Here is a 57,671-nt window from a genome sequence, read left to right as displayed (position 1 = left end):
GTTTGTCACCGGCAGTCTCGCTAGAGTGCCCAACTTAATGATGGCAACTAACAATAGGGGTTGCGCTCGTTGCGGGACTTAACCCAACATCTCACGACACGAGCTGACGACAACCATGCACCACCTGTCACTTTGTCCCCGAAGGGAAAGCTCTATCTCTAGAGTGGTCAAAGGATGTCAAGACCTGGTAAGGTTCTTCGCGTTGCTTCGAATTAAACCACATGCTCCACCGCTTGTGCGGGCCCCCGTCAATTCCTTTGAGTTTCAACCTTGCGGTCGTACTCCCCAGGCGGAGTGCTTAATGCGTTAACTGCAGCACTGAAGGGCGGAAACCCTCCAACACTTAGCACTCATCGTTTACGGCGTGGACTACCAGGGTATCTAATCCTGTTTGCTCCCCACGCTTTCGAGCCTCAGCGTCAGTTACAGACCAGAGAGTCGCCTTCGCCACTGGTGTTCCTCCATATATCTACGCATTTCACCGCTACACATGGAATTCCACTCTCCTCTTCTGCACTCAAGTTCCCCAGTTTCCAATGACCCTCCCCGGTTGAGCCGGGGGCTTTCACATCAGACTTAAAGAACCGCCTGCGCTCGCTTTACGCCCAATAAATCCGGACAACGCTTGCCACCTACGTATTACCGCGGCTGCTGGCACGTAGTTAGCCGTGGCTTTCTGGTTAGATACCGTCAAGGCGGGAACAGTTACTCTCCCACTTGTTCTTCTCTAACAACAGAGTTTTACGATCCGAAAACCTTCTTCACTCACGCGGCGTTGCTCGGTCAGACTTTCGTCCATTGCCGAAGATTCCCTACTGCTGCCTCCCGTAGGAGTCTGGGCCGTGTCTCAGTCCCAGTGTGGCCGATCACCCTCTCAGGTCGGCTATGCATCACGGTCTTGGTGAGCCATTACCTCACCAACTAACTAATGCAGCGCGGGTCCATCCTTCAGTGACACCGTAAAGCGTCTTTCATAGTTTCACCATGCGGTGAAACCAATTATGCGGTATTAGCATCTGTTTCCAAATGTTATCCCCCGCTGAAGGGCAGGTTACCCACGTGTTACTCACCCGTCCGCCACTCTTCTCATATGAACTGGTGCAAGCACCGGTTCGGAGAAGCGTTCGACTTGCATGTATTAGGCACGCCGCCAGCGTTCGTCCTGAGCCAGGATCAAACTCTCAATAAAAGTTTTGATTGTTTCTTACGAAACAGCTCATTTGTTGTTTGCTAGCGAATGTTACTTCACTTACGTTTTTATAAAAAACGTTAAAATTTAGTTTGTCGTCTCAACTAATGAGAACAACATCCTACACGTTTGGTTCGTCTTACTTTGTTCAGTTTTCAAAGGTCTATTCTGTCGTTCAGGCTGTGCCTTAGCGACTTAATCATAATAACAAGATTAGTTGACTCTGTCAACAAAATATTTATAAAAAATTTTATTTTATTTTTCTATCTACCTTTATATGAACTTTCTATATGAAACAGACTTGAAAACAAGCTTTTTACGCATTATAAAATATAAAAAGCAACCAAAAAATGGTTGCTTTTTATTTATCTCATTGTAGGGAATAATAAAACATCGCGAATTGATTGAGAATTTGTTAACAACATCACTAGGCGATCGATTCCGATACCCAAACCACCCGTTGGTGGCATACCATATTCTAGCGCTTCGATAAAGTCGTTATCAACCCCATGGGCTTCATCATTACCAAGATCTTTTTCACGAGCCTGGGCTTCAAAGCGTTCTCTTTGATCAATCGGGTCGTTCAACTCAGTGAAGGCATTACCATATTCTTTACCTACGATAAACACTTCAAAACGGTCAGTGAAACGTCCATCTTCAGGATTCTTCTTAGATAATGGAGAAACTGATGTTGGATGTCCATAAATAAATGTCGGTTGAACTAACGTATCTTCAACAAACTCTTCAAAGAACTCATTTACAACATGACCAAAATCCATATGTTTTTCAACATGTACGTTATGCTCTTTTGCAATTGAACGAGCTTCTTCATCTGTCATTTCTTGCCAGAAATCAACACCTGTTTTCTCTTTTATTGCATCAACCATATGAATTCGTGCCCACTTACCACCTAAATCGATAGTTTGTTCACCGTATTCGACAGTTAGGCTATTATTCACTTTTTCAGCAACATGTTGAATGATCCCTTCCGTCAGGTCCATGATATCTCTGTAATCGGCATACGCAGTATAAACTTCCATCATTGTAAATTCAGGATTATGCGTTGTATCAATTCCTTCGTTACGGAATACACGGCCAATTTCATATACTTTTTCCATTCCACCAACGATTAATCGTTTCAAATGTAATTCTAAGGCAATACGTAAGTACAATTCCATATCCAAAGCATTATGATGAGTGATGAACGGACGAGCTGCAGCTCCACCAGCCATATTATGTAATGTTGGTGTCTCAACTTCTAAATAACCGTTATCATTTAAATAGTTGCGCATCTCTTTGATAATTTGACTACGCTTAACAAATGTATCAAAACTTTCACGATTACTAATCAAATCTAAATAACGCTGACGGTAACGTTGTTCAACATTCTGCAAGCCATGATATTTATCAGGTAACGGACGTAAAGCTTTCGTCAAGAAAGTTAAGCTTGTTGGTTTAATTGTCAACTCACCCATATCTGTTTTCATAATTGTCCCAGTCACGCCGATAAAGTCACCTAAATCCGCTTGTTTGAATAATTCGTACTCTTCTTCTCCAACTGCATCTTTACGTACATAAACTTGAATTTGTCCTTCGCGATCTTGCAAATGAGCAAATCCAACTTTACCTTTACCACGTTTAGTCATCATACGACCCGCTACCGTCGCAGTTAATTCTTTTTCTGCCAGTTCTTCTTTTGATAACTCGCCATACGCCTCAACTAATTCTTTCGAATTATGAGTTCTTTCAAATCGTTGGCCAAACGGGTCCAAACCTTCAGCTTGCATCGCTGCCATTTTTTCACGTCTAACAATCAATTGGTCATTCATTTCTTGTTGCGCATTTACTTCCTCAGTCACTTGGTTTTCCTCCATCCATTAATACATCTTCTTCTGTCTATAATGCCATAACAAAAGCGAAAAAGGCAAGGAGAAAATGCCCTCACCCGCTTATCCGCTATCTATGAATGGACTTCGTTTCAATCATATCGACAAAACCATCTAATATCTCAATCATTTCAGCTTGTGTCGTCGCTAAGTTAACCGCTACTTTCGTTTTAGCTGCACGAGGAATTCCTTTCAAATAATATGCCGCATGTTGTCTAAATTCACGCGCCGCAATCATTTCGCCTTTCAGATCCACTAAACGTTGCAAGTGGATTTTAGCTGTGGCTATTTTTTCCCTTGGTGTTGGTTCAGGCAATAATTCTCCCGTTTCAAGATAGTGTTTTGTTTGATAAATCATCCACGGATTTCCCAAAGCCGCACGCCCAATCATCACACCATCAACGCCTACTTCGTCTAACATACGTTTAGCATCTTGCGGAGTACGTACATCACCGTTACCCATAAACGGAATCGTCAATTGCTCTTGAACATCGCGAAGAATATCCCAATTAGCTTTTCCTTCATACATTTGAACACGAGTCCGACCGTGCATAGCTAATGCAGCTGCCCCGGCTTTTTCTGCTGCCAACGCATTCTGAATAGCGAACAAATGGTCATCATCCCATCCCGTTCTCATTTTTACCGTTACAGGAACATCTACAGCAGATGATACAGCTTCTACCATTTCGTAAACTTTGTCAGGGTCAAGCAACCACTTTGCTCCAGCTTCTGCTTTGATCACTTTGTTAACTGGGCACCCCATATTAATATCAATAATAGCTGCATCTGTATTCTCTTCAACAAACTTAGCAGCTTCTACTAATGTATCTTTCCCGCCACCCATAATTTGAACGCTCAACGGGTATTCATTATCTTCGATATGAAGCATTTCCAAAGTTTTTTTATTACGAAACTGAATCCCTTTATCACTGATCATTTCACAGACAACTAACCCCGCACCAAACTCTTTAACAGTCACACGAAAAGCAGCATTACTAATACCCGCCATCGGTGCAACCACCACTGGATTAGGAATCTCTATATCTCCAATTTTCCACATAAAAATGTTTCCCCTTTTATTTAGTAGTCATTTCATTTATTAAATCGTTTAATTCCACTTCTGTAAACTGATATTTATTATTACAGAAATGACACACAGCTTCCGCCCCATGGTCCTCTCCAGCCATCTCTCTTAACTCAGATTCACCTAAAGAAATCAAAGCAGCCGAAAACTTCTCTTTCGAGCAATCACATTTGAATTGTACTGGCATTTTATCAAGAATTTTAACGTTTTCTTCACCTAACAAACGATTCAAAATCATTTCTGGCGATTCACCTTCCTCGATCAAACGAGATACAAACGGGATTTCTTTGATTCTTTCTTCTATAGTAGAAATCGTTTCTTCAGTCGCACCCGGCATCACTTGTATCATAAATCCACCTGCTGCTTTAACAGAATCGTCCGTATCAACTAAAACACTTAGACCAACAGCCGACGGAACTTGTTCTGAATTAGCTAAATAATAGGTGAAATCTTCACCTAATTCTCCCGAAACAAGTGGCACTTGTCCGGAAAATGCTTCTTTCAAACCCAAATCTTTCGTAACGCTCAGACTCCCAGTTGTACCGACAGCCCCTCGAACATCTATCTTACCTACAGCATTTAGAGGAATGGCAACTTGAGGATTTTGCATATACCCCTTAACATCTCCACGACCGTTAGCTCCTACAATAATTTGACCAGCAGGGCCATCTCCTTGAATACGAACTGTAATTGTATCCTCGCCTTTATTCATCGCGCCTAACATTATCGAACCCACCATAGTACGCCCTAAAGCCGCTGTTGCCGTGTTCCACGAATCATGTCTTTTTTGTGCTTCTCCAACTGCTTTTGTTGCATTAACCGCAAACGCTCTAATTTGACCATCAAAACAGATGGCTTTAAGCAAATGATCTTCCATTATAACTGTCACCTTACTTCATTATATTTTTAAAATAAAAGTGGGTTGCAATTGCAACCCACTTCCCCTACACGAAACAGATTAATCTTCTGTTGATGTTTGTTCTACATTTTTTGTATCATCTGAAACAATTCCTTCATTACGTTTAGGAACTTCAGAAACCTCAGTTGCTTCAGCATCTTTTTCTTCTAACGATTTTTTAGATTCTTCAAAAGATTTTGCTTCTTCATCTTTCGCTTCATTTTCGATGACATCAGCAGGCATTTCACCTGTTTCAAATAACGATTTGATACTACGCGCATCTAACGTTTCAAACTCAAGTAATTTTTCTGCAATTAATTTGTGGGTATCTTTGTGTTCTTCAATAATTTCACGAGCCTTCTCATGGGCTTCACTTAAAATTGCACGAACTTCTTGATCGATTTCATAAGCAACTTGATCAGAGAACGCTTTTGATTGACCATAATCACGGCCGACAAACACTTGGTGATTCCCTTCGTATTGAACTGGTCCTAATTTTTCACTCATCCCATATTCAGTAACCATACTACGAGCTAAACCAGTTGCTTGTTCGAAGTCATTGCTAGCTCCAGTTGTTTGTACGCCAAAAGTAATTTCTTCAGCTGTACGTCCACCTAACAAACCAACAATGCGTTCAAACATTTCATTACGAGTAATCAAGAATTGATCCTCTTTAGGAAGAGCAATCATGTAACCACCCGCTCGACCACGGGGAACAATCGTTACTTTATGAACTGTATTAGCATCATCAAGAACTAATCCACAAATCGTGTGACCCGCTTCATGGTAAGCTACCAATTCACGTTGGCGTTGGCTAATAACTCGATCTTTCTTAGCCGGACCAGCAATAACACGGTCTTGTGCTTCATCGATATCTGAAGCATCGATTACTTTTTTATTACGACGAGCCGCTACTAAAGCTGCTTCATTTAAAACATTTTCTAAATCAGCACCCGCAAAACCTGGTGTTTGTTGTGCAACAACTTTTAAATCAACCTCAGGATCAAACGGTTTATTTTTAGCGTGTACTTTCAAAATAGCTTCCCGACCTTTAACATCCGGACGACCAACTAAAATCTGACGGTCAAAACGACCTGGACGAAGTAACGCAGGGTCCAATACATCAGAACGGTTAGTGGCAGCGATAACGATCACACCTTCATTACCACCGAAACCATCCATTTCAACTAATAGTTGGTTTAAAGTTTGTTCACGTTCATCATGTCCGCCACCCATTCCGGCACCACGTTGACGACCAACAGCATCAATTTCATCAATGAAAATGATTGATGGCGCTGTTTTCTTAGCATTTTCAAACAAGTCACGAACACGGCTCGCACCAACACCGACAAACATTTCGACGAAATCAGAACCTGAAATCGAGTAGAACGGAACACCCGCTTCACCCGCAACTGCTTTAGCTAATAACGTTTTACCTGTTCCGGGAGGGCCCTCAAGTAGCACACCCGCTGGAATTCGTGCGCCCAACGCTGCAAATCGACGAGGATCTTTTAAGAACTCAACTACTTCAACTAATTCTTGTTTCTCTTCTTCTGCACCTGCAACATCAGAGAAGCGAACTTTTGAAGCACTCTTATCTGCTTCTTTAGCTTTAGACTTACCGAAGTTCATCACTCCGCGTCCGCCACCACCTTGTTGACCTTGACTCATCATCATGAATAAGAAGAAGCCCATTAAAATGATAGGTAAGAACGAAAGTAACGCCCCTAACCACATCCCATTGCTTGATTCTTCTTTAATATGCACTTTTGTTTTTGAACTTTCTGCATTTTTAGTAATCTCAGCTAAAGTTGCGTCGTTCGGCAAAACAAGCGTTGTAAATCGATCGTTCGGCATTGCTGTGGAACCGAAGATAGCCAGTCCTTTATCCTCGACTTTTTGCTTATCGAAGAATGTACCCGAAATACGATAGGCACCACTAACCGGCTCAATCGTTAACTCTTTAATCTTTTCTCCCTTTAACTCTTCAGAAAACTTAGAGTAATTGATTTCTGACCCTGGGTTTTTGTTGTCACCAAAAACAAAAAACACAACCATCGCCATTGCTAGAACAAGCAAGAAATAATACATTGGATTTTTGTTTTTGTTTGTCTTCATTTTATTCATAAATGCCTCCCTTAAAAGTTGTTACTTCTCAGAACTAAACCTAACTACGTTTAGTTATTTTCATAAATTTCTGGTTTTAATACTCCTACAAAAGGAAGGTTACGATATTGCTCTTGATAATCCAAACCATACCCAACAATAAATTCATTCGGAACCAAATAACCGAAATAATCCGGTTCAATATCAACGACACGCCCCTCTGGTTTGTCGAATAACGTCACAAGTTTAACAGACTTAGCTTGACGATATTTAAATAAATCAACTAAATACTTCAATGTGCGACCACTATCAATGATATCTTCAACGATTAAAATATCACGTCCAGCCACATTCGTATCTAAATCTTTGACAATCTTAACTTCACCTGATGAAACCATTGCATTTCCATAGCTAGAAACATCCATAAAGTCCATTTCTAAACGAACATCTACTTCTTTAACTAAATCAGCCATAAAAGGAACTGCACCTTTTAAAATCCCGATAACAAGAGGTTCTTTTCCTGCGAAATCAGCTGTAATTTTTTTACCTAATTTTTTTGTCACTTCTGCAATTTCTTCTTGAGAATAAAAAACGCGTTCGATATCTTTTTCTAGCATAATGCTCCCCTTCCGACTGTTGCTTATTCTTCTGAGAAATAAGTCAACCTGTAATGTATTTTATCAGTTTCTGAGCCAATACTCAAATAACTTTCCTCGCCTAAAAAAAGACTTAATATTTCTTTCTTATTATCTATCAAAACTAGAAAATCAGAGCGTCTTTCTCGGGGTATTTTCTTATCTATTAGTATCCGACTCACTTTTTTACGTTGACCTTCTTGATTGAATACTATTCGATCGCCATGCTGCCAATTTCTGACAACCAACGGAAACTGTTCCTTTTTCAACTCCAATTCAAATTCGTGATCCCCTTTTGCACAAGCCTCGCTATCTGCAATGCTTGAAATTATTAATTTACCATTCGGAAGACCAATGCTTTCAACCTTCGAAGTTATCAACACATTAACCGGGGGCATGTCAGATGCTTTCACTTTAGTTAAACTGGCAATCCCATAACTCTTAATAAATTGCCAATCATTTTCTAAGTCGACCCTTCCGTTAGGTCGGTGGCTGGCTAACATTTTTTCGATAGCTTCTACTTGCCTATCAGTAACCCGACTTCCTGATTCAATCAGCGCATCTTGAAAAAGAGACTCTAACACAAAATGCCTCTCTGATTCTGCTAGAGTTAAAAAACTTACCAAATCGATTTCCCATCCCATTTCTTTTTCTGAAATAACCTTTTCTGAAATAACCTCTATATGCTTATCAATAATATCCGCAGCGAATGTTACTTCTTTAGAGAACTTCGCCATTTGATTTAAAAACCTAGGGTTCTCGTCCAAAAAAGACGGAACAATTTTATGCCGCATACGATTTCTTTTATATCGGGTATCTGTATTGGTCGTATCCTCAAAGTATTTTAGATGATTGGCTTCAGCGTAAATGTATAACTGATTTTTAGTAAAATCCAACATAGGTCTAACAACCAACATACCATCCAGTTCATTTCGACCTTTAATACCGACTAAGTTTTTAAACCGACTGCCGGAAGTCAGCTTCATTAATATTGTTTCCGCCAAATCATTTTTATGATGCCCTGTCACCAAAACAGGACTAGGGTAGCTATCATAAACTTTTTTAAAAAAGTCATATCGAACTTTTCTGGCTTGAGATTCTATATTTTTCTTCGGTTTGGGACCAACCCAGACGTCTGAAACAAACTCCAACCCCTTATTTTCGCAGTAATTTTTCAACCACTTTTCTTCTTCATCAGATTCAGGTCTCAACTTATGATTAAAATGTGCCACGACAACTTTTTTATTTGTTTGGTCAGCGTACTCTCGAGATAAATCCAACAAAACTATTGAATCTACTCCACCAGACACAGCAACTATTATTGTTTCAACAGGTTGAACTACCAACATCGCACAACGTTTATTGAATTCAGCATTCACTCGATTTCCTCCTCGCTAACTTTTATTTTATAAAACAAAAAAGGATAAGTTTCCTTACCCTTCCAAGACTTTTTTAATTGCGTCTGCCTCCGCGGCCTCCGCGTTTACCTTCGGTATTACGTTTTAAAGATGTCAAACGATCGTCACTATCTTTCAAGAACGATGACATCAATGAATCAAAATCATTTTTCTTTGGCGCCGCAGGTGTGACTGGTTTTTTAAATTCTTTACGTTGCGGACGAACAAATTCTTTTTTAGGTGCTCGCTCAGGAACTTCTTCGCCAGAGGCTCTGCGAATTGATAAGCCAATTTTGCCGTCAGTCCCCACTGACATAACTTTCACATCAACTGTTTCCCCAACTTTTAAAACCTCGTTAATGTCCTTAATATAATTATTTGACACTTCACTAATATGGACTAAACCTGTTTTCCCTTCGCCCAAATCAATAAATGCTCCGAAATTTGTAATCCCTGAAATTTTACCGCTAATTTTCGCCCCTACTTCAACTGACATAAAAAAGTTGTTCCTCCTTATTTTTTATACTTCTAACTTCCACCCACCTGATTATTCACCATCAGTGTTTGACTCAGTTTTGGTATCTTCTTTTTCTGTTTCTTCACTTGTTTCTTTTTTATCTTTTTTACTTTTAGCATCGTCAACGGCGCCTGACCCTGATTGAGGAAGACTGTATACCAACTCGCCATCTTTTGTATAGAAAAACTTTTGTCTTGCAACTTTTTGTAAGTAGTCTTCATCTTTCAGCAAGTCCACACTATAGCGCAATGATTTTTCGTTTTTTTCCAGCTCTTCTTTTTCACGAAGGGCCGCAACTTTTTCTTTTTCAAGCTGACCAATATGGCGATAACCACTAATCAAGTTAAACCCGCTTAAAACAAAGAAAATCGTGGCAATTGTGAAAATAACCGTTAAACGACGACGTTTAAAAATTATTTGCTTTTTTTCTCGATTATACTGCTGCAACTGTTCTTTGGTGTATTCATTTCCAATAGTAGAAACGTTTACTAACGTTGGTTCAGCTTTCTTATTAGTTTTCACTTCTTCCATATCAAAAACTCCGTTCGATGGATTGTATATCATAAGATATTATAGCAAGACCCCGTTGCCTTGTCTAATTTAATTTCTCGACTTCGACATCTCTTGTTTCACTAATAATTTCATACATTTTATAAGCATCATCTTTTTTTGTAGAATCCATTAACTCTCGGACTTTGACTTCAAGCGTTTTATTACCAAATAAAATTTTTATCGTGTCACCTTTTTTTAATGATGTTGACGACTTAGCAATTTGACCATTCACTTGAATACGTCCTTTATCTGTGACTTCTTTCGCTATAGTTCGGCGTTTGATAATACGAGAAACTTTCAAAAATTTGTCTAATCTCATTTATTCCACCTCTTCATCTTTTAGTTGTTTAACAGCTTTGTATTTTTCATCTCTTAAAGCCATTACTACCTTCGTCACTTCTAACAACCATCCTGCTTCACTTAATTTGTTTGGAATCGTTAGGATTAATACCATCTGCTTATCATCCGGACGAATATCCGCTTGAAGTTTTGTTGCAGATAAGGCCTTAAACAATTGTTCGACAGCATATAACTTGCTACCTTTTTGACTCAACAAAATAGAAAGCTTGTCGTCATTTCTGACAATTTTTTCAACCAAGGCATAATCTCCTGCCATTTTTAATAAACCAACAGATAGTAAATAGCCTACTTCATCAGGATAATCTCCAAAACGATCAAACAGATCATCTTCCAGTTCATCAAACATCTCTTGTGATTCCAGTTGACGAATACGCTTATATATTTCAATCTTTTGTCGCTCATCTTCTATGTAATCAGAAGGAATATATGCGTCGATACCAACATCGATTTCCATTGATGTTTTGCTTTCAGGAAGATTTTTTCCTTGTTTACGGGCAACCGCTTCACTAAGCATTTGTGTATACATATCAAATCCAACAGAATCAATAAACCCGTGTTGTTGCGCACCTAACAAATTCCCCGCTCCGCGTATAGATAAATCTCGCATAGCTATTTTAAAACCTGCCCCAAGCTCTGTGAAGTCACGAATAGCTTGCAACCTCTTTTCGCTTACTTCATTCAAGACCTTATCAGGTTCATACATAAAGTACGCAAAAGCTACGCGATTACTTCGGCCAACACGACCACGTAATTGATACAACTGGGACAGCCCCATGCGATCTGCATTTTCTACAAATAATGTGTTGACATTAGGAATGTCTACTCCTGTTTCAATAATAGTAGTTGTGACTAACACATCATATTCATGTTGGATAAATGCTAGTAATGTTGATTCCAATTCCAATTCAGACATTTGCCCATGAGCAAAACCGATGCGGGCATCAGGGATTAATTGTTGAAGTTCCATAACTTTCTTATCAATAGTGTCTACACGATTATGTAAGTAAAACACTTGACCACCACGGCTCAATTCACGCTCCACCGCATCTTTAATTGCCCCTTGATTCCGTTCCATTACATAAGTTTGAACAGGATAACGGTTAGCCGGAGGTGTTTCGATAACTGATAAATCCCGAACACCTAACATTGACATATGTAAGGTTCTGGGAATTGGGGTTGCAGTCAGAGTAAGTACATCCACTTGTGATTTTAATTGTTTCAAGCGCTCTTTATGCTTGACACCGAATCGTTGCTCTTCATCAACAATCAGTAGTCCCAAATCTGCAAACTTAATATCATTCGATAGCACTCGATGTGTTCCCACAACGATATCAAGTTGCCCTTTCTCTAACTCCCTAATTGTTTCTTCTTGTTGTTTCTTCGTTCTAAATCGACTTAACAAACCTACAGATATTGGAAAGTCCGTAAATCGATCTAGCATCGTCTCGTAATGCTGTTGCGCCAATATTGTGGTGGGAACTAAAATGGCCACTTGCTTACCATCTTGAATTGCTTTAAAAGCTGCACGCAATGCTACTTCGGTTTTGCCAAAACCAACATCCCCCACTAACAAGCGATCCATCGGTTTAACCGACTCCATATCTTTTTTAATTTCGGAAATGCTTCTTAATTGATCTTCCGTTTCTGGATAAGGGAATGCATCTTCAAACTCTTTTTGATAACTATCATCCGGAGAAAATGAAAAGCCTCTTTCAGCTTCTCGTTCAGAGTATAACTTAATCAGATCATCGGCAATATCTTCAATCTTAGCAGAAACTTTATTGCGAGTTTTGGACCAATCTGACCCGCCGAGCTTGTTTATTTTAGGTTCTTTAGATTCTGAAGCTACATATTTTTGAATCAAATCTAACTGCGTGACTGGAATAAATAATTTATCGTTCTTTTGATAAAGAATCGTCATGTAATCTTGGTGGACACCATCCATCTGCAAAGTTTCCATTCCGATATACTGGCCGATACCATGGTTCACATGAACAACATAATCCCCCGGTTTAAGTTCGTTATAACTTTTTAACCTTTCAGCATTAGATACATTTTGTCGTCTCGGGCGCTTTTTAGATTTTGTCTTCTGAAGTAATTCACGTTCAGTGATAATTGCTAATTGACTATCTGGCAACTCAAACCCTGTTTCCAGCTGACCAACAATAAGTTGAACTTCACCTTTTAACAAGTTATCTGAAGTCGTAATAACCACTTGTTGATTATAATCGATTAGTAATTCCTGCATCTTTTTTAATTTTTCTTCATCCGGCAAGACCATTAAAACAGTGGTATTTTTTTTCTTCCATCTATCCAATTCAATTTTCAACAAATCAATCTGACCAAAAAATTGTTGCATGCTCCGGTAATGGAATGGAATTATTTTTTGAAATTTGAGATTCCCCATCCCTTTTTGAAATAACGTGAAGTATGTTTTATTCCCGGGGAAATCCTTCAATAAACCAACAACATCTTTACCATATATCTGGTTTGGCATAATCGTCCCTGATTCTAACTTACTCGTAATCCAATTTGCTTCGTCTTCTAATAGCGTCTTCTCACTTTCTAAAATACGAGGATAATCATCCACACATAAAAAATCAGCTGACGTAACATAATCCGATAAGGTTGTTTCTTCTTGATAATAATGTCCTAAGTGATGTAAATCATCCGAATGCGGCAGACCTTTATCCCATGTTTCTATCACATCAACAAAATAAGATTGCATACGGTTTTTAGCCTCTTCGTCCGACAACTCATTCAAAGACTCATCCATTGCACTTTCCAATCGCTCGGACGCCAAACGCAACTCTGATTCATCTGAAAATAAATCAGTCGCTGGCGGAATTGTTATTTGAGACACTTTTTCTAAAGAACGCTGATTTTCTGGATTAAAAAAACGAATCGATTCAATCTCATCACCAAATAAATCAATACGAACTGGATATTCTTCTGTCAATGGATAGACATCTAAAATACTACCTCTGACACTGAACTCACCTGGGCTAGCAACTAGCCCCTCACGCCTATACCCCATTAGCACTAATTGTTTTTGGAAATTTTCCAAATCCAACTCTTCATCTAATACTAGCAATCTCTCATATCGTTTCCACGTGTCCACCTTTGGTAAAAACTTCCTGAATCCAGCGACCGGAACTACTACCAGTCCTGATTTACCGTTCGCTAAAAAAGACAAAGCGGCAATCCGCTCTGCCATTGTTTCTGGTGATCCGTAAGACATTTCAATTGCCGTCACTTCATCAACAGGAAATATATGCACTTCTGAATTTGGTAACAGCCCACAGAATTCATCATAGGCATTCCTAGCATGATAAATATTCGGCGTTAAAACAATTGTCCTATGGCCAATTGTTTCTAATAAACTAGACATTACCAACGCTTTGGCTGAGGAGGACAACCCCGTTATTAGTTGCTGCTTCTCTTCTGATAAATCACTCTGCCAATCGACAACTTCAGGTAATTGACCTACTATATCATTGATATTCATGATTACTCCATTCTCCACTCACTAATTAACTTATTTACTATTAAATTTATTCATTGTACTAACGAAATCATCATTGCTAATCCAATCCGCCACTGCATCTGCCGAATTTTTCACTGCTAATAGCATTTCCTCGTGAGTTTCCTTTGGAAATGTTCCTAAAACATGTGAAACAACCTCTTTTCCCGGTTGCGGACGATCGATGCCTATTTTAATTCGATTGAAGTCTTGCGTACCTATGTGTCGGATTAAACTTTTAATCCCGTTGTGACCACCTGCACTCCCTTTTTGACGAAGTCTAATCTTACCTGTTGGTAAATCTAAATCATCATAGATAACTAAAATATCTTCTTCTGTCAAATTATAATAATCCAACAACGGGCGAATGGCACGGCCAGATTCATTCATGAATGTCTGGGGTTTAACTAACAAGACTTTCTCACCTGAAAAATTAAATTCAGCAATTTCTGATTCAAACTTACTTTTGTTAAAGTTAATTCCGTTTTGATTAGCAACCTCATCTAAAGTAATAAAACCTATATTATGCTTTGTATCTTTATATTTACTACCTGGATTCCCTAAACCAACAATAATCTTCATAATATGCCTCGCTTTATTTTAATCCTACAATTTTTTTGATTTTCACGTCAAAATAGCCGAGTCTCTTTGCAGGCACTCAGTTCTTCATAAGTATAGCATAATTTTTCTCAAAAGACTTTTACATAGTATTTTTGTTCCGGGTATTTGATTGCTCATTAAACCACACTTGTAAATGATATTTTACTAATATTCAAAACAAAAAAGCTTCCTTATAAAAAACTTTATGTTACAATTAGATTACAATTTATATTTATAGAGAGGTCTTTTTTATGAAACTAAAAAAATGGGTATTCTTACTCTTCACAATACTACTTTTAATCATTGCTGGGTTATATACGAAACAGGCCCATTTTTATGGTACGCACTTTTATCCTAAAACGGTAATAAACGATGTGCCAATCGGAAATATGACGTTACCTGAAGCTACTAAACGATTAGACGAAACTCATGCCGATGATATTTTTTCTATCAATAACGGGGAAGAAACTTGGCAAGAAATCAATAGCCGCCAACTTGGTCTTGAACACGATATTAAACCTAGTTTAGAAAAAAAACTTAACAAACAAAAAAAATTCTTATGGCTTATCCAACGCTTTTTCAAAACAGATGTCGAAATAACTGACTTTAATTTAGATGAAGAAAAATTTAACCGAACAACAGATGGCTTGAAAGAAGCACTTGCCGTTTTAAACCAAGATCAAACAGCTCCTCAAGATGCTACTATTATTGAAAAAGATGGTAAGTTAATCATCCAACCTGAAGTGATTGGTGAAACATATGATCTTGAAAAAGTTGTTGCTGAAATAAAAACAGCTTTATCTAGCAATAAAACATCTATCAACATTGAAAAAATGTTAGTTCAACCAAAAATAAAATCAGATGACAGCTCCTTAAAAAAAGCACTTGAAGAAGGTGAAAAATTAACTAAGGAACCTGTTGTATACCAAATTAATGGAAAAGATATCGAAATTCCCAAGGCAACAATCGTGAGTTGGATTTCCTTCAATAATGAAGAAGAAAAAGTTACTTTAGACTATGAAAAAGTTTATGGCTACGTTCAAGAATTAGGTGCTCAATACGATACCAGCGTTAATCCAACCACTTTTAAAAGCACTAAACGTGGTGAAGTAAGTGTGCCTGCCGGCAGTCTAAGCTGGACTATTCAAACTGATGCTGAAACCAATGCATTGATTGAGGATATTTTAAAAGGAAAAGGTGTTAAGCGTTCGCCTATTGTTAACGGAAGCGCCTCAGCTAGTTCTTCCTTAGTTGGACAAACCTACGTGGAAGTAGACTTGCAAAATCAACATATGTATTTCTATAAAGACGGTGAATTATTCTTAGATACGGCAGTTATTACAGGGAAGCCAACAACTAAGACTCCCCCTGGAGTTAACTACTTATGGAAAAAAGAACGCGATTCTGTTCTTAAAGGAACAAACGATGACGGTTCAAAATATGCCGAACCCGTATCTTACTGGATGCCTATTGATTGGACTGGCGTGGGTCTTCATGACTCGCCATGGCAACCCGCTGATGCATACGGTGGAAACAGTTGGGAATCGATTGGCTCTCACGGATGTGTGAACACACCACCTGCTGTTGCAGAAAAATTGTATAATAATATTGAAGTCGGTACTCCTGTTATTGTCTTCTAAAAAAACACTACCCAAATGGGGAGTGTTTTTATTTTTCTATTAATTTATTTTGCTGTTCTTTAGAGTGATTCATAATTGTAGAGAAAATTTCTTCATATAACTTTTTCAAATCAGCATCATCTGTATAACTTTTTACTTTAGTCAAAAGATTTTCCTCACGTGACGAATCTAAAACGGGAATCCCATTTTCTTTTTTTATAATCGCAACTTCTTTGACAACTTGTAAGCGATCTTCAATTAAACTGACAATTTGCTTATCAATTTTATCAATTTTATCGCGTTGGTTTTTTAGCATTATTTTTCATCCTCCATTCGTTCATCTCTTCAAAAAAACTCTCAGCTTTTCCGATAACCATCTCATGAGGGACATCAATCATAATTGATCGATCATTAATAACTATTACATCAGAAAGTTCATTTTTAAAATTGAGTAACTGACAAAATGGAAACACTTTAAATGACGTACCCACAATTAAAATTAAATCTGCTTGATTTATCAACTCTTTTGACCGATTAACCACCAAATCGTCAAGTCCTTCTTCATACAATACAATATCCGGACGAATAATCCCTCCACAATTTGGATGGTAAGCCGACACAAGGTAATCACAACTATCAATAAATCGCCGACACTTAGTACAGTAACACCTATATAAACTTCCATGAAATTCAACGACTTCCGCACTACCATATTGACCATGTAGTTGGTCGATGTTTTGGGTAATGATACCGCCCGTCCCTTTAGCCATGATCAAATCTTGTAATTCATGATGAATAATATTGGCTTTCGCCTCTGAATGATATAAGTTTTTAACAAATTGATAAAATTTATGTGGTTCTTGTTCAAAGCACGTTCTGCTTAATAAATATTCCGGCTGTTCAAGACCTTGATAAACACCTTTGACCGAACGGTAATCAGGGATTCCCGATGCAACTGAGACTCCTGCACCCGTCAAGGCAACAACATTACAGCTAGCTTCCATTTTCTCAAATAATACTTCAACCTTACTCACGTCTTCCACCTCGATTATTAGTATACAACAAATACCAACTATCTGTTTGACAAACTTTTTTCATCCATTCTGAAAAAAATCATAAAATGCCCTTTAAAACGATGACAAGTTATATATAAGATGATAAAATAAAATGAAGAAAAGAAAGAGGTGAATTAAATGGTAGCAAACATTATTTTTTGGGCATTCATTTTAATTAACATTGCTTGGATTATTATTAGTACTGGTTTCAGCATTTATTATCTAATCAATAAAGAAAACGGAAACCTTTGGGCTTTCGGGTTCTTAAATATCGTATCAGCAATTGTCTTAGCATTAGTTTTACTAGTGTATACAACTTGGAATTTCAACGTTACAACTCAATTCTCATTAAACCTAATTTACGTTATTTTAGGAGCAGAAGTGGTATTAGCAATTATCAAGTTCATTTTAGGTCGTGAACCTAAGCTAGAAACAACTAAATAAACAATTAAAAGAAGAGTTATACACAGGTTGTCTGTGTATAACTCTTCTTTTTTGTGTATAACCTTCATTTAACGAGGTTTTACTCTTCTTTTTCACCAATAACTTCTGGTTGAACTTCTTCACCAGTAATCTCATCTTCTTCAGAGAATACTTTAGCCTCCACTACCGCAGCAACTTGTTCTTCTTGGTCTGCAATAATTTCGAAATCAGTTTGCTTAATATCTGCAACCGTTATGGCATCACCAATTTCTAAACCAGTAACATCTACTTCAATGACATCTGGTAATTTATCAGGTGTAGCAGATACAACTACTGTATATAAGTTTTGTGTTAGCTCCCCACCCACTTTAACACCTTTAGGCGTACCTTTTAACACAATATCAGCTTCTAGCTCTGTTTTTTCTTTCATATCAACTGCCAAGAATTCAACGTGAACCCATTGACGGTTAAACGTATCTTGCTGTTGATCAAAAATTAATGTTGGGATTTTTCTTCCTGCAACCTCTAAAGTATACACGGCATTTTGACCATGCTCCTTGATTGCCTTCATCAATTCTTTTTCATTCACTGCAATTGCAGTATTTTTTTCTTGGTTTCCATAAATCACGGCTGGAATTTGTCCTGCTAGACGCAACTCTTTCTTAATCGAACGTGGTCTAACTTGTCTCTCGTTTACTTTTAATACGACTGCCATAACTATCATCCTCCTTTAGAATTAAGCCAAAAATAGGATCAAATATTTAGCAAACCGCTTTGCTTTTTCTAACCATTTCTAACAAAGTCCAGTTCAGCATTGCCTTCCCCTATTCTTGTCAGTACATAATATAGAAATAAACTCACTTATACTATAATGCTTATTCTAATTTTCAGAAGAATGCATTGAGTATATTTTGCAGAGCGTCCTCTGCAAAGTGCTCATCGTGATTAAGCCTCTCAAACCTAGCCACACTATAATATAAGCTTATGTCTATAGCTTATCGAGTATCTATCATTTCGTCAATGAAAGTGCCTTTTCTGTAAGGTTTCAGTAAGATATCAGTTTATTTAATTTAAATCATAGAGTACAATTAAAAGAAACTATCTATTTATATATTAGGAGGATCACGCATGCTGGGGTTATTACGTTATGCTAAAGAATATAAGAAAGAATTAATACTGGGACCTTTTTTCAAATTTTTAGAAGCTGTTTTCGAGTTATTATTACCATTAGGAATGGCAATGTTGATTGATAACGGTATTGCAAAACATGATTTTAATTACGTCCTTAAAATTAGTACACTAATGATTTTGATGTCAGTTGTAGGATTATTTTGTGTTTTGCTATGTCAGTACTATTCATCAGTAGCATCACAAGGTTTTGGAACTGATTTACGGACCGCCCTTTTGAAAAAGATTAATACACTATCTCATCAAGATCTAAATGATTTTGGCACGTCAACCTTAGTCACTCGTATGACTAACGACATCAATCAACTTCAATTAGCGTTAGCAATGTTAATCCGATTAGTCATTCGTGCCCCTTTTTTAAGTCTCGGTTCGCTCATCATGGCATTTTATATCAATGCTAAAATCGCTCTGATATTTATACTAGCTCTAGCGATTTTCTGTTCTGTTTTGTATGTCATGGCCAAACAAACAGTCCCGCTTTATAAAAAAGTTCAAAAACAAATCGATAAAATGAACCAAGTTATTTCAGAAAATTTAAGTGGGATTCGTGTTATCCGTGCATTTGGTCAAAAAAAATATTCAGAAGATGGAATGGAACAAACAAATAAACAACTTGCTAAAGCCTATCGACGAGTAGCAAACGTTTCTGCCATCTTAAATCCAGCGACAATTTTAATAATGAATGGAGCTATTATTTTAATACTATTCCTAGGTGGCAATTATATTAATACCGGATCACTGACTCAAGGGGAGCTATTAGCCTTAATTAATTACTTAACCCAGATGTTGTTGGCATTAATTGTGATTTCAAATCTCGTTGTTATCTTTTCAAAAGCTTCTGCTGCTGCTACACGTGTCAATGAAGTGTTAGAAACCACTCCAAGTATCCAAGAACCCACTGATGCTGTCACTGAGCTAGCTACCCAAAACAATGTTTCCTTATCATTTAAAAATGTCTCATTTAAATATCAAGTAAATAGTGGATTAGCTCTGGAAAATATCTCATTCGACTTGAAAAGAGGGCAAACTTTAGGAATAGTTGGAACAACAGGGAGCGGAAAAAGCTCAATCATTCAACTTGCTCCACGTTTTTATGATCCAACAAGCGGTTCAATCGAGTTATTTGGCGTCCCCCTTCAAAAGATTTCACTGACCACACTTCGTAACACGTTCGGTATTGTACCTCAACAAAGTGTCCTGTTCACCGGTAGTGTTCGAGAAAATTTACAATGGGGTAAAAAAGATGCCACTGATAAAGAATGTTGGGATGCACTAATGATTGCCCAAAGTGCTGACTTTGTTGAAAAATTGCCAAAAAAACTCGATACTATGATTGTGGAGGGTGGTAAAAACTTTTCGGGCGGCCAAAGACAACGTCTAACGATTGCTCGTGCTTTAATTAACCAACCTGAAATTATCATATTAGATGACTCTTTAAGTGCTCTTGATTTTCAAACAGATGCTAACTTGCGTAAAAGTCTTGCAGCTAACCTAACAAATAGTAGCCAAATAATCATTTCACAACGTATAAGCTCCATACAAGATGCTGATCAAATATTAGTTATTGAAAACGGGACACAAGTTGGGCTTGGAACACACGAAGATCTAATGTTATCGTGTGTCACATATCAAGAGCTTGTTGAGTCTCAACAAAGTAGCAGAAAAGCAGGTGATCATTAATGAACACAAAACAACATCCACTAAAAAGGTTTTGGCCTTATCTAAATAAATTTAAAATAGAATTATTATTAGCACTTTTTTTAGGAATTCTTAGCGGTCTTTCTTCCGTATTAATGACTTATGAAATCGGGCGTGGTATTGATGCCATGGTAGGAGTTGGAAATGTAGATTTCCCCTTACTGAAAAAAGTGATTATGTATTTAGTTGGCTTGTTAATCACCGCTGCAATCACTCAGTGGCTCGTTCAAATAATTGGTAATAAGATTGCCTATCACTCTGTTGCAAAATTAAGAGAAGATGCCTTTACACACTTAAACGATTTACCGATTAATTTTTACGACCAGACTCCTCACGGCAGCTTAATCAGTCGATTTACAAATGATTTAGACTTAGTTTCAGAGGCTTGTACTGCTATCTTCAACAACCTCTTTACAGGTATGACTGTCGTTATTATCGCCTTTGTTTCTATGGTAAAAATAAATGTTAGTTTAACCATCCTCATTGTTATCTCAACAGGAGTTATCTTTATAATCAGTTGGCTTGTTGCCCGAGCTAGTCAAAAACGATTTACTGCACAACAACAAATTATTGGTGACATGTCATCTTTTATTAACGAAATTGTTGGTAATCAAAAGATTGTCAAAGCCTTTCATTATGAAGATCTGTCTGAAAATCGTTTCAACGAACTAAATATGGCATTACAAATTGAAGGGCAAAAGGCGCAGTTTAATTCTTCTCTGACAAACCCGCTATCGCGATTTATTGATCACTTAGCTTATGTCTTAATCGGATTGCTCGGTGCAAGTATTCTCATCGCTCAACCGAAAGCAATGACGGTAGGGTTAATCTCCAGCTTTACTATTTACTCTGCACAATTCACCAAACCATTTATCGAACTATCCGGATTAACTACTCAAATTCAAGGTGGGATAGCTGGATTGGAGCGTATTTTCTTTCTACTAGATCAAACCACTGAAATTGATAGTAGCACGCGTAAGTTAGACTTAAATAAAACTATCGGTAAAATCACCTTTAACAAAGTCGATTTTTCTTACTTACCAACACAACCATTGATTTCTGATTTCAACTTAATAGTAAACCCTGGGGAAACTATTGCAATTGTTGGAAAAACGGGCGCAGGGAAATCAACTCTCGTTAATTTATTAATGCGTTTCTATGATGTCACAAATGGAGAAATATTATTGGATGATGTGAACATACAAGATTATTCAAGAGCCTCTCTCAGAAAATCATTTGGTATGGTGTTACAAGATACTTGGCTATTCGACGGAACAATTAAGGATAACTTGAAATTTGGTAAGACCAATGCCACAGATGAAGAAGTTGTCGCAGGGGCAAAAGCTGCGAATATTCATCAATTTATCATGAAACTGCCTCAACAATATGAGACAGTAATTGGAAATGCTGGTGTTAAAATATCAGATGGACAGCGTCAACTTTTAACCATTGCACGAACAATGATTTCTGAACCACCAATGTTAATCTTAGATGAAGCGACCAGTTCAGTTGATACCCTAACAGAAAAAATCATTCAAGAAACGTTTCAAAAGATGATGGCAGGTCGAACTAGTTTTGTCATCGCCCACCGTTTATCGACTATTGAAAAAGCTGATAAAATTCTCGTTATGGAACAGGGACAAATCATTGAAATTGGATCTCATACAGAATTACTTGCTAAAGAAGATGGCCCCTACAAACAACTTTACAATTCTCAATTTTCAAAATAAAAAGCTAGTCCAAATGGACTAGCTTTTTTTGTCTTCAAGCAATACCGCTTTGGGATAAGTTTGGACAACAAGTAGTATCACGATAAAAGTGACAAGCGCTGTCGCTAACCCACTACCACCGTTCATGACAAATGAGAATTGCCATGGGTTCATTCCCCACAAAGCATATTGCCCCCAAAAAATGACGCCTGCGATAAAATGCCAAAAGAATCTTGCTGTACAACCAATTAGAGAAGTGACAAGTAATAGACCTGATGTTTTTAAAAACCTTTTTTCTTTTAAACTTTTTTGAACAGGTGCCATCATCAACCCGGCAAACCCTGAAAAAGCAAAGGCAATTAGATACTCAATCAAAACTTGCGAAACTGATAGAAATACAACATTACCTACTAGAAAATGCAGTAACCCCCACATTAACCCGGAAAATAGACCGGCTTTAAAACCTCTCCTCAAACAATAAATCGTCATGGGAATCATTCCCAATGAGATGGTGAAACTACTACCAATGTTGGTAGGTACCATAGAAAGCACAATAGCCAATGCCGCAACAATTGCACCTTCAAGCCAAACTCTTAATTTAACACGTGACACAAAAACTCCTCCTTTTTGTAGAACAAAGCCATACAACAAAGGAGGAGCAAATTATAATATTCGCTCCATCACAATTCCTACGTAAGTCTCAACTTAATCAGGTTCGAAGGGTCCAAGCTTGCGCTTCATCTCAGCCTCGTGGGCACCCCTTTGTGATGGTAAGTTCTATTCAATTTTTATTACTCCTTTAGTATCACATCATTCTTTACTAAGGTCAACCTTTGAGATTATAAAACACTTTATAAACTACCATTCTTTCGTTACAATAGGTTAAGACCTAACTAAGAGAAGAGGACTTAAAAATGAAATTAATTTCATGGAACGTCAACGGCTTGAGGGCTGTTGTAAAAAAAGGTTTTGTTGATATTTTTAACGAATTAGACGCTGATTTTTTCTGCCTCCAAGAAACCAAATTACAAGAAGGGCAAATCGATTTAGAGTTGCCTGGTTATTATCAATATTGGAACTACGCTATTAAAAAAGGCTACTCCGGAACCGCTATCTTCGCTAAAGAAGAAGCTCTTTCTGTTAAATACGGTATTGGTATCGAACAGCATGACCAAGAGGGCCGTGTTATAACCCTAGAATATCCTGAATATTATGTGGTAACTTGTTATACACCGAATGCACAAAATGAACTCAAACGACTTGATTACCGTCTACAGTGGGAAACAGATTTCCAAGCATTTATTAAAGATTTAGATAATCACAAACCGGTTATCCTCTGCGGTGATTTAAATGTCGCTCACCAAAATATTGATTTAAAAAACTGGAAAACAAACCAAAAAAATCCAGGGTTTTCTCCCTGCGAAAGACAAAAGATGACCGACTTTTTAGATCTTGGATTTATTGATACATTTCGTTATTTTAACCCAGAGTTGGAAGGTGCCTACTCTTGGTGGAGTTATCGCTTTAATGCTCGTACTAATAATGCGGGATGGAGAATTGATTACTTTTTAGCTTCAAAAAAACTGGAGAATTGTTTAGTATCAGCTAATATACACGCTGATATCATTGGTAGCGATCACTGTCCCGTTGAATTAATTATAGAGTAGGAGTATTGTATGAATTTTATTGCTTTTGATTTTGAAACAGCCAATGCTGAGAAACATAGTGCCTGTTCAATTGCCTTAGTCATGGTACAAAATAGTCAAATTGTCGGGCATTATTATACTTTAATACGCCCAGAAACAGACTTCCATTGGAGAAATGTCCAAGTTCACGGCATCACACAAGAAGATGTTATTAACGCTCCAAGGTTTCCAGAAGTCTGGTCAGAAATTAGTCAGTATTTTCAAGATGCCCGATTACTTGTTGCACATAATGCAGCATTTGATATTAATGTTTTGAAAGGATGCTTATCTTACTATGGATTAGATCAACCTCATTATATGTCACTGTGTACTGTGAGAACTAGCAAAAAATTGTTACCTCATTTCGAAAATCATAAACTAAATACAGTCTCACGTAATCTTGGTATCCATTTAGAAAACCATCACCATGCTCTTGATGATAGCATTGCTTGTGCTTCTATTTTGTTAAAGCAAGAACAAATATTTGGTGTTGAACCTCTCAAACAATTAGTTAAATACATATAAAAGAAGCAGACACACGTGTCTGCTTCTTTTTTAATCTATTAGCAAACCCATCGTATAGACAGATTGCCATTCACCCTCACTACTAATTGCTGCTCTTTGGGATTCACCTTCGATTTCAAATCCAACCTTTTGGTAAAGTTGACAAGCTCGTTTGTTTCTAACTTGAACTTGCAATTCAAGTCTTCTGACAATTTCACTTTCGATTGCCCAACTTTTGACTTCTTCTAATAACATATTACCCAGACCTATGCCCCAAAACTCTTTATAAATACAGATACCCACTTCCCCAACATGGGAAACGCTTGGATGGCTATCACTTTTAACACTGGCAATACCAATGATTTTATCACCTGCTAGTGCAAGGAGTAATAAGTTGTTTTCCGATTGATATAGTTGTTCCAGCTGATTCGCCATTATTGATTCAGGCAATGTGATGTCTGCTTGAGTAATGGTTAAAAAATCGGTTTCTTCAGACAAATCCGCCATTGCTCGTTGAACAAAAAGAGCATCTTCTGGAACAGCCTCTTTTACGATGATTTCTATTTCTTCCAACTACTTACACTCCTAGCATATTTTTGATAATAGCGTCTGATAATTCAGTCGCTCTCAATCCCTTTGGAATAAACTGGATTGTTCGTTCGTTTTGTATTTCAGTATAATTTAGTTTTATTTGTAAATAACTAGCCGGTAGTTCATCTTGAACTTGCTGTCCCCATTCAACGATTGAAACCCCATCGCCTTCAAAATACTCTTCTAGACCCAATTCCAAGCCACCATCTTCTATCCGGTAGACATCCATATGATATAGAGGTAATCGTCCTTGATGATATTCACGAACAATAGTATACGTTGGACTTTTAATCATTTGATCAATTCCTAATCCAACAGCAATCCCTTTTGTAAAAGCCGTCTTCCCTGTTCCTAGTTCACCCGTTAAGACAATGCAATCACCTGACTTTAATAGGGCACCTAACTTCTGTCCTAAAGCAGTTGTTTCCTCAATATTTTGTAATACAAATGTCGTCATAACCATAACCTACCTTCACTGTTTGCCTACTAAGTATACCGATTAAAAATCAGCATGACAATGACAAAATAAAAAAGCTAGGTATCAATACCTAGCTTTAAATATTTAAATTAAGCCATTGCAGCTTGCCCAGCTGTAATTAGAGCTAATTTATAAACATCTTCTTCGTTACATCCACGTGACAAATCAGAAACTGGTTTGTTTAAACCTTGTAAAACTGGTCCAATCGCTTGGAACCCACCTAAACGTTGCGCAATTTTATAACCAATGTTTCCTGATTGAATTTCTGGGAACATGAAGACAGTTGCTTGTCCTGCTACTTTAGAATCTGGCGCTTTTTGTTTACCAACTGATTCAACAAAAGCTGCATCAAATTGCATTTCACCATCAATTTGGTATTCAGGAGCTAATTCTTGAGCAATTTTAGTTGCTTCAGCTACTTTAGTTACTTCTTCTGCTGATGCTGAACCTTTAGTTGAGAAACTTAACATTGCAACTTTAGGTTCAATATCAAACATTTCAGCTGTTTTAGCACTTGCTACAGCAATTTCAGCTAACTCTTGCGCATTTGGGTTTACGTTGATTGCACAATCAGAGAAGATATATTTTTCATCTTCACGAACCATTAGGAACGCTCCGCTTGTACGGCTAATTCCTGGTTTAGTTTTGATGATTTGTAGAGCCGGACGTACTGTATCACCTGTTGAGTGAACCGCACCACTTACCATACCTTCTGCTTTATCCATATATACTAACATTGTTCCGAAGTAGTTTGGATCTTGTAACATTGTGCGAGCTTGATCTTCTGTTGCTTTACCTTTACGACGTTCAACGAAAGAGGCTACCATCTCATCAAATTCACCGTAAGTAGCAGGGTTAATAATTGTTAAGCCATCAGCTTTAACACCATTTTCTTCTGCTAATTTAGCAATAGCTACTTCATCGCCAATCACTACTGGTTCTAATAAGCCATCAGCTGCTAAACGAATAGCTGCGCCTAATACGCGAAAATCATTACCTTCTGGAAAAACGATTTTAATATCTTTTCCATTAATTTGTTGTTTTAATCCTTCAAAAATATCCATGAGAAAACCTCCAAATTTTGTTTTAATACTTCCTTACTATCATACAACGAATACTAGCAAAATAACAGATTTTAATTCTTATATGGCAAGATTTTAAGCATCTTAACAGGAAGTATTGATTACACTATTTCTGGCAACTCCCAATTAATTTCACTTTGACCCATCTCTTTTAATAATTGATTTGTCTTAGAGTATGGCTTACTTCCAAAAAAACCTCGATATGCGGCTAATGGGCTTGGGTGTGGAGCTTCAATAATATGATGTTGATCATTAGTAATCAATGCTGTCTTTGATTGAGCCGGCTTTCCCCACAAAATAAAGATAATAGGTTCCTCCCTCTCGTTAAGAACCTCAATGGCTTTATCAGTGAATTGTTCCCAGCCTTTTCCTTTATGTGAATTAGGCTGCCCGTCTCTAACCGTTAAAACAGTGTTTAATAACAATACACCTTGTTCCGCCCAAGATTTTAAGTACCCATGTTTAACTGGCTGGATCCCTAAATCTGATGCCAATTCTTTATACATATTCGCTAATGATGGAGGCACCTTATTTCCTGGTAACACAGAAAAACTCAAACCATGAGCTTGGTTTGGTCCATGATAAGGATCTTGTCCCAAAATCACAACTTTTACATCATCAAAGTCCGTCAAAATAAATGCCGAATATAAATTTTCTTTTGTCGGATAAATCAACTCATTTTTATATTCTTTTTCAAGAAATTTTTCAAGCTCTTTATAGTAGTCTTTTTCAAATTCAAGGTTTAATTTTTCACGCCACTTATTTGATAATTCCATCTCATCACATCCTCCTTTTAAGAATACTAAAATATCGCAACACCCACAAGCTCATATCAGTTCTGTGATATACTATTCTTATCTTTATTATAACTGGAGGTTTACCATGATTGAATTAATTGCATCTGATATGGATGGAACGCTTTTAAATAACGATATGAAGATATCAACTGAAAATGCTGCCGCAGTCAAACTTGCCCAAAAACAAGGAGTTCACTTCTTAGTAGCTACAGGGCGTAGCCACACTGAAGCTCAACCCGTATTATCTGAAGTTGGAATTAAATGCCCCATGATTACCGTAAATGGCGCACAAGCTTTTGATAAAGAAGGACAGGAATTATTCACTTTCGCACTTGATAAAAATCAAACAAAACAAATTATTGAAACCCTAACTAAAGCCGAGCTATATTTTGAAATTGCTACTACACACGGTGTTTACTCAATTGGTGAAAAAGAACGTAAGGAGAACGCCGTACAGCTATTACTTAACCATTATGACAACTATACTGAGGAATCTGCTCGTGCCTTTGCACCAGAACATTTAGAACAATTACCTGTTAATTTTATTGCAAACTACAATGATTTATTGGATAATACAAACATTAAAATTCTAAAATTTATTGTCTTTTCATATAATAATCCCGGACAATTTATTCAGGCTCAAGAAGAAATCTCAAATCAACGTGATATTTCAGTAACATCATCTTTTGTTGGTAACTTTGAAGTTAATCATATTGATGCACAAAAAGGTAAAGCCGTAACACGTTATGCCCAATCACTTAATATCCCGTTAGAAAAGATTATGACACTTGGTGATAATTTAAATGATTTGAGTATGTTAGCCATTACTCCACATAGTTTTGCGATGGCTAATGCTGCAACCAAAACTAAAGAAATTGCGCAATACGAAACTGATACTAATGTAGATCATGGTGTTGCTAAAGCCATTTTAAAAATGTGCAAATAAAAACAGCCCTAAGGCTGTTTTTTATATTTCTTTTTGCATGTGATCATACAAATGACCACTAATTGTCTTACGACCTATTTCAGAAAATCCTTCACGCATATAAAGTTTTTTAGCTCTTGGATTGCCATCGTCCACACTTAATCCTAAACGAGAGGCCCCTTGGCTTTTTGCAAACTCAGGTAGTGCGTTTAACAACCTTGCACCTACTCCTCGTCCACGTTGATCTTCTCTTACTGAAATACTATCTAAATACCATTCGTTCGGAAACGCTTCTTTATCGGTAAACATCTGTTCTGAAGCGTCTATCCCAATTTCAGGGAAAATTTTCTTTAACGGCAAATCAACAATCGCTTCTTCTGACTCATTGTATCCATAAGCCATCCCAGCAACATTTCCCTCAAGTTCATCAACGATTGCTCGCTTATAGCTATATCGGAAAGTATCATCTTCAAAACCCGCTTTCAGTACTTCCACTACTTTATCGTAGCCATATTTTTTTAAGAATGGTAATTCCATATCTTCTAATATGACCATAATTAAAGGAATAACCTGATCTCGATCTTCTATTTTTGCTTTTCTAATCATCTTAAATAGCCTCCTAAATCTTCTAATATCAAGTATACGAGCCTAGTTTTAAGAAAGCAAATGAATCAAACTAAAAACCTACTGAAAAAAATCTCAGTAGGTTTTTATAGAATTTGGAATTGAATTGATTGTCTTCCGAAATCAACTGCTTCGTCTTGACTGCCAACAAAAATATCAATAATATTCCCGTGAACCACTCCACCTGTATCTTCAGCAATGTATACGCCAGAATAAGCAGGCGCTCCCGGAACAATAATCATAACTGATGATCCCAAAGGAATCACGCTAGGGTCTACCGCAATGGTACGATGTACACCAGGAACTGTCCCAGTTGCTGTCTTATTACCTGTTGCTATATACGCTGTAGCTTGACCGGTCATAATACTACCTGGTGTTTCTGGTTCTTCCTCAGGCAATGGTGTGGGCTCGGGTAAAGGCTTCTCTTTATCTTTTCCTTTATCTTTTCCTTTATCTTTACTACCTTTCCCGTTATTTTCTTCTGCTTTTTTAATTGCTTCTTCACGTTTTTTATTTTCTTTTTCAACGCGTTCACGAGCATATTTTTGAAGTAAATCACCATTTACTGCCAACTTACTTTGAAGACCACTAAGTTGATCGTCTAAACCGTCTTCTTCAGTTTTGGCTTCGTCTTTTTGTTCTTCAAGCTTCGTCTTAGTTATTGTTAAGTCTTTTTCAAGATTTTCTAATTTAACTCGATCTTGATCTAGCGTTTCAATTTTTTCTTTTTGTGCTGAACCTAAAACTGATATAGCATACATTCTATTAAAGAAATCATTAAAACTATTTGCCGATAACAATGTACCGAATTTTGTTGTCCCTACTGATTGTAATTGTAACGTTTGAAGTTGTTCTCCAACAACGTCCATTCTTTTATCAATATTTGTTTGCGTTTCTTCAATTGAAACTTTAGTTTTTTTAATTTCTTGTTCTGAATCAGAAATCTTTTCATCTAATTTAGCAAGCTTTTGATATTTTCCATTTATATTTGAAACTAATAAATCAATATCCGTGGATATTTCTTCTGCAGTTTCTTGTGCTTTAGCTTCTTTTTTTGATATGTTACCAATTGGCTCCGCCAACATTTGAGCTGGGAAAACCATTGCTATGAACAGTGTCATTATCATAAGATAAGTTGCCTTTTTAATAGTCATCGCACCTCACACCCTACGCTTTCTCTTCTAATCTCATCTCTTCTAACTATCTCATTATACTGTATCTCCATGCTCCGAATGTAACAATTTGATTACAATTCATTACAAAGAACGCTATATAACAAGGTTTTGTAATAAAATACCGCTCTATAAAAGAAAAATACTCTTTAAAAGAGTATTTTAAGCGTTTTGAATCGACAGTTTATCGACAACATAATCAACAATTTCGGTTACTGGAGCTAACGCACCTATACCAACATCTCCACAGGCTAGCATTTCAGAAATCGGTTTAATTTCTTCATAACCATACGATTTTAATTTATTTAAATTATCTACTGTCACTGGCTGTTCATACATCTTAGTATTCATTGCAGGGGCAATAATTTTAGGTGTATCAATTGGGACTGCCATACAAACGGTCGTTAACATATCATCTGCAATTCCATTAGAAAGTTTACCAATAATATTAGCAGTTGCTGGCGCAATCAGTACTAAGTCACAATTTTGGGCTAACGCAATATGATTTACTTTATCCGCAGCAGCTTCTTTCATTGTATCTGTATGCACGGGATTTCCCGATAAAACTTGCATCGTTAATGGCGTAATAAACTCTGTACTATTCTTTGTCATGACAACATGTACTGTGATTCCTTTTTTCTTAAACTCTGATACCAATTGAGCGGATTTATAAGCCGCGACACTTGCACTAACACCTAATACGATTGTTTTATTTTTCATTTTTCTTTCTCCTTTAATACCGCTTTAACAATACCTTGAGCGATCGCTTGTTTGGTTTTATATTCTTCTACTATACCTTCACTATTAAGTAGGATTGCTTGATGATTATCCCCTGATATTAAAGATTTGTCATTGGCGAGCACAAACTGACAATCATTTTTAGATAGCGTTTTTTTTGCAACACTCAATAGTTCTTCCTTTTTGACATTAACTAGCAATTTAAATCCCACTAACAAAACATTAGGATCCCATAATTTTATTTTAGAGATTATTTTGGGATTTTTCGAGAGCCTAACAATAATATCTTCACTGCTCGAACTCATTTTTTTGCCTTTTGTTTCATTTTTAGAAAATAACCGCCAAAATGAAGACGTTGTTGGATTTTTCTTTTGGATATATTCATCCACTTGTTCATCTGTGATAACTCCATTTGCAAAGTAATCACTTACTGCCATACTGTGAACTACTACAGAAATTCTTTCTACCTTAATAAGTTTTTCTAATTGATAAGCGAGATCTCTCGCAGATTCTACTCCGATCGAACGGACCGCACTATTATCAGGCATATGCGCATGAAGTCCATGAATATAGATAACTTCCGTAATACCTGAACTGGCAAATTCGTCTGCTATTAAACTACCTAATCGACCCGTAGAAAAATTATTTATCCCTCTTACGTCATCAATTTTTTCAGTTGTTCCTCCCGCTGTCACGATTACCTTCATTCTGCACCTCATTCTCCTAGTGAATAATACTATTTTAGGACAGTTAACTCTAAAAAGAAAGCAGCTTGCTTATTTATTATAAAAATCGTAACTATGTTAAACTAAGGTAAAGGAGCAATTTACATAATGAATAATATTAGCTTGATAGCCATCGATTCAAGTAATTGGAGGACAGTGGCATCCTTATCCGTTTCAAAAGAACAAATTCATATGATTGAGAGCAACAAAGACTGCTTACTTGAAGCAGCTTTTGATACTCATTTAGAATGGCAACCTCTTGCAATTTATGCTGAAAACATACCAATTGGCTTTACGATGATTGGTGCTTTAGATGAGAAACCTGGCACTATTTGGCTAGATCGTTTTATGATTGATTATCGATATCAAGGTAAGAAGTATGGCAAAAATAGTTTAGCATTAATTCTTAATTATATTTCTACTGAATATCCTGATAAAAAAATACTCCTTAGTGTCCATAGATCAAATAATTTTGCCATCAATCTCTATAAATCATTTGGATTTAAATTAACTGAAGAAATTGATCCAGACAACCAAGAAATTATAATGATTAAATAAAAACAGTGCTTTTTAATGGGCGCTGTTTTTATATTATACGCCTTGCGAAATCCGGTTGAAATAAAGACACTGGCATCTCTTTCACAACATCTTCCGGCTCTGGTGCCATGATCATGTTACCATCGCCTGAATAAATTGCAACATGATAACTTACTCCTTTCTGACCCCAAAATAATAAATCACCAATCTCAATATCGGAAAGCTCTACTTCTTTTCCACATTTTTCTTGATCTGTTGTCACGCGCGGTAATATAACACCATTATTCGCAAAAACATATTGTACTAAGCCAGAACAATCAAACCCGTCCGGATTTGTCCCGCCCCAAATATAAGGTATTCCAATACAGTCACGCGCTTCCATAACAATTTGGGTTTGTACCGTTATATCTTGGTTCTCCACGTCACTTTTACCTTTTATTTTAATTGAACGATCATACTTCGTTAAATTTAATTCATTAATTAAATATTTTAATTTCTCACCATACAACGGATCACTAGCAAAACGATATGTTAGTATATCTGCAACTTCTTCATATGTTTTAGAAATATTTCGGTGAGTTGATTTATAATAATTTTCTTCCGCAGTAATTCCTTTATTCATTAAATTAACATAAGCTTTAATTCCTTCTTCTGGGGAATTGAACACTTGAAAACAACTTACTTCCATCACCGAGTCCGTAAAGTTCTGCTTCAATCCAAAAATATTATTCACATCAGTATTTGCTAGGTAACTTTCTCCATAACTTGTTGCAAGAATTGCTTGAGCAATCATAATTGAAGCAAATAAATCATTTTCTTGAGCTTGATTGGAAATTAAACTTGCAATCTTGACTATAAAATCATTTTGCTTTCCCGTTAGTTCAGACTTCATCTCAACATTATCATCACTTCTTGCTTGAACTATCATCACATTTTGATAAACAAGAAATATAAAACATGGTATCAACCATACAATTTTTTTCACAAACAAACCACCCTTCTCTGTTCGGCTAGAAACATGACTACAATAGCTATTAACAAGAAGATTCGGGCAAACCCATCTTAAATATTTACAAATTATCTAATATTGACTAATCAGGTGAAAATAGGTAATCTATTTTATATGTACAACTAAGTAGAAAGAAGGGTTAATTAATGTTCTGGTCTGAGATAAAAAAACAATTTAAGTTGTTTGATGGCGTTATTATTATATCCTTGATTATTTTATCCTTTCTACCCTATGGCATTTTTGCTTATAGCCAAGGTAATTATAGTTTAAAAACTGATGAAACTACTGCCATTGTTTCTATCGATGGCAAACCCATTGATGAATTCATTTTAAATGCGCACACACCACACAAAGAAATAACTTACCACCCAAAAGGAAAACAATATAATATTATCGAATTGGAAGGCACACGCATCCGCGTGAAAGAAGATAATAGTCCTGATCAGGTAGCTGTAAATACTGGTTGGATTAGTAAGCCTGGACAAACAAGCGTCTGTTTGCCACATAGATTAGTAGTCGAAATTAAAGGCGTTCCACTTGATGACGACGATGATATGATTATTAGCTATTAAAAAAGAACAGCCTCAAGGCTGTTCTTTTTCTTTTCCTAGCTATTCCTTAATAGGCAACAGCAAGCGAAGACCATTTAAAATAACTAAAATTGTACTTCCTTCATGAGCAATAACACCTAAAGGTAAGTCCATTCTACCAAATATATTAAGAACTACTAATAATATGATTACCGCTAAAGAGAAGTAGATGTTTTGCCATACAATCTTATCTAATTTTTTAGCAACTTTATGAGCATAACTAATCTTAGTTAAATCATTTTGCATTAATACAGCATCTGCAACATCTATCGCAACATCTGTTCCGTCACCCATAGCGATACCGATATCAGCTTTTACTAAGGCTGGCGCATCATTCACTCCATCACCTAGCATCGCAATAATACCGTATTTCTCTTGTTGTTCTTCAACGATTGCCGCTTTATTTTCCGGAAGTACATTACCGACAATTTCATCCATTCCAAGTTGTTTACCGACGGCTTGACCCGTTCTTTCGGAATCACCTGTAATCATCGTTGTGTGAACACCCTGAGCTTTCAAGTATTCAATAACACCTTTAGCATTTTCATTAGGGACATCCATCATAGCGATTAAACCAACTACTTCTTCATCTACTGAAAAATAGACAACAGTTTTTCCTTCAGTAGCATATTGTTCATTTAAAACTTTCACTTGTTCAGGTGTATTTGTAAATGTTTCTGGTTTTCCAATTCTGTATGTTTTTTCTTCAAATTTACCAACTAACCCTTTTCCTAATTCATTTTCAACGCTCACTGATAATTTAGTTGTTGCTTCAAAATGAGCTAAGATAGCGTCGGCTAGAGGATGATTTGCTGTTTTTTCCATTGCAACAATCACATCTATATATTTATCTTTTTGTGCCGCGTGATTATCGTCAAAGAAAGCATCCGTCACTTTAGGCTTGCCTTCAGTTAAAGTACCAGTTTTATCAAAAGCAATCCCTTGAACATCTGATAAGTTAGATAAATATGAACCACCTTTGAATAATACTCCGCGTTTAGCCAAATTAGATACAGCAGATAATGTTGCTGGTACAGCACTTGCTGCAAGAGCGCACGGTGAAGCAACCGTCAAGAAGACCATACCGCGGTAAAAGCTCTCTCTGAAATCCCATCCCAGAAAGAAATAACCTGCTAGGATAAATAGTGGAACTAAAATTAAAACGGTTTTAACATAAATAGGTTCAATTTTTTGAATTTTTGTTGCTGTTTTAGTCATATTAGATTGCGACTGGTTAACCATTTGTAAAATTTTAGCAAATAAAGTATCTTTCGAATCTTTTGTCACTTCCATCACAAATGAACCATTACCATTAATTGTGCTACCAAAAACCTCATCACCAGCAGTTTTTTCAGCAGGCATACTTTCCCCGTTAATTGCTGATTCATCAACTGTACTCTGACCTGAAACTAAAACACCATCTGTTGGAATTTGATCACCATTTAAAACTTTTAATTGATCACCAATACTTAATGACGCTACCTCAACAAGTTCAACTGTCCCATCAGATTTGATCAATCTCGCTTCAGTAGGATTCATTTTTAATAAGTTAGTAATTTCACGCTTACTTTTACCTTCAGCATACTCTTCTAGGAAGTGGGCTCCTGCAAAGATAACAATTAATAACGCACCTTCTTGAAAATCACCAATAAACATCGCACCAATTGCTGCTAAAGTCATTAAAATATGTACATTGGGTGTGAACTTACCTTTTGATTTTGTGGCTGTAATCGTATCGATAACACCTTCTTCAATGATATGGTACCCAGATAATAACATTGAGAATAAAAATAATGTATTTTTTAAAATACCTGCATGCAACACAAACGCAATAATAAACAGCGCTAAACCAGCAAAAAATAAAATAACTGGCAACTTACCGTGATCATGCTCTCTTTCTCCGTGTTCTGTTGAAACTACTTCTACTTCATGATTGTTTGACATGACATACCCTTCTTTCATTAATTCTCCATTTGATAAATACGTATGATAATATTTTCATGTGTTAATCATACAATAATTACATTTTTTATGCAACTAATCAACAAAAAAACCGCCATATAATATGTCGGTTTTTGAAACTTAAAGGACACTTCCGATAACAAATAATACAGAATAAACGACCATCATTATGATTAAATTCTTAATCGCTAGTGGGAAAGTCTTCTCTTTATCTTGGGACATTAAAAAACGACTGGTATTTTTTACAATAAACGGTAATATCGCCAAAGTAAAGATAATGGTAATCGGGGCTATTTCCGTCATAATTAACAATAAAATTATCATAAACGGACTGTATGCCAAAAATGAAAATAACTTCAATGACTTATCCTTACCGAGATAATAAACTAATGTATACCGATTATTCAAGATATCTTCTTCTAAATCACAAGTATTATTAGCTAACATGAGATTAGCGATATAAAACATCGCTGGAATCGACATTAAGAGAACCTTGATCATAAAGTTTAGGTTGAACTCCTGAACATCGTAAATATTTAAATACACACAAATCAATGGGATTAAATAACCCATTGCAACTCCTGACGCAATCTCACCTACCGGTAATGATGATAGCGGAATTGGACCAGCTGAATACAAAATTCCAATAGCATAACTAATGATTCCCAGCGATAAAATCACCCAACTTGTTTGCGCTGCTAACCATATTCCTATAGCCGAAGAAATTCCAATTAATCCGATAATCATTAACCTAATAACGGGCAAAGATAAATTTTCTCGTCCAATTATATTAGTCTTATCTTTATAATCATGATCCTCTGTAGCATTGTGATAATCCATATAATTATCTAAAATATCAACTGCCATATTAAATAAAAACATCGCGATAAAAAAGATTATCATATAACCGACATTAACTTGTTTAAAATGAAACCAACTGTACGCCATACCTAAAATAAAAGGAAAGACACTGGCAGCCTTTGCTTTTAATTCTATAAGTTCAAAAAATATTTTAAAAGTCATAACTAGCCTTCTTTCTTGAGACAATCATAATTTTATAAAACAGACGGCTATCACTTGTAAATACTAGCTCAACTGTTTGACACGACCTTCATTTTAAGCTAAATTGGAAATAGTGTAAAGATATTAAGCAGGAGGCCGAAAATGGCGATTCACTCATTATGGGATAACTATCCTAACATTCAAAAAGAACTAATAGCAACTCAAAAAACTATGAATCAAGCTGTCAAAATCAGAAACAAGGAAATGACTGCTGCCTTACAACTTTTCTTTAAATCAGGAGGAAAGTTGCTTCGACCTGCCTATTTTTTACTATTTACTAAATTTGGCAATAATGTTGCTAGTGAAACGAAAAAAATGCAATATGCTGCCTCTTTAGAAATTCTACATGCTGCAACTTTGGTTCATGATGATATTATTGATGAATCACCTGTCAGGCGTGATTTGCCTTCAATACAAGCAACCTACGGTAAAGATATTGCTGTTTATGCTGGTGATTTCTTATTTACGGTTTATTTCCAGTTGTTAGCAGCCGCTTCTACAGATACTGATACATTAGAACGAAATGCTAAAAATATGAAGAAAATATTGGTTGGTGAACTAGATCAACTTCATTTGCGTAATAATCCTAACATTACAACCAAAGAATACCTACAACATGTTCAAGGGAAAACAGCTCAACTCTTTCAGCTAAGCTGTTACGAAGGTGCAAAAATGGGTGGTGCTTCTCTTCGAACACAATTGATGGCTCAACGCATTGGGCATAATATTGGAATGGCCTTCCAGATTCAAGATGATATCTTAGATTTCACTGCGACATCTGAAGAATTACATAAACCTGTGTTAGAAGACATAAAAAATGGGAATTACACACTTCCTCTAATCTATGCAATGCAGTCCGCTCCTGAAAAATTCACAATTCTTCAAAAAGGAACAAGTTTAACTAATGATGATATTCAAGAAATTGTTACTTTAGTTAAAAACTGTGGCGGAATTGGGAAATCACAAAAGCTTGCAGAGCGTTATACTTCAAAGGCAATCAGTGAGATTCAAAAATTAGCTGATATTGAAGAAAAAGAGATTCTTTTAGCTGTTACTAAAAAATTACTAAATAGACAAGATTAAAAAAGCAGGACTCTTAGGAGTCCTGCTTTTTAATTATTATCTAACGCTAATAGTGTTTGATAATGGGTGTTTGATTTTTGTAAGTTTAAAGGGGTATCATTCATCATGATTTTACCATCTGAAAGAAAAATGACACGATCAGCTTCCTCAATAGACATCAAATGGTGTGTAATCCAGACGACCGTCTTTCCTTTAAGAACATCAAACATCGTCTTAAGTAATTGACGTTCCGTAATCGGATCTAAGCCAATAGTCGGTTCATCAATAATAACAATCGGAACATCTTGAAGTAGTATTCGCGCTAAAGCAATACGTTGCTGCTCACCACCCGAGAAGCGCTTACCACCTTCTTCTACTTTCGTATCTGCCCCTAAAGGTAATTGATCAATGACAGATTGTAAACCAGCTTGCTGAATTGCTACCAACACTTCTTCATCACTCGCTGCGACGTTACCTAATCTCACATTATTCATTATCGTTGTGTCAAATAGATGTGGTCTTTGATTTACAACACCCACAACTTTCGACATATCATTAATGGTCGAAATATCTTTTTCATCAATTTTAATTACACCGCTCGTAGGCTTTAAATCACCGCGTAGTAAATTTGCTAAAGTCGATTTCCCAGTCCCGCTTTTACCTAATACAGCAATTTTGCTTCCAGATTCGACAACTAGATTTAAGTTATTTAGTATAACTTTTTCTGAACCTTCATAATTGAACGATACATTTTCGAATGATACATTTCCTGAAGTTGAAGATACTTCTTCAGCTTGTTGATTAATTGTGTCCAACTCACTATCAATACTTGGTAGTGAATGTAGACGTTCTGCTGAATCTTCATAGTTAGGAAATTCTGTCACACCTTGACTGATAGGTCCAAGTGCATCCATTAATGGGAATACTGCCAGTACAAAAGCGGCAATAAAATTAGCCCCATTCATACCATTAGAGGTGAAATAATTCCCCGCCCAAATAAAAATAGCAATAACTATTAATCCAAAAACAACCTGAATCACAAGATCTTGAATTCGACTGTTTCGATTTAACTTCTCTTCCGCCTTACGTACTTGAGCTTCCGATTCATTATAACTCGTTAAAAACTCATCATGACGTCCACTGTATTGCCAATCACCAACACCTAATACTGAATCCGTCAATTGATTATAAAGAATATGACGAGCTTCTTTTCTACGGTAGACATTAGCCCTATTAAATAAAACCGACATAAGAGGAATCACTAAAATTAATAAACCAATCATCAGCAGCATTAATAATGCAAACGGGATTGAGAAAAAGCCAAATGCGATAATGATTACAGTATAAAGTAATAAACCAATTAACATGGGGAAAATTGTTCTTAAGTAAAGATTTTGAATATGCTCAATATCTTCAGCTAGAATACCAAGCACTTTACCTGTTTGAAATTCAGATTTAGATTGACTCGCTTTTGTTTCCAATGAACGGTAAAGTTTCAAACGGATATCGGATGTCATTTTTAAAACCCAATTGTGGCTCCCTAAACGTTCTAAATACCTGAACACTGGACGGCCTATCCCAAACCCACGTGTCAAAACAATTGGAACATAAACTAGTAAAATATTTTCTGGTCGAGTTGCTGATTTACTTATCAAATAACCTGAAGTAAACATTAACGCACTACCACATATAAATGTTAGAAGACCTAAGAAAAGAACCAATATTAATAATTTACGATACTTTCTAAAATAAGGACGAACCCATGTATCATTTTTTGAAAGTAATAAACGCGTATCATTTTTTTTAGTCATTAATTAGGTCACCTCCCTTAATCTCAGAAACAAATTTACGGTATTCTCCCTTTGGATGATTCATTAGCTCATCATAACTACCTTGCTCAACGATTGAACCATCTTTCATAACTAAAATATGATCCATTTCCTTCATCCAATGCAAACGGTGCGTTGCAAAGAATACTAATTTTTCATCAAACATTGGTAATATCGTTTCTTTTAGTTCCGCTTCTGTTTCAATATCTAAATGCGCAGTTGGTTCATCAAATAATAAAATTTTTCTACTATTATCTAAAAAAGCTCTGGCAATGGCTACACGCTGTAATTGTCCCCCGCTCAACATTTGTCCACCTTCACCAATGATGGTGCTCAGCCCTTCTGGTAAAGCCTCTAGGACATCAAATAATCCAGCTTTTTCAATTGACTCGATAATTTCTTCATCACTTGCACTAGGAACATAAAATGCTACATTATCACGCAAGCTACCATGAAAAATATATGGATCTTGCGGCACATAAAATAGTTGTTTTTGCCAGTTCTTATCATTTAAAGTTGACATCTTAATACCGTTTACCGCTACCGTACTATCTGTTGTTGGGTTCAAGAAGCCGCCTAACAATTTTATTAACGTTGATTTCCCAGACCCCGATAGGCCAACAACACCAACTTTACCAAATCCTTCCCAATCGAATGTAATATCTTTAAGAGCATCAAATTTAATATCTGAACTATAACTTACATTGACGTCTTTTAAAGATAATGTGGAATCCGTTTCCCATTCGCTCAGGTTCGCTAAATTATCGCTAACCGTTTCTTTTTGAGCCAATACATTATAGATACTCTTTAACGTATTCCCTCCATTTAAGGTTGCGTGATAATCGTTTGAAAAATCACGAATTGGTAAAAAGAAATCTGGCGCCAATATCAATACTGTTAAAGCTGGAAATAATAGCATTTCACCATCAATTAAACGCAAGCCTAAAAATAAAGCAATGACTGCAACTGATAATGTTGTAAAGAAATCTAATGCGAATGTTGATAGAATAGCAATCTTCAAAGTACTCATCGTCGCCTTACGGTAATTTTCACTCACATCATGAACATTCTTACCATAACGTTTACTTAGACCTAAAAGATTTAATGTTTCTAAGCCTCTTAAAGAATCAATAAAATGATTGCTCAATATTTGATATCCTTCGTACTGTCTATCAGCTTTAGCACGGGCTGCATATCCTAAAATAATCATAAATAAAATAATGATTGGAAAGACAATCAGTAAAGTGAAACCTGATTGTAAATCCTGTGTAAAAACAAACGCCACAATCACCCACGGAATAATCATCATATTTACAATCTTAGGTAAAATAATAGTGAAGTAATCTTCAACTTGGCTAATCCCTTCAATAGCCATTGTTACCATATTACCGGTTCCTTCTTTTTGTACAAAATTAGGTCCTAGAGCAAATGTTTTTTCAAGTAATTGTTGCCGTATTTTTTGAGACTCTTCATAGGCAAATGTATCTAACATTTTATCCTTAACATAATTACCAACTTGTCTCAAAATAAAACAGCTAAAAAATAGTCCTACATTAATTAATTGAGAAGTTACTGTCTCACCATTCCATAAATTGCTAATAGCTTTAGCTAAAAAATATGCTTGACCTATAATTAAAAGAGCCTGCAAGACAGCAAGTCCGGCAAGCCCAATTAAAACAGGTTTAATTTTTTTGATTTTCAAAATATTTTTATCAATCATTTAAATTATCCCTCGATTTTTTTTGAGTTAATTCTCTTTCTAAACATGTAGTAAGTCCACACTAAGTACCCCAATACGATTGGCAGTAAGATACAAGTAATAATTGTCATTACTTTTAATGTGTACGGTGTACTTGCTGCTTCAGTAATTAATAAATCACGATGTCCTTCTGAACCAATCATCACACGTGGGAACATCCCATTGAATAATAGAACAACGATACCAGCTAAAATACCACTTGTACCAACAAATGACATAAATTCTTTGTCTTTAAACGTTCCAAACATTGCTAATACAGCTGCTGCAATAATCACAACTAAAATAGCTAATGTTGAAATTGGACGTTTATCAAAGAAATCTGTATTGGCCCAAAGTAGACCAGCAAAAGCAATTAAACCAACAAATAAAACTGGGTATAAAGGTTTTGCCATTTTTAAAGCACGCTCACGAACAGGCCCATCAGTTTTTAACCTAATGTAATTTAATCCTTGTAAGAAACATACTAACGTTACAGCAATACCACCAACAATAGAGAAGATATTAACATAATCACCAAAGCTCGCGAAAATATTTTTATCAGCATCCATTGGCATACCGCGAACTAAACTTGTAAACATTAATCCAAATAAGAATGGTGCTACTGTACTACCAATAAATGTTGCCCACTCCCAAATTGAACGACCGCGATCTGTTTCCATGTGATGACGGAATTCAAATGATACACCACGTAAGATTAACGCGAATAAAATTAAGAATAAAACAATATAGTAACCACTAAATAATGATGCATACCATTCTGGAAAGGCAGCAAATAATGCACCACCTGCAGTGATTAACCAAACTTCATTTGAATCCCAAACAGGTCCAATTGATTCAATTAAGACGTCACGCTCATGGCGATTTTTAGCAACTAGTTTCGTTGCCATACCGACACCGAAGTCAAATCCTTCAAGAATGAAGAATCCCATAAATAGGACAGCGATTAATACAAACCATAATAATTCTAAGTTACTCATATTAGAACGCCTCCTTTGATAATGGATCTACATTTTCAATTTCTTTTTCCTCTGCATATGGACCGTACTTAGCTGTACGATAAGTTAAGAAGACCATAACGCCTCCTAAAAGAGCAAAGATAAAGAAGTACATAATGTTTGAGAATAATAATTGGTTCGCTGTGACATTAGGAGATACGCTGTCACCAATTGTAAACAATCCGTAAACTGTCCATGGGAAACGGCCTAATTCAGTAATTAACCAACCTGATGTGTTCGAAATAAATGGAGCGAATGTACATAACGCAATGATGACTAATAACCATTTCATTTTTTCGATTGTTCCTTTTCTTAATAAGTAAAGACCAACAATTGAAAGTAATGCCATTAATGAACCAAAACCAGCCATAACACGGAAGCTCCAGAATAATGCTGTTGTTGGAACATAATAATCCATCTCACCATATTTTTTACCTTCTTCAGGTCCAAAACGTTCTGTCATTTCAACTTCATACTTTTCTTGTAATTCTTTATTAATTGTATTCATACCTTTGAAGCTACCTTCGTGAGAGCTACCAAGAATGCTTAACATACCTGGAATTTCAATTGAAGGACCTTCTTTATGATTTTTTTCATCAAATAACCCAACCGTTTTCCAAGGTGCAAAGTCTGGTGTATCTTCATAGATACCTTCCGTTGCAGCAAATTTCATTGGTTGATCTTCAATAATTGCTTGTGTTTGTGCATGCCCAACAGCAATCGTTGCTACTGAGAACACTAAACCTAAAATTAAACCTAATTTCATTGATGTTTTAAAGAAAATAGTATCTTCTTTACGTAATAATTTCCAAGCTGAAATCCCAGCAATAATAAAACCACCGGTAACCATCGCTCCGAAAATAACGTGTGGGAATTCCATCCATAATTGAGGGTTTTTAAGTAATGCACCAAAACTTACTAATTCAGCACGATTTGTTTCTGCATTATAAGTAAAGATATCTGCAACAGGGTTTTGCATGAATGAGTTAGCTGCTAGAATCCATAAAGCTGATAATGTCGAGCCAATTGCTACAAACCACATAAAGATTGCATGAACTTTAGGGCTTACTTTATCCCAAGTGAATGCCCAAATACCAATAAATGTTGATTCCATGAAGAATGCTAATAAAGCTTCAACCGCAAGCGGTGCTCCAAAAATATCTCCCATGAAACGAGAATAATCAGACCAGTTCATTCCAAATTGGAACTCCTGAATAATACCTGTTACAACTCCGACTGCAAAGCTTAGTAAGAAAATCTTACCCCAAAACTTGGACATGTCGCGATAAACTTGTTCTTTTTTAACGGCGTACATCGTTTCCATAATGGCGATGGCTAATCCAAGTCCAATTGATACTGGAACAAAGAAGAAATGGAAAATGGTTGTCATCCCAAATTGAAAACGAGCTAATTCTAAAATACCCATTTAAAGAACCTCCTTTTTCATATTTATATAATTTAAATTGTAATTATTATTACTTAGACTATTATAAGCTAAATCTCACAAAAAGAAAATGTAATGCTCACTAAATCACGGTTTTATCACTATTTCAAAATGATAAATAACCTACTTTTTCTTGCGAATCATATCTCCAGGTTGTACAGGCTCCAAAACAGGCATCGTTAAAATCATCATAGCATTTGGCGCACGATCGATTTCTTCACCATCCTCATTTTTCATTTCTTCAACTGTTTGCTCAAAATGATGGAATCCTGGTCCGTAAAACTCAATTTCATCTCCAACTCGGAAGTGATTACGTTGGCGAATTGTTGCGATTTTTGTTTCTTCGTCATATGACAGAACTTCACCAATAAACTTATAAACTGGAATCTTACGTCGCTCTCCGAATAATTGTTCTTCTTCAGTAGGTGTTTGATAGTAGAACCCTGTTGCTAACTCACGTTGAGCAACCTTCCATAACTCATCGATCCACTCTTGTTTACATTCATAGTTTTCTGGATCTTCCATATAGCTATCAACCGCTTTTTTATAAACATTTGCCACTGTTGAGACATAGTGAATTGATTTCATACGGCCTTCAATTTTAAAACTATCAACACCATTTTGAATTAAATCAGGTATATGCTCAATCATTGACATATCAACTGCACTCATCGAAAAAGGTTCATCCGCAATCTCTCCATTCGTTAACAATGAACGATGTTCTCCAGCGTAAGGCATATCAAACAGATCATATTTCCACCGACAAGATTGTGAACATCCTCCACGGTTAGCATCTCTTTGTGACATATGATTAGACAATGTACAACGACCAGAATATGAAATACACATCGCTCCATGAATAAAAGCTTCAATTTCAATATCTGTATTGGCACGAATAGCTGCTACTTCTTCCATAGAAACTTCACGAGCAAGTACAACACGTTCTAACCCTTCTTCTTTCCAAAATTCTAACGTCTCATAGTTTGTCGCTGATGCTTGTGTCGACAAGTGAATTGGCAACCCAGGCGCTTCAGTTGCACATATTTCAATTAAGGCTGGATCGGATACAATAACTGCATTGATACCGATATCGCGTAACGTACGGAAAAATTCACCTGCACCTTGCTCATCACCTTCATGAGTTACCATATTAGCAGCAACATAAACTTTTGCATCGTATTCTTTTGCAAATGCTACCCCTTCAGCCATCTCTTCAAAACTAAAATTACCTGCTCGACTTCTTAAGCCATAGGCATCTCCACCGATATAAACGGCATCTGCACCATAATGAATGGCCGTTTTTAATTTTTCTAAAGTTCCAGCTGGAGCTAAAACTTCAGGTCTTTTTAAAGTTGTTTTATCCATTTTAGTTCCTCCTTATTTTACTTCATCTGGGTCCATCAAGAAGAATCCCGTATCTAGACTACGTTCTGACGGATGATTAGCAATCACTAACTCATTTAAGCGCGTTGCTTCTACATCATTCCACTTCCCTGCACTCATCAAATCTCTAGCTTCAACAAATAATTTTGCAATCGTCACAAATTGTTCTCCAGGAGTATAAATCCCATCAAGTTTCCAATGATTATATGACATCTCTTCCAGTTTAGACAGTTCGCTCATTAAGTTAACATCATTATCTGCAAAAATATGCGTGCCGTGACTATCTTCATAAACGGAATAATGTGTTTCATCTTTTTTAGGCTCTGAAATAAACAGACCACGATCTTTAGTAGCTTCTTCAGAACTTTTGATATATGAAAAGAAGTTCTCAACCAAAGGACGCTTAGATTGATGAATACACGTTGCCCCATAAACCAACACTTCTCCAAAAACATTTAAGATTTTAGCCATATCTTTCATTTCTAAATAGGGTACCTCACGAGCAACGACTGCACCAATTGCACCACGCTTACCCCAAAAATTAATTTGTCGCGCGCTTGTCACCAATGTGTGTGCATCGTAAATAAATGGTAATGGCAAATTATTTTTATTAATTAAATGAATAACCCCTGTATCACCAACTGTAATTTGATCGACTTTAATTTCAACTAAGTAATCTAAAAATTCTGGAACAAGTAGCATTTTTTCTGGATGCATGATTCCATTAACAGCAATTGTTGCTTTTTTACCAGCCGCATGAGCCATATCAACTAATTCTTTTAGTTCTCTTCTTGAAAAATTGGTTGGCATACGTAATCCAAAAGTTTCTTCACCAAAATAAATCGTATCCACACCTGCATCAAGTAGTTTTTGCGCTTGATCCAACGATTCAACAGTCGCAGTAATTTCAATAGACATTTTGATATCCTCCCTATAATTCTCCAAAAAAACGCAAAAAGCTGGTAGGAGCTTTGGTTTTGCACCTACCAACTTATCAAGTTTTCTTTTTATTAACTTAAATTTTACATGGTTTATTTCACTTTTTCAAGTGTTTTTTCTGAGACAGTTTGTGTAATACTACCTTTTCTAGCACCGATTGTAACTTTATCACCAGAGACAATCTCACCTGTTAAAATTGCATCACTTAAGCGATCTTCAACTTCTTTTTGAAGAGCACGTCTAAGGGGACGAGCTCCGTATTCAGGATCAAAGCCTTCTTTTGCAATAACATCTAGTGCACTATTGGTAATAATCAGCTTAATGTCTTGCTCTGCTAAACGAGAAACTATTGGTTGGCTCATAATCTTAATAATATTTCTTAAATCTTTTTCTCCCAATGAATGGAAGACAATGTTATCGTCAATTCTATTTAAGAACTCGGGACGGAATGCTTTCTTTAATTCTTCTAGTACACGAGCTCTCATTACACGATGATCATTAGTTGCAGACACCGTATTAAAACCAACTGACTTCTCTTCTCTTAATGCTGTAGCACCAATATTTGAGGTCATGATAATAATGGTATTTCTAAAATCGACTTTTCGACCTTTAGAATCTGTTAAGAAACCATCATCCAACACCTGTAATAAGATATTAAAAATATCTGGGTGTGCTTTCTCAACTTCGTCAAAAAGAATGACAGAATATGGTTTTTGTCTGATTTTTTCAGAAAGCTGTCCACCCTCGTCATACCCTACATAACCCGGAGGAGAACCAACCAATCGACTAGAGCTATGTTTTTCCATAAATTCTGACATATCTACACGTACCAATGCATCTTCAGAACCAAACACTACCTCTGCCAATGCTTTAGCTAATTCTGTTTTACCTACACCTGTAGGCCCTAAGAACATAAATGAACCAATCGGCCGTTTAGGATCTTTTAATCCACTACGACTGCGTCTAATTGCTTTTGAGACAGCCACAACTGCTTCTTCCTGACCAACCACACGTTTATGTAGTTCGGATTCTAATTCTATTAATTTTTTAGCATCTTTCTTTTCAAGTTGCTTCAGTGGGATTGCCGTCCATTCTGACAAAACTTCAGCAATATCTTCAGATGTTACTTCAGCGTCAAATATTTCACTTGCATTAGCATCTTCAGTTATCGCACTTTCTAATTTCTTAATCTGATTTTTTTCTTTTAGCCTCATGCTTGCAGCAAGTTCAAAATCTTGATTTAAAATAGCATTATTTTTATCTTGTTTAATCTGACTCAGCTTATCTTCTAACTTGGTAATTGGAGAAACTTTTTCTTTACTATTAATGCGAACTTTCGCAGCCGCCTCATCTAGTAAATCAATCGCTTTATCAGGCAATTGTCTACTTGGTAAATATCTTTTAGAAAGAAATACCGCATTCTCAATAGCTTCTTTTGTAATGACAACACGATGATGCTCCTCATAACGAGATTTTAATCCCATTAAAATTTGAATGGCTTCATTTTCAGAAGGCTCTTCAACCATTATCTTTGCAAAGCGGCGTTCTAGCGCGGCATCTTTTTCAATATATTTTTGATATTCATTATTAGTTGTTGCACCAATCGTTTGAACTTCTCCTCGTGCTAAAGCGGGTTTTAAAATATTAGCAGCGTCAATCGCACCTTCTGCACCACCAGCACCTATTACCGTATGTAGTTCATCAATGAATAAAATAACATTCCCTGCATGATAAATTTCTTCAATAATATTTTTCATACGATCTTCAAACTCACCACGATATTTAGTTCCTGCAACCATTGATCCCATATCTAACATCATCAACCGTTTAGACGCTAAATTATTCGGTACATTCCCTAAGACAATATGTTGAGCTAATCCTTCTGCAATAGCCGTTTTACCAACACCTGGTTCACCAACTAATACTGGATTATTTTTAGTCCGTCTACTTAAAACTTGAATGATCCTTTTAATTTCTTGATCTCGACCAACAACCGGATCAATTTGTTCTTTTCTAGCCATTTCAGTAAGGTCTCTAGCTAAAGAATCAAGGGTTGGTGTTAAAGAATTATTCTTAGGCGTCTGTGTAGTATTTCGCTTGCCAACTTTACTATTTCTATTTTCAGTTACGCCTATTTTTTTTAAAACATATTGTCGTGTTTTAGCAATATCTAACCCAAAATTACTTAAAATTCTAGCAGCAAAAATATCAGGATCACGTAAGATACCTAAAAGAATATGTTCAGTGCCAATATTTGGTGCGCCTAATCGATTTGCTTCATCTCCTGCAAAAGCTAATATTTTTTGCGTTCTGGGAGAGTATGGTAAAAAACCAGCTACGCCCTTAACAGTTCCATAGCCAATTATTTTTTCAATTTCTTCATGTACAAAAGAAGCTGTTAATCCTGATTCACGTAAAACTTTACCTGCAATTCCATCTGGTTCTTCTATTAAACCTAATAATAAGTGTTCCGAACCAACAGCATTATGTTTATACGAGACCGTCTTCTCTTGGGCAATCATCAATACTTCTTTAGCTTTCTCAGTAAAATATTTTTTCAAAAGAATCACTCCTTGTCTTTATATGTTAATCGTTCTAGTAAAACATCAAGCATTTCTGCACGTAATTTATGATTATTCTCTAAAAGTTTATCTTCAAAAAAAGGTTCTATCAAAAACGCTTCATTTTGAGTGAGTATATCATACTCAAGAAGTTGATTTAAAATAGCCCTTGTTTCTTTTTCAGTGACTGTTTCTTCGAATATGTTTGATAACTCGCTCAACCGGTCTTCTTCTCTCAATTCTACTTTTGAAATTCTAATATAACCACCACCACCACGTTTACTGATTACCTGATAACCATGAGGAATTGTAAATCTCGTGTTTATAACATAATTAATTTGAGATGGAACGCAATTAAATATAGAGGCAACCTCAAAACGTTGAAGCTCAATCACGTTTTCTTTAGAGAGTAACTCAATTATATACTCTTCAATTAAATCAGATGTATTCATTTTGCTCATTTTTTTCACCCTTTAATCTCTGACGTTTCTTGACTTATTAATAGTATACTAATTTTTTAATATAATTGAAAGAAAAGGGAATTATGACAATAAAAAAAAGCTAAACAATGTTTAGCTTACAAAAATCGGGAAGACAGGATTCGAACCTGCGACACCTTGGTCCCAAACCAAGTACTCTACCAAGCTGAGCTACTTCCCGAAATATCATTATAAATGCACCCAAGAGGAGTCGAACCTCTAACCGCCTGATTCGTAGTCAGGTACTCTATCCAATTGAGCTATGGGTACAAGTGATTTGATCTTGATCAAACACTAATGCCGAGGACCGGAATCGAACCGGTACGGTGATTACTCACCGCAGGATTTTAAGTCCTGTGCGTCTGCCAGTTCCGCCACCCCGGCTAGAATTAACTACTGGCTTTTTGCTTCTTTCAAAACAAAAAGCGGAAGACGGGGTTCGAACCCGCGACCCCCACCTTGGCAAGGTGATGTTCTACCACTGAACTACTTCCGCGTTAACTATTTAAAATAAAAAAGAGTCTAAAACTCTTAAAATGCCGGCTAAAGGAGTTGAACCCTCGACCCTCTGATTACAAATCAGATGCTCTACCAACTGAGCTAAGCCGGCTAGATAAATGCGGGTGAAGGGACTTGAACCCCCACGCCGTTAGGCGCTAGATCCTAAATCTAGTGCGTCTGCCAATTCCGCCACACCCGCAAATTTCTTTAATGACCCGTACTGGGCTCGAACCAGTGACCCTCTGATTAAAAGTCAGATGCTCTACCAACTGAGCTAACGAGTCATATGGAGGTTAACGGGATCGAACCGCTGACCCTCTGCTTGTAAGGCAGATGCTCTCCCAGCTGAGCTAAACCTCCATGGGATAAAATAATACTAAGCGTGGCAACGTCCTACTCTCACAGGGGGAAACCCCCAACTACCATCGGCGCTAAGAAGCTTAACTACTGTGTTCGGCATGGGAACAGGTGTATCCTTCTTGCTATCGCCACCACACTTGTGATGTATTATTTTCTTTTGAGTAATTGCTCACTCAAAACTGGATAATTAAGTTTAATCAAAACATTCCTTGAATCCTACGTTTAATTCTTGGTTAAGTCCTCGACCGATTAGTACTAGTCCGCTCCATACATCACTGTACTTCCACTTCTAGCCTATCTACCTGATCGTCTCTCAGGGGTCTTACTTTCCGAAGAAATGGGAAATCTCATCTTGAGGGGGGCTTCACGCTTAGATGCTTTCAGCGTTTATCCCGTCCACACGTAGCTACCCAGCAATGCCCTTGGCAGAACAACTGGTACACCAGCGGTGTGTCCATCCCGGTCCTCTCGTACTAAGGACAGCTCCTCTCAAATTTCCTACGCCCGCGACGGATAGGGACCGAACTGTCTCACGACGTTCTGAACCCAGCTCGCGTGCCGCTTTAATGGGCGAACAGCCCAACCCTTGGGACCGACTACAGCCCCAGGATGCGACGAGCCGACATCGAGGTGCCAAACCTCCCCGTCGATGTGGACTCTTGGGGGAGATAAGCCTGTTATCCCCAGGGTAGCTTTTATCCGTTGAGCGATGGCCCTTCCATGCGGAACCACCGGATCACTAAGTCCGTCTTTCGACCCTGCTCGACTTGTAGGTCTCGCAGTCAAGCTCGCTTATGCCTTTGCACTCTACGAATGATTTCCAACCATTCTGAGCGAACCTTTGAGCGCCTCCGTTACTCTTTAGGAGGCGACCGCCCCAGTCAAACTGCCCATCTGACACTGTCTCCCACCACGATTAGTGGTGCGGGTTAGAATGGCCATAACACAAGGGTAGTATCCCACCAACGCCTCAACCAACACTAGCGTGCTGGCATCTAAGGCTCCTACCTATCCTGTACATGTGTCACAGACATTCAATATCAAACTACAGTAAAGCTCCATGGGGTCTTTCCGTCCTGTCGCGGGTAACCTGCATCTTCACAGGTACTAAAATTTCACCGAGTCTCTCGTTGAGACAGTGCCCAAATCGTTACGCCTTTCGTGCGGGTCGGAACTTACCCGACAAGGAATTTCGCTACCTTAGGACCGTTATAGTTACGGCCGCCGTTTACTGGGGCTTCAATTCTGAGCTTCGCCGAAGCTAACCCATCCTCTTAACCTTCCAGCACCGGGCAGGCGTCAGCCCCTATACGTCATCTTTCGATTTTGCAGAGACCTGTGTTTTTGATAAACAGTCGCTTGGGCCTATTCACTGCGGCTGGTCCGGAGACCAGCACCCCTTCTCCCGAAGTTACGGGGTCATTTTGCCGAGTTCCTTAACGAGAGTTCGCTCGCTCACCTTAGGCTACTCGCCTCGACTACCTGTGTCGGTTTGCGGTACGGGCAGTAATCATCTAACTAGAAGCTTTTCTTGGCAGTGTGACATCGGAAACTTCGGTACTTAATTTCCCTCCCCATCACAACTTGTTCTTAAAAGAGTAAGCATTTGACTCACCCTAAAACTCATTGCTTGGCCGTGCACTTCCATTCGCACGGATTTCTTAGCCTACTGCGTCCCTCCATTGGTCAAACAATAATTACTGGTACAGGAATATCAACCTGTTGTCCATCGCCTACGCCTATCGGCCTCGGCTTAGGTCCCGACTAACCCTGGGAGGACGAGCCTTCCCCAGGAAACCTTAGTCATACGGTGGACAGGATTCTCACCTGTCTTTCGCTACTCATACCGGCATTCTCACTTCTAAGCGCTCCAGTAGTCCTCACGATCTACCTTCAACGCCCTTAGAACGCTCTCCTACCAATGCACCTAATGGTGCACTCCACAGCTTCGGTAATATGTTTAGCCCCGGTACATTTTCGGCGCAGGGTCACTCGACTAGTGAGCTATTACGCACTCTTTAAATGGTGGCTGCTTCTAAGCCAACATCCTAGTTGTTTATGCAACCCCACATCCTTTTCCACTTAACATATATTTTGGGACCTTAGCTGGTGGTCTGGGCTGTTTCCCTTTCGACTACGGATCTTATCACTCGCAGTCTGACTCCCGGATATGAATATATGGCATTCGGAGTTTATCTGAATTCGGTAACCCGAGATGGGCCCCTAGTCCAAACAGTGGCTCTACCTCCACAATTCTTAATCCGAGGCTAGCCCTAAAGCTATTTCGGAGAGAACCAGCTATCTCCAAGTTCGATTGGAATTTCTCCGCTACCCACAGCTCATCCCCGCACTTTTCAACGTACGTGGGTTCGGTCCTCCAGTGCGTTTTACCGCACCTTCAACCTGGCCATGGGTAGATCACATGGTTTCGGGTCTACGACAACATACTCATTCGCCCTATTCAGACTCGCTTTCGCTACGGCTCCGACTCTTCATCTTAACCTCGCATGCTATCGTAACTCGCCGGTTCATTCTACAAAAGGCACGCTATCACCCATTAACGGGCTTTAACTTGTTGTAGGCACACGGTTTCAGGATCTATTTCACTCCCCTCCCGGGGTGCTTTTCACCTTTCCCTCACGGTACTGGTTCACTATCGGTCACTAGAGAGTATTTAGCCTTGCGGGATGGTCCCCGCGGATTCCGACGGAATTTCTCGTGTTCCGCCGTACTCAGGATACTCATAGGTGTGCAGTCCATTTCGCCTACGGGGCTTTTACCCACTACGGCTGACCTTTCCAGGTCGATTCGACTATCAACTACAGCTACCATATTTGAGTCCTACAACCCCAAGAAGCAAGCTTCTTGGTTTGGGCTCTTACCGTTTCGCTCGCCGCTACTAAGGTAATCGAATTTTCTTTCTCTTCCTGCAGGTACTTAGATGTTTCAGTTCTCTGCGTCTCACCTCATATACCTATGTATTCAGTATATGATGACAGCCTATAACAGCTGCCGGGTTTCCCCATTCGGAAATCTCTGGATCATAGCTTACTTACAGCTCCCCAAAGCATATCGGAGTTAGTCCCGTCCTTCATCGTCTTCTAGTGCCAAGGCATCCACCGTGCGCCCTTATTAACTTAACCTATGTTGCTAACAATGATGTTAGACTTTCAGTTTCCACTCTGTAGCGATACAGGCTCCACTGATCCTTTAAACAGCGTTTTGAACTTTGTTTAAAAACTCTTATGAATAGCACTAAAGTACTATCACAACGCGGTGTTCTCGGTTTGTTTTGATTAATTTCTTTAACTATCCAGTTTTCAATGAGCAAATGTTGACAACCAACGTTGTCAATGGAGCCTAGCGGGATCGAACCGCTGACCTCCTGCGTGCAAAGCAGGCGCTCTCCCATCTGAGCTAAGGCCCCTAATTTTAAGAGTAGACCTCTCAAAACTGAGCAAAGTAAGAACGAACCTGTAGGATTCCGTTATATTCCTTAGAAAGGAGGTGATCCAGCCGCACCTTCCGATACGGCTACCTTGTTACGACTTCACCCCAATCATCTATCCCACCTTAGGCGGCTGGCTCCAAAAGGTTACCTCACCGACTTCGGGTGTTACAAACTCTCGTGGTGTGACGGGCGGTGTGTACAAGGCCCGGGAACGTATTCACCGCGGCGTTCTGATCCGCGATTACTAGCGATTCCGGCTTCATGTAGGCGAGTTGCAGCCTACAATCCGAACTGAGAATGGCTTTAAGAGATTAGCTTGGCCTCGCGACCTTGCGACTCGTTGTACCATCCATTGTAGCACGTGTGTAGCCCAGGTCATAAGGGGCATGATGATTTGACGTCATCCCCACCTTCCTCCGGTTTGTCACCGGCAGTCTCGCTAGAGTGCCCAACTTAATGATGGCAACTAACAATAGGGGTTGCGCTCGTTGCGGGACTTAACCCAACATCTCACGACACGAGCTGACGACAACCATGCACCACCTGTCACTTTGTCCCCGAAGGGAAAGCTCTATCTCTAGAGTGGTCAAAGGATGTCAAGACCTGGTAAGGTTCTTCGCGTTGCTTCGAATTAAACCACATGCTCCACCGCTTGTGCGGGCCCCCGTCAATTCCTTTGAGTTTCAACCTTGCGGTCGTACTCCCCAGGCGGAGTGCTTAATGCGTTAACTGCAGCACTGAAGGGCGGAAACCCTCCAACACTTAGCACTCATCGTTTACGGCGTGGACTACCAGGGTATCTAATCCTGTTTGCTCCCCACGCTTTCGAGCCTCAGCGTCAGTTACAGACCAGAGAGTCGCCTTCGCCACTGGTGTTCCTCCATATATCTACGCATTTCACCGCTACACATGGAATTCCACTCTCCTCTTCTGCACTCAAGTTCCCCAGTTTCCAATGACCCTCCCCGGTTGAGCCGGGGGCTTTCACATCAGACTTAAAGAACCGCCTGCGCTCGCTTTACGCCCAATAAATCCGGACAACGCTTGCCACCTACGTATTACCGCGGCTGCTGGCACGTAGTTAGCCGTGGCTTTCTGGTTAGATACCGTCAAGGCGGGAACAGTTACTCTCCCACTTGTTCTTCTCTAACAACAGAGTTTTACGATCCGAAAACCTTCTTCACTCACGCGGCGTTGCTCGGTCAGACTTTCGTCCATTGCCGAAGATTCCCTACTGCTGCCTCCCGTAGGAGTCTGGGCCGTGTCTCAGTCCCAGTGTGGCCGATCACCCTCTCAGGTCGGCTATGCATCACGGTCTTGGTGAGCCATTACCTCACCAACTAACTAATGCAGCGCGGGTCCATCCTTCAGTGACACCGTAAAGCGTCTTTCATAGTTTCACCATGCGGTGAAACCAATTATGCGGTATTAGCATCTGTTTCCAAATGTTATCCCCCGCTGAAGGGCAGGTTACCCACGTGTTACTCACCCGTCCGCCACTCTTCTCATATGAACTGGTGCAAGCACCGGTTCGGAGAAGCGTTCGACTTGCATGTATTAGGCACGCCGCCAGCGTTCGTCCTGAGCCAGGATCAAACTCTCAATAAAAGTTTTGATTGTTTCTTTCGAAACAGCTCATTTGTTGTTTGCTAGCGAATGTTACTTCACTTACGTTTTTATAAAAAACGTTAAAATTTAGTTTGTTGTCTCAACTAATGAGAACAACATCCTACACGTTTGGTTCGTCTTACTTTGTTCAGTTTTCAAAGGTCTATTCTGTCGTTCGGGCTGTGCCTTAGCGACTTAATCATAATAACAAGATTAGTTGACTCTGTCAACAAAATATTAAGAAAAAAACAAATTAATTTTTATTCTATTTTAAACGTCTGTTTTAAAATATTTTTTTGCACATTTATCCTTGTATTATATTTATAAAGTTTTCTTTAAAAGAACTACCAAGTATTCTTGTTTTTATCTTTTTAATTAATTATTTGGTAAACTAAGAGTATCTTAATATTATATTAATTGGGGGATTAGGTTATGAAAATTTTAGTTGTAGATGATGATAAAGAAATTGTTGAATTACTTTCTATCTATTTAAAAAATGAAGGTTATGATTGCATTAAAGCATACGATGGCAAAGAAGCGTTATCAAAAATAAGAACAGATGATGAAATAGAGTTAATGATTCTTGATGTCATGATGCCAGAAAAAGATGGCATGCAAGTTGTTAAAGAGGTTCGCAAAGAATCTTCCTTACCTATTATCATGTTAACTGCTAAATCCGGTGATTTAGATAAAATTCACGGCTTAGTTGCAGGTGCGGATGATTATGTGACAAAACCATTTAATCCGTTAGAAGTCATGGCTCGTGTCAAATCTTTATTACGTCGTTCAACAAAACAAGTTACTAATGATCAACCCGATACCATTCAAGCCGGATCATTAACAATTGTGAAAGATTCACATGAAGTTACTACTGAAGATGGAAAAGAAATACAGTTGACTGCTCTTGAATTTGGAATACTTTATCTTCTTGCTAGCAATCCGAACAAAGTGTTCAGTGCCGACGAAATTTTCGAACGCGTTTGGCAACAAGAAAGTGTTGTATCGGCAAAAACCGTAATGGTACATGTTAGTCATTTACGAGATAAAGTTGAAGAAGCTACTAACGGTGAAAAAGTCATCCAAACAGTATGGGGTGTTGGTTATAAAATCAATGGAAAATAATAACGTCGCTAAGTCATCGCGCATAACGTTAACATCTAAAGAAAAAAGCGAACTAATAATAGAAGGATTTATTACGATTATTATTTTACTTCTATTAAATATTGCCATAGCATCTGTTTCAAAACTACTGATTGATGACAGTTTAACAATTCAGAATTTAATTTTTGGAATCAAAGAGGTACTTGTTAAGACTTTTTTCAGCAACTCATTTTATTCTCTTAAAAAATTTGTTTTTTTTATTATGTTGGTTATTGATGTTTTAATTGTTTACTGGCGTCTAATTAGACGTTACCGACAAATGCAGCTGAGACATATTATCACAGAACTTCACTTTATCGCTGATGGTAATTATAATCATCGGATTCCCTTTGAATTAAGTGGTGATTTAGGAAAAGTTATCGACAGTGTTAACGGTTTGGTAGATAGTACTGTTGAGGCTATTGAAGAAGAACGTCGAATTGAAAAGTCAAAAGATGAACTGATCACTAATATTAGTCATGATATCAGGACTCCACTAACTTCTGTTATTGGTTTTTTAGGTCTAATTGAGCAAAATAAGTTTTCTTCTGAAGAAGAACTCTTCCGCTATAGTCATACCGCCTATACAAAAGCACAACAGATGAAAGTCCTTGTTGATGATTTATTTGAATACACGAAAGTGAGACAATCAAGCGCTCCTGTCTCACTGTCTATTTTCGACCTAAATCAACTACTCAATCAGTTGACTGCTGATTTTGAAATAGAAGCTACAAATCATGGCTATTCAATTGCTGTTGATTCAAAAGAAAAATCAATTATTATTGAAGCTGATCCCGAAAAGCTTGTTAGACTCTTTAATAATTTAATATCCAATGCCCTTAAATATGGAGTCGGTGGAAGCAAAATCATACTTGAATCCTATACTAATGAGGGAAATGCCATCATTACTGTAAAAAATAATGGTCAACCTATTCCTAAAGAAGCACTAGCACAATTATTTGAGCGTTTTTACCGTGTAGAAGAGTCTCGTTCCAAAGCAACAGGAGGTAGCGGCTTAGGCCTAGCGATTGCTGAAAGTATCGTACTTCTTCACAACGGTGCTATTAGGGCATCTTCGAATGACGAGTGGACTTCATTCACGATTACAATCCCATTAAAACAAAGTAGTGGACACGTTTAGTTGCTAATATCTGTCATTCCTTGATATACTTTTAAACGATTTGAAAAAGACAGGAGAATTCCAAATGAATTGCTTGATGAAACACCTTAAGACTATGAT

The 57,671-nt window shown here is 37.5% G+C and carries 47 protein-coding genes, 9 tRNA genes, 4 rRNA genes and 1 riboswitch (2 of these 61 only partly in view); of the genes, 13 read left to right on the top strand and 47 right to left on the bottom strand.

The annotated features are described in order from the left end of the window. From G7081_RS02590 to pth, 12 genes are all read right to left on the bottom strand, one after another. Nucleotides 1–1,189 (bottom strand): 16S ribosomal RNA (locus G7081_RS02590); it reaches 370 nt to the left of the window's first position. Between the two features lie 365 nt (nt 1,190–1,554). Then, nucleotides 1,555–3,063 carry a lysine--tRNA ligase gene (lysS, locus tag G7081_RS02585; protein ID WP_166007163.1) on the bottom strand — a complete coding sequence of 503 codons (1,509 nt, stop codon included), beginning with the start codon at nt 3,061–3,063 and terminating at the stop codon, nt 1,555–1,557. Between the two features lie 82 nt (nt 3,064–3,145). Continuing rightward, nucleotides 3,146–4,135, bottom strand: coding sequence for a tRNA dihydrouridine synthase DusB (gene dusB / locus G7081_RS02580; RefSeq protein WP_166007161.1), 990 nt, complete (start codon nt 4,133–4,135; stop codon nt 3,146–3,148). 16 nt (nt 4,136–4,151) lie between these two features. After that, complete coding sequence (hslO, locus tag G7081_RS02575; RefSeq protein ID WP_166007159.1) at nt 4,152–5,036, bottom strand: Hsp33 family molecular chaperone HslO; 885 nt, start codon at nt 5,034–5,036, stop codon at nt 4,152–4,154. An 81-nt stretch (nt 5,037–5,117) separates the two neighbouring features. After that, complete coding sequence (gene ftsH / locus G7081_RS02570; RefSeq protein WP_166007157.1) at nt 5,118–7,184, bottom strand: ATP-dependent zinc metalloprotease FtsH; 2,067 nt, start codon at nt 7,182–7,184, stop codon at nt 5,118–5,120. 50 nt (nt 7,185–7,234) lie between these two features. Then, nucleotides 7,235–7,780 (bottom strand): hypoxanthine phosphoribosyltransferase, encoded by a 546-nt coding sequence (hpt, locus tag G7081_RS02565; protein WP_166007154.1) that lies wholly within the window; start codon nt 7,778–7,780, stop codon nt 7,235–7,237. A gap of 23 nt (nt 7,781–7,803) precedes the next feature. Then, nucleotides 7,804–9,177 carry a tRNA lysidine(34) synthetase TilS gene (gene tilS / locus G7081_RS02560; RefSeq protein WP_166007152.1) on the bottom strand — a complete coding sequence of 458 codons (1,374 nt, stop codon included), beginning with the start codon at nt 9,175–9,177 and terminating at the stop codon, nt 7,804–7,806. Nucleotides 9,178–9,250: 73 nt separating this feature from the next. Beyond that, nucleotides 9,251–9,691 (bottom strand): S1 domain-containing RNA-binding protein, encoded by a 441-nt coding sequence (locus G7081_RS02555; RefSeq protein WP_166007150.1) that lies wholly within the window; start codon nt 9,689–9,691, stop codon nt 9,251–9,253. Between the two features lie 51 nt (nt 9,692–9,742). Continuing rightward, on the bottom strand, nt 9,743–10,243 hold the full coding sequence (locus tag G7081_RS02550; protein ID WP_166007148.1) for an FtsB family cell division protein: 501 nt from the start codon (nt 10,241–10,243) through the stop codon (nt 9,743–9,745). Between the two features lie 64 nt (nt 10,244–10,307). Further along, complete coding sequence (locus tag G7081_RS02545) at nt 10,308–10,583, bottom strand: RNA-binding S4 domain-containing protein (protein ID WP_166007146.1); 276 nt, start codon at nt 10,581–10,583, stop codon at nt 10,308–10,310. Further along, on the bottom strand, nt 10,584–14,132 hold the full coding sequence (gene mfd / locus G7081_RS02540) for a transcription-repair coupling factor (RefSeq protein WP_166007144.1): 3,549 nt from the start codon (nt 14,130–14,132) through the stop codon (nt 10,584–10,586). A gap of 30 nt (nt 14,133–14,162) precedes the next feature. Continuing rightward, on the bottom strand, nt 14,163–14,729 hold the full coding sequence (gene pth, locus G7081_RS02535; protein WP_166007142.1) for an aminoacyl-tRNA hydrolase: 567 nt from the start codon (nt 14,727–14,729) through the stop codon (nt 14,163–14,165). Nucleotides 14,730–14,998: 269 nt separating this feature from the next. Here pth and G7081_RS02530 point away from each other — a divergent pair, with 269 nt between their 5' ends. Further along, nucleotides 14,999–16,387, top strand: coding sequence for a L,D-transpeptidase family protein (locus tag G7081_RS02530; protein WP_166007140.1), 1,389 nt, complete (start codon nt 14,999–15,001; stop codon nt 16,385–16,387). Nucleotides 16,388–16,415: 28 nt separating this feature from the next. On the opposite strand, the gene G7081_RS02525 is transcribed toward G7081_RS02530, so the two are convergent. Then, nucleotides 16,416–16,682 (bottom strand): chorismate mutase, encoded by a 267-nt coding sequence (locus G7081_RS02525; RefSeq protein ID WP_166007138.1) that lies wholly within the window; start codon nt 16,680–16,682, stop codon nt 16,416–16,418. Then, complete coding sequence (locus tag G7081_RS02520) at nt 16,660–17,400, bottom strand: NAD-dependent protein deacylase (RefSeq protein ID WP_238786656.1); 741 nt, start codon at nt 17,398–17,400, stop codon at nt 16,660–16,662. Before G7081_RS02520 ends, G7081_RS02525 begins: the two co-directional genes overlap by 23 nt. A 159-nt stretch (nt 17,401–17,559) precedes the next feature. Between G7081_RS02520 and G7081_RS02515 the strand changes: the two genes are divergently transcribed. Then, complete coding sequence (locus G7081_RS02515; protein WP_166007136.1) at nt 17,560–17,865, top strand: hypothetical protein; 306 nt, start codon at nt 17,560–17,562, stop codon at nt 17,863–17,865. Between the two features lie 79 nt (nt 17,866–17,944). Here G7081_RS02515 and G7081_RS02510 read toward each other — a convergent pair whose 3' ends face one another. Next, nucleotides 17,945–18,559: a 50S ribosomal protein L25/general stress protein Ctc gene (locus G7081_RS02510; RefSeq protein WP_166007135.1), complete on the bottom strand. Its 615-nt coding sequence runs from the start codon at nt 18,557–18,559 to the stop codon at nt 17,945–17,947. Nucleotides 18,560–18,972: 413 nt separating this feature from the next. On the opposite strand from G7081_RS02510, the gene G7081_RS02505 reads away from it, so the two are divergent. Both G7081_RS02505 and G7081_RS02500 read left to right on the top strand, forming a co-directional pair. Continuing rightward, a complete protein-coding gene (locus tag G7081_RS02505; RefSeq protein WP_166007133.1) occupies nt 18,973–20,712 on the top strand; it encodes an ABC transporter ATP-binding protein in 1,740 nt (579 codons plus the stop codon). After that, nucleotides 20,712–22,460, top strand: a complete 1,749-nt coding sequence (locus G7081_RS02500; RefSeq protein WP_166007131.1) for an ABC transporter ATP-binding protein — start codon at nt 20,712–20,714, stop codon at nt 22,458–22,460. Before G7081_RS02505 ends, G7081_RS02500 begins: the two co-directional genes overlap by 1 nt. Before the next feature lie 18 nt (nt 22,461–22,478). On the opposite strand, the gene thiT is transcribed toward G7081_RS02500, so the two are convergent. Further along, complete coding sequence (gene thiT / locus G7081_RS02495; RefSeq protein ID WP_166007129.1) at nt 22,479–23,051, bottom strand: energy-coupled thiamine transporter ThiT; 573 nt, start codon at nt 23,049–23,051, stop codon at nt 22,479–22,481. 57 nt (nt 23,052–23,108) lie between these two features. Next, a riboswitch (TPP riboswitch) is annotated at nt 23,109–23,211 on the bottom strand. Between the two features lie 142 nt (nt 23,212–23,353). On the opposite strand from thiT, the gene G7081_RS02490 reads away from it, so the two are divergent. Beyond that, on the top strand, nt 23,354–24,106 hold the full coding sequence (locus tag G7081_RS02490) for an exodeoxyribonuclease III (protein WP_166007127.1): 753 nt from the start codon (nt 23,354–23,356) through the stop codon (nt 24,104–24,106). A 9-nt stretch (nt 24,107–24,115) separates the two neighbouring features. Then, a complete protein-coding gene (locus G7081_RS02485) occupies nt 24,116–24,649 on the top strand; it encodes a 3'-5' exonuclease (protein ID WP_166007125.1) in 534 nt (177 codons plus the stop codon). A 30-nt stretch (nt 24,650–24,679) separates the two neighbouring features. Here G7081_RS02485 and G7081_RS02480 read toward each other — a convergent pair whose 3' ends face one another. The 4 genes from G7081_RS02480 to G7081_RS02465 form a co-directional block, all read right to left on the bottom strand. Beyond that, nucleotides 24,680–25,201: a GNAT family N-acetyltransferase gene (locus G7081_RS02480; protein WP_166007123.1), complete on the bottom strand. Its 522-nt coding sequence runs from the start codon at nt 25,199–25,201 to the stop codon at nt 24,680–24,682. A gap of 4 nt (nt 25,202–25,205) precedes the next feature. After that, nucleotides 25,206–25,676, bottom strand: coding sequence for a tRNA (adenosine(37)-N6)-threonylcarbamoyltransferase complex ATPase subunit type 1 TsaE (tsaE, locus tag G7081_RS02475; protein ID WP_166007121.1), 471 nt, complete (start codon nt 25,674–25,676; stop codon nt 25,206–25,208). 110 nt (nt 25,677–25,786) lie between these two features. After that, nucleotides 25,787–26,761 carry a phosphate acetyltransferase gene (gene pta / locus G7081_RS02470; RefSeq protein ID WP_166007119.1) on the bottom strand — a complete coding sequence of 325 codons (975 nt, stop codon included), beginning with the start codon at nt 26,759–26,761 and terminating at the stop codon, nt 25,787–25,789. A 119-nt stretch (nt 26,762–26,880) separates the two neighbouring features. Next, nucleotides 26,881–27,555, bottom strand: a complete 675-nt coding sequence (locus tag G7081_RS02465) for a uracil-DNA glycosylase (RefSeq protein ID WP_166007117.1) — start codon at nt 27,553–27,555, stop codon at nt 26,881–26,883. Nucleotides 27,556–27,661: 106 nt separating this feature from the next. Between G7081_RS02465 and G7081_RS02460 the strand changes: the two genes are divergently transcribed. Further along, a complete protein-coding gene (locus G7081_RS02460; protein ID WP_166007115.1) occupies nt 27,662–28,522 on the top strand; it encodes a Cof-type HAD-IIB family hydrolase in 861 nt (286 codons plus the stop codon). A gap of 21 nt (nt 28,523–28,543) precedes the next feature. Here G7081_RS02460 and G7081_RS02455 read toward each other — a convergent pair whose 3' ends face one another. From G7081_RS02455 to G7081_RS02440, 4 genes are all read right to left on the bottom strand, one after another. Next, nucleotides 28,544–29,107, bottom strand: a complete 564-nt coding sequence (locus G7081_RS02455; protein WP_166007113.1) for a GNAT family N-acetyltransferase — start codon at nt 29,105–29,107, stop codon at nt 28,544–28,546. 104 nt (nt 29,108–29,211) lie between these two features. Next, complete coding sequence (locus G7081_RS02450; RefSeq protein WP_166007111.1) at nt 29,212–30,279, bottom strand: coiled-coil domain-containing protein; 1,068 nt, start codon at nt 30,277–30,279, stop codon at nt 29,212–29,214. 180 nt (nt 30,280–30,459) lie between these two features. Continuing rightward, complete coding sequence (locus tag G7081_RS02445; RefSeq protein WP_166007108.1) at nt 30,460–31,017, bottom strand: flavoprotein; 558 nt, start codon at nt 31,015–31,017, stop codon at nt 30,460–30,462. After that, the gene (locus G7081_RS02440) at nt 31,014–31,742 is read right to left on the bottom strand and encodes a phosphopantothenoylcysteine decarboxylase domain-containing protein (RefSeq protein ID WP_166007107.1); all 729 of its coding nucleotides are present in this window, start codon (nt 31,740–31,742) and stop codon (nt 31,014–31,016) included. The genes G7081_RS02445 and G7081_RS02440 overlap by 4 nt, the downstream gene beginning before the upstream one ends. Before the next feature lie 174 nt (nt 31,743–31,916). On the opposite strand from G7081_RS02440, the gene G7081_RS02435 reads away from it, so the two are divergent. Then, nucleotides 31,917–32,318 carry a GNAT family N-acetyltransferase gene (locus G7081_RS02435; protein WP_166007105.1) on the top strand — a complete coding sequence of 134 codons (402 nt, stop codon included), beginning with the start codon at nt 31,917–31,919 and terminating at the stop codon, nt 32,316–32,318. A gap of 28 nt (nt 32,319–32,346) precedes the next feature. Here the strand turns inward: G7081_RS02435 and G7081_RS02430 are convergent, their stop codons facing one another. Then, nucleotides 32,347–33,282: a C40 family peptidase gene (locus G7081_RS02430; protein WP_238786655.1), complete on the bottom strand. Its 936-nt coding sequence runs from the start codon at nt 33,280–33,282 to the stop codon at nt 32,347–32,349. A gap of 170 nt (nt 33,283–33,452) precedes the next feature. Here G7081_RS02430 and G7081_RS02425 point away from each other — a divergent pair, with 170 nt between their 5' ends. Next, on the top strand, nt 33,453–33,878 hold the full coding sequence (locus tag G7081_RS02425) for a NusG domain II-containing protein (protein WP_166007100.1): 426 nt from the start codon (nt 33,453–33,455) through the stop codon (nt 33,876–33,878). 39 nt (nt 33,879–33,917) lie between these two features. Here the strand turns inward: G7081_RS02425 and G7081_RS02420 are convergent, their stop codons facing one another. After that, on the bottom strand, nt 33,918–35,840 hold the full coding sequence (locus tag G7081_RS02420; protein ID WP_202982270.1) for a heavy metal translocating P-type ATPase: 1,923 nt from the start codon (nt 35,838–35,840) through the stop codon (nt 33,918–33,920). Nucleotides 35,841–35,978: 138 nt separating this feature from the next. Then, nucleotides 35,979–36,881 carry a prenyltransferase gene (locus tag G7081_RS02415; protein ID WP_166007096.1) on the bottom strand — a complete coding sequence of 301 codons (903 nt, stop codon included), beginning with the start codon at nt 36,879–36,881 and terminating at the stop codon, nt 35,979–35,981. 141 nt (nt 36,882–37,022) lie between these two features. Between G7081_RS02415 and G7081_RS02410 the strand changes: the two genes are divergently transcribed. Beyond that, nucleotides 37,023–38,003: a polyprenyl synthetase family protein gene (locus G7081_RS02410; protein ID WP_166007094.1), complete on the top strand. Its 981-nt coding sequence runs from the start codon at nt 37,023–37,025 to the stop codon at nt 38,001–38,003. A 29-nt stretch (nt 38,004–38,032) separates the two neighbouring features. On the opposite strand, the gene cydC is transcribed toward G7081_RS02410, so the two are convergent. The 20 genes from cydC to G7081_RS02310 form a co-directional block, all read right to left on the bottom strand. Next, nucleotides 38,033–39,793 (bottom strand): thiol reductant ABC exporter subunit CydC, encoded by a 1,761-nt coding sequence (gene cydC, locus G7081_RS02405; RefSeq protein WP_166007093.1) that lies wholly within the window; start codon nt 39,791–39,793, stop codon nt 38,033–38,035. After that, on the bottom strand, nt 39,786–41,531 hold the full coding sequence (gene cydD, locus G7081_RS02400) for a thiol reductant ABC exporter subunit CydD (RefSeq protein ID WP_166007090.1): 1,746 nt from the start codon (nt 41,529–41,531) through the stop codon (nt 39,786–39,788). The genes cydC and cydD overlap by 8 nt, the downstream gene beginning before the upstream one ends. Nucleotides 41,532–41,536: 5 nt before the next feature. Further along, on the bottom strand, nt 41,537–42,547 hold the full coding sequence (cydB, locus tag G7081_RS02395) for a cytochrome d ubiquinol oxidase subunit II (protein ID WP_166007088.1): 1,011 nt from the start codon (nt 42,545–42,547) through the stop codon (nt 41,537–41,539). Between the two features lies 1 nt (nt 42,548). Next, nucleotides 42,549–43,991, bottom strand: a complete 1,443-nt coding sequence (locus G7081_RS02390; RefSeq protein WP_166007086.1) for a cytochrome ubiquinol oxidase subunit I — start codon at nt 43,989–43,991, stop codon at nt 42,549–42,551. A gap of 141 nt (nt 43,992–44,132) precedes the next feature. Beyond that, nucleotides 44,133–45,374: a peptidase U32 family protein gene (locus G7081_RS02385; RefSeq protein WP_166007084.1), complete on the bottom strand. Its 1,242-nt coding sequence runs from the start codon at nt 45,372–45,374 to the stop codon at nt 44,133–44,135. A gap of 12 nt (nt 45,375–45,386) precedes the next feature. Beyond that, the gene (locus G7081_RS02380; protein ID WP_166007082.1) at nt 45,387–46,310 is read right to left on the bottom strand and encodes a peptidase U32 family protein; all 924 of its coding nucleotides are present in this window, start codon (nt 46,308–46,310) and stop codon (nt 45,387–45,389) included. Nucleotides 46,311–46,423: 113 nt separating this feature from the next. Then, the gene (locus G7081_RS02375; RefSeq protein ID WP_166007080.1) at nt 46,424–48,892 is read right to left on the bottom strand and encodes an ATP-dependent Clp protease ATP-binding subunit; all 2,469 of its coding nucleotides are present in this window, start codon (nt 48,890–48,892) and stop codon (nt 46,424–46,426) included. 5 nt (nt 48,893–48,897) lie between these two features. Then, on the bottom strand, nt 48,898–49,353 hold the full coding sequence (locus G7081_RS02370; protein WP_166007078.1) for a CtsR family transcriptional regulator: 456 nt from the start codon (nt 49,351–49,353) through the stop codon (nt 48,898–48,900). Between the two features lie 125 nt (nt 49,354–49,478). Further along, nucleotides 49,479–49,552, bottom strand: a tRNA-Pro gene (locus tag G7081_RS02365). A gap of 15 nt (nt 49,553–49,567) precedes the next feature. Next, a tRNA-Arg gene (locus G7081_RS02360) sits at nt 49,568–49,641 on the bottom strand. Between the two features lie 28 nt (nt 49,642–49,669). After that, nucleotides 49,670–49,755, bottom strand: a tRNA-Leu gene (locus G7081_RS02355). A gap of 40 nt (nt 49,756–49,795) precedes the next feature. Then, a tRNA-Gly gene (locus G7081_RS02350) sits at nt 49,796–49,867 on the bottom strand. A gap of 41 nt (nt 49,868–49,908) precedes the next feature. Next, a tRNA-Thr gene (locus G7081_RS02345) sits at nt 49,909–49,981 on the bottom strand. Between the two features lie 8 nt (nt 49,982–49,989). Continuing rightward, nucleotides 49,990–50,071, bottom strand: a tRNA-Leu gene (locus tag G7081_RS02340). A gap of 12 nt (nt 50,072–50,083) precedes the next feature. Next, nucleotides 50,084–50,156: transfer RNA gene (locus G7081_RS02335), tRNA-Lys, on the bottom strand. A gap of 3 nt (nt 50,157–50,159) precedes the next feature. Beyond that, nucleotides 50,160–50,232: transfer RNA gene (locus G7081_RS02330), tRNA-Val, on the bottom strand. Nucleotides 50,233–50,252: 20 nt separating this feature from the next. Continuing rightward, nucleotides 50,253–50,368: ribosomal RNA gene (gene rrf / locus G7081_RS02325) — 5S ribosomal RNA — on the bottom strand. Between the two features lie 93 nt (nt 50,369–50,461). Continuing rightward, a 23S ribosomal RNA gene (locus tag G7081_RS02320) occupies nt 50,462–53,375 on the bottom strand. Nucleotides 53,376–53,586: 211 nt separating this feature from the next. Then, a tRNA-Ala gene (locus G7081_RS02315) sits at nt 53,587–53,659 on the bottom strand. 73 nt (nt 53,660–53,732) lie between these two features. Next, a 16S ribosomal RNA gene (locus tag G7081_RS02310) occupies nt 53,733–55,291 on the bottom strand. Together the 16S, 23S and 5S rRNA genes with 9 tRNA genes alongside form the textbook arrangement of a ribosomal RNA operon. 432 nt (nt 55,292–55,723) lie before the next feature. Between G7081_RS02310 and croR the strand changes: the two genes are divergently transcribed. The 3 genes from croR to G7081_RS02295 all read left to right on the top strand — a co-directional run. Further along, complete coding sequence (gene croR, locus G7081_RS02305) at nt 55,724–56,413, top strand: response regulator transcription factor CroR (RefSeq protein ID WP_166007076.1); 690 nt, start codon at nt 55,724–55,726, stop codon at nt 56,411–56,413. Next, entirely contained in the window at nt 56,403–57,572 is a 1,170-nt protein-coding gene (locus tag G7081_RS02300) for a sensor histidine kinase (RefSeq protein ID WP_166007074.1), read from the top strand. The genes croR and G7081_RS02300 overlap by 11 nt, the downstream gene beginning before the upstream one ends. Before the next feature lie 64 nt (nt 57,573–57,636). Beyond that, a protein-coding gene (locus tag G7081_RS02295; protein ID WP_166007072.1) for a serine hydrolase crosses the window boundary here: on the top strand, nt 57,637–57,671 show its start. Its footprint extends 1,246 nt past the window's final position; the window shows 35 of its 1,281 coding nt (coding positions 1–35); the start codon lies at nt 57,637–57,639; its stop codon lies beyond the right edge, outside the window.

The organism is Vagococcus coleopterorum (genome assembly GCF_011303955.1).
GTDB classification, from domain to species: domain Bacteria; phylum Bacillota; class Bacilli; order Lactobacillales; family Vagococcaceae; genus Vagococcus_D; species Vagococcus_D coleopterorum.
Note: the sequence above shows the minus strand (reverse complement) of the source record. Positions and strands in the feature narration are given on the sequence as shown.

Excerpts from the sequence above, each read along its gene's own strand:
- lysS (WP_166007163.1), bottom strand. The coding sequence starts at position 3,063 with ATGGAGGAAAACCAAGTGACTGAGGAAGTAAATGCGCAACAAGAAATG.
- dusB (WP_166007161.1), bottom strand. The coding sequence starts at position 4,135 with ATGTGGAAAATTGGAGATATAGAGATTCCTAATCCAGTGGTGGTTGCA.
- hslO (WP_166007159.1), bottom strand. The coding sequence starts at position 5,036 with ATGGAAGATCATTTGCTTAAAGCCATCTGTTTTGATGGTCAAATTAGA.
- ftsH (WP_166007157.1), bottom strand. The coding sequence starts at position 7,184 with ATGAATAAAATGAAGACAAACAAAAACAAAAATCCAATGTATTATTTC.
- hpt (WP_166007154.1), bottom strand. The coding sequence starts at position 7,780 with ATGCTAGAAAAAGATATCGAACGCGTTTTTTATTCTCAAGAAGAAATT.
- G7081_RS02555 (WP_166007150.1), bottom strand. The coding sequence starts at position 9,691 with ATGTCAGTTGAAGTAGGGGCGAAAATTAGCGGTAAAATTTCAGGGATT.
- G7081_RS02550 (WP_166007148.1), bottom strand. The coding sequence starts at position 10,243 with ATGGAAGAAGTGAAAACTAATAAGAAAGCTGAACCAACGTTAGTAAAC.
- G7081_RS02545 (WP_166007146.1), bottom strand. The coding sequence starts at position 10,583 with ATGAGATTAGACAAATTTTTGAAAGTTTCTCGTATTATCAAACGCCGA.
- mfd (WP_166007144.1), bottom strand. The coding sequence starts at position 14,132 with ATGAATATCAATGATATAGTAGGTCAATTACCTGAAGTTGTCGATTGG.
- pth (WP_166007142.1), bottom strand. The coding sequence starts at position 14,729 with ATGAAGATTATTGTTGGTTTAGGGAATCCAGGTAGTAAATATAAAGAT.
- G7081_RS02530 (WP_166007140.1), top strand. The coding sequence starts at position 14,999 with ATGAAACTAAAAAAATGGGTATTCTTACTCTTCACAATACTACTTTTA.
- G7081_RS02525 (WP_166007138.1), bottom strand. The coding sequence starts at position 16,682 with ATGCTAAAAAACCAACGCGATAAAATTGATAAAATTGATAAGCAAATT.
- G7081_RS02515 (WP_166007136.1), top strand. The coding sequence starts at position 17,560 with ATGGTAGCAAACATTATTTTTTGGGCATTCATTTTAATTAACATTGCT.
- G7081_RS02510 (WP_166007135.1), bottom strand. The coding sequence starts at position 18,559 with ATGGCAGTCGTATTAAAAGTAAACGAGAGACAAGTTAGACCACGTTCG.
- G7081_RS02505 (WP_166007133.1), top strand. The coding sequence starts at position 18,973 with ATGCTGGGGTTATTACGTTATGCTAAAGAATATAAGAAAGAATTAATA.
- G7081_RS02500 (WP_166007131.1), top strand. The coding sequence starts at position 20,712 with ATGAACACAAAACAACATCCACTAAAAAGGTTTTGGCCTTATCTAAAT.
- G7081_RS02490 (WP_166007127.1), top strand. The coding sequence starts at position 23,354 with ATGAAATTAATTTCATGGAACGTCAACGGCTTGAGGGCTGTTGTAAAA.
- G7081_RS02485 (WP_166007125.1), top strand. The coding sequence starts at position 24,116 with ATGAATTTTATTGCTTTTGATTTTGAAACAGCCAATGCTGAGAAACAT.
- tsaE (WP_166007121.1), bottom strand. The coding sequence starts at position 25,676 with ATGACGACATTTGTATTACAAAATATTGAGGAAACAACTGCTTTAGGA.
- pta (WP_166007119.1), bottom strand. The coding sequence starts at position 26,761 with ATGGATATTTTTGAAGGATTAAAACAACAAATTAATGGAAAAGATATT.
- G7081_RS02465 (WP_166007117.1), bottom strand. The coding sequence starts at position 27,555 with ATGGAATTATCAAATAAGTGGCGTGAAAAATTAAACCTTGAATTTGAA.
- G7081_RS02460 (WP_166007115.1), top strand. The coding sequence starts at position 27,662 with ATGATTGAATTAATTGCATCTGATATGGATGGAACGCTTTTAAATAAC.
- G7081_RS02455 (WP_166007113.1), bottom strand. The coding sequence starts at position 29,107 with ATGATTAGAAAAGCAAAAATAGAAGATCGAGATCAGGTTATTCCTTTA.
- G7081_RS02450 (WP_166007111.1), bottom strand. The coding sequence starts at position 30,279 with ATGACTATTAAAAAGGCAACTTATCTTATGATAATGACACTGTTCATA.
- G7081_RS02445 (WP_166007108.1), bottom strand. The coding sequence starts at position 31,017 with ATGAAAAATAAAACAATCGTATTAGGTGTTAGTGCAAGTGTCGCGGCT.
- G7081_RS02440 (WP_166007107.1), bottom strand. The coding sequence starts at position 31,742 with ATGAAGGTAATCGTGACAGCGGGAGGAACAACTGAAAAAATTGATGAC.
- G7081_RS02425 (WP_166007100.1), top strand. The coding sequence starts at position 33,453 with ATGTTCTGGTCTGAGATAAAAAAACAATTTAAGTTGTTTGATGGCGTT.
- G7081_RS02420 (WP_202982270.1), bottom strand. The coding sequence starts at position 35,840 with ATGTCAAACAATCATGAAGTAGAAGTAGTTTCAACAGAACACGGAGAA.
- G7081_RS02415 (WP_166007096.1), bottom strand. The coding sequence starts at position 36,881 with ATGACTTTTAAAATATTTTTTGAACTTATAGAATTAAAAGCAAAGGCT.
- G7081_RS02410 (WP_166007094.1), top strand. The coding sequence starts at position 37,023 with ATGGCGATTCACTCATTATGGGATAACTATCCTAACATTCAAAAAGAA.
- cydC (WP_166007093.1), bottom strand. The coding sequence starts at position 39,793 with ATGACTAAAAAAAATGATACGCGTTTATTACTTTCAAAAAATGATACA.
- cydD (WP_166007090.1), bottom strand. The coding sequence starts at position 41,531 with ATGATTGATAAAAATATTTTGAAAATCAAAAAAATTAAACCTGTTTTA.
- cydB (WP_166007088.1), bottom strand. The coding sequence starts at position 42,547 with ATGAGTAACTTAGAATTATTATGGTTTGTATTAATCGCTGTCCTATTT.
- G7081_RS02390 (WP_166007086.1), bottom strand. The coding sequence starts at position 43,991 with ATGGGTATTTTAGAATTAGCTCGTTTTCAATTTGGGATGACAACCATT.
- G7081_RS02385 (WP_166007084.1), bottom strand. The coding sequence starts at position 45,374 with ATGGATAAAACAACTTTAAAAAGACCTGAAGTTTTAGCTCCAGCTGGA.
- G7081_RS02380 (WP_166007082.1), bottom strand. The coding sequence starts at position 46,310 with ATGTCTATTGAAATTACTGCGACTGTTGAATCGTTGGATCAAGCGCAA.
- G7081_RS02370 (WP_166007078.1), bottom strand. The coding sequence starts at position 49,353 with ATGAGCAAAATGAATACATCTGATTTAATTGAAGAGTATATAATTGAG.
- croR (WP_166007076.1), top strand. The coding sequence starts at position 55,724 with ATGAAAATTTTAGTTGTAGATGATGATAAAGAAATTGTTGAATTACTT.
- G7081_RS02300 (WP_166007074.1), top strand. The coding sequence starts at position 56,403 with ATGGAAAATAATAACGTCGCTAAGTCATCGCGCATAACGTTAACATCT.